Annotated in this window: 37 protein-coding genes (1 of these 37 cut by a window edge); 16 read left to right on the top strand and 21 right to left on the bottom strand. The window is 67.8% G+C overall.

Annotated elements, in window-relative coordinates; all coding sequences use genetic code 11:
* Both ACI2KI_RS16780 and ACI2KI_RS16775 read right to left on the bottom strand, forming a co-directional pair.
* A partial coding sequence (locus ACI2KI_RS16780; protein WP_404621918.1) for a HAMP domain-containing protein occupies nucleotides 1-1,145 on the bottom strand: 1,145 nt, incomplete at its 3' end.
* Nucleotides 1,146-1,179: 34 nt separating this feature from the next.
* The gene (locus ACI2KI_RS16775; RefSeq protein WP_404621916.1) at nucleotides 1,180-1,902 is read right to left on the bottom strand and encodes a TorF family putative porin; all 723 of its coding nucleotides are present in this window, start codon (nucleotides 1,900-1,902) and stop codon (nucleotides 1,180-1,182) included.
* 465 nt (nucleotides 1,903-2,367) lie between these two features.
* Between ACI2KI_RS16775 and ACI2KI_RS16770 the strand changes: the two genes are divergently transcribed.
* The 3 genes from ACI2KI_RS16770 to ACI2KI_RS16760 all read left to right on the top strand — a co-directional run bounded on the left by ACI2KI_RS16770 (nucleotide 2,368) and on the right by ACI2KI_RS16760 (nucleotide 5,866).
* Nucleotides 2,368-3,747: a sensor histidine kinase gene (locus ACI2KI_RS16770; RefSeq protein WP_404621914.1), complete on the top strand. Its 1,380-nt coding sequence runs from the start codon at nucleotides 2,368-2,370 to the stop codon at nucleotides 3,745-3,747.
* A complete protein-coding gene (gene fixJ / locus ACI2KI_RS16765) occupies nucleotides 3,744-4,349 on the top strand; it encodes a response regulator FixJ (protein ID WP_292083554.1) in 606 nt (201 codons plus the stop codon). The genes ACI2KI_RS16770 and fixJ overlap by 4 nt, the downstream gene beginning before the upstream one ends.
* 71 nt (nucleotides 4,350-4,420) lie before the next feature.
* Nucleotides 4,421-5,866: an NAD-dependent succinate-semialdehyde dehydrogenase gene (locus tag ACI2KI_RS16760; RefSeq protein ID WP_404621912.1), complete on the top strand. Its 1,446-nt coding sequence runs from the start codon at nucleotides 4,421-4,423 to the stop codon at nucleotides 5,864-5,866.
* 6 nt (nucleotides 5,867-5,872) lie between these two features.
* Here the strand turns inward: ACI2KI_RS16760 and ACI2KI_RS16755 are convergent, their stop codons facing one another.
* Complete coding sequence (locus tag ACI2KI_RS16755) at nucleotides 5,873-6,031, bottom strand: hypothetical protein (protein ID WP_404621910.1); 159 nt, start codon at nucleotides 6,029-6,031, stop codon at nucleotides 5,873-5,875.
* Nucleotides 6,032-6,296: 265 nt separating this feature from the next.
* On the opposite strand from ACI2KI_RS16755, the gene ACI2KI_RS16750 reads away from it, so the two are divergent.
* Together ACI2KI_RS16750 and ACI2KI_RS16745 are read left to right on the top strand one after the other, a co-directional pair.
* The gene (locus ACI2KI_RS16750; RefSeq protein WP_404621922.1) at nucleotides 6,297-7,952 is read left to right on the top strand and encodes an MFS transporter; all 1,656 of its coding nucleotides are present in this window, start codon (nucleotides 6,297-6,299) and stop codon (nucleotides 7,950-7,952) included.
* Nucleotides 7,953-8,050: 98 nt separating this feature from the next.
* The gene (locus tag ACI2KI_RS16745; RefSeq protein WP_404621908.1) at nucleotides 8,051-11,431 is read left to right on the top strand and encodes a PAS-domain containing protein; all 3,381 of its coding nucleotides are present in this window, start codon (nucleotides 8,051-8,053) and stop codon (nucleotides 11,429-11,431) included.
* Between the two features lie 160 nt (nucleotides 11,432-11,591).
* Here the strand turns inward: ACI2KI_RS16745 and ACI2KI_RS16740 are convergent, their stop codons facing one another.
* Entirely contained in the window at nucleotides 11,592-12,206 is a 615-nt protein-coding gene (locus ACI2KI_RS16740) for a response regulator (RefSeq protein WP_404621906.1), read from the bottom strand.
* A gap of 172 nt (nucleotides 12,207-12,378) precedes the next feature.
* Here ACI2KI_RS16740 and ACI2KI_RS16735 point away from each other — a divergent pair, with 172 nt between their 5' ends.
* The 7 genes from ACI2KI_RS16735 (at nucleotide 12,379) to alaS (ending at nucleotide 22,985) form a co-directional block, all read left to right on the top strand.
* Entirely contained in the window at nucleotides 12,379-13,734 is a 1,356-nt protein-coding gene (locus ACI2KI_RS16735; RefSeq protein ID WP_404621904.1) for a DcaP family trimeric outer membrane transporter, read from the top strand.
* Between the two features lie 24 nt (nucleotides 13,735-13,758).
* The gene (gene acs / locus ACI2KI_RS16730; protein ID WP_404621902.1) at nucleotides 13,759-15,696 is read left to right on the top strand and encodes an acetate--CoA ligase; all 1,938 of its coding nucleotides are present in this window, start codon (nucleotides 13,759-13,761) and stop codon (nucleotides 15,694-15,696) included.
* Nucleotides 15,697-15,821: 125 nt separating this feature from the next.
* Nucleotides 15,822-16,571: an SDR family NAD(P)-dependent oxidoreductase gene (locus ACI2KI_RS16725; RefSeq protein WP_404621900.1), complete on the top strand. Its 750-nt coding sequence runs from the start codon at nucleotides 15,822-15,824 to the stop codon at nucleotides 16,569-16,571.
* 238 nt (nucleotides 16,572-16,809) lie between these two features.
* Nucleotides 16,810-18,321: a CHAD domain-containing protein gene (locus ACI2KI_RS16720; RefSeq protein WP_404621898.1), complete on the top strand. Its 1,512-nt coding sequence runs from the start codon at nucleotides 16,810-16,812 to the stop codon at nucleotides 18,319-18,321.
* Nucleotides 18,322-18,465: 144 nt separating this feature from the next.
* Complete coding sequence (gene recA / locus ACI2KI_RS16715; RefSeq protein WP_404621896.1) at nucleotides 18,466-19,545, top strand: recombinase RecA; 1,080 nt, start codon at nucleotides 18,466-18,468, stop codon at nucleotides 19,543-19,545.
* A gap of 179 nt (nucleotides 19,546-19,724) precedes the next feature.
* Nucleotides 19,725-20,207: a ribonuclease E activity regulator RraA gene (gene rraA, locus ACI2KI_RS16710; protein ID WP_404621894.1), complete on the top strand. Its 483-nt coding sequence runs from the start codon at nucleotides 19,725-19,727 to the stop codon at nucleotides 20,205-20,207.
* 132 nt (nucleotides 20,208-20,339) lie between these two features.
* Entirely contained in the window at nucleotides 20,340-22,985 is a 2,646-nt protein-coding gene (gene alaS, locus ACI2KI_RS16705) for an alanine--tRNA ligase (protein ID WP_404621892.1), read from the top strand.
* 170 nt (nucleotides 22,986-23,155) lie between these two features.
* Here the strand turns inward: alaS and ACI2KI_RS16700 are convergent, their stop codons facing one another.
* Together ACI2KI_RS16700 and ACI2KI_RS16695 are read right to left on the bottom strand one after the other, a co-directional pair.
* Nucleotides 23,156-23,722: a DUF2939 domain-containing protein gene (locus tag ACI2KI_RS16700; protein ID WP_404621890.1), complete on the bottom strand. Its 567-nt coding sequence runs from the start codon at nucleotides 23,720-23,722 to the stop codon at nucleotides 23,156-23,158.
* Nucleotides 23,723-24,011: 289 nt separating this feature from the next.
* A complete protein-coding gene (locus ACI2KI_RS16695; protein ID WP_404621888.1) occupies nucleotides 24,012-25,232 on the bottom strand; it encodes an NADP-dependent isocitrate dehydrogenase in 1,221 nt (406 codons plus the stop codon).
* 197 nt (nucleotides 25,233-25,429) lie between these two features.
* Between ACI2KI_RS16695 and ACI2KI_RS16690 the strand changes: the two genes are divergently transcribed.
* Nucleotides 25,430-26,560, top strand: coding sequence for a DUF1176 domain-containing protein (locus ACI2KI_RS16690; RefSeq protein WP_404621886.1), 1,131 nt, complete (start codon nucleotides 25,430-25,432; stop codon nucleotides 26,558-26,560).
* An 81-nt stretch (nucleotides 26,561-26,641) separates the two neighbouring features.
* On the opposite strand, the gene ACI2KI_RS16685 is transcribed toward ACI2KI_RS16690, so the two are convergent.
* From ACI2KI_RS16685 to ACI2KI_RS16645, 9 genes are all read right to left on the bottom strand, one after another.
* Entirely contained in the window at nucleotides 26,642-28,432 is a 1,791-nt protein-coding gene (locus tag ACI2KI_RS16685; RefSeq protein WP_404621884.1) for a DUF885 domain-containing protein, read from the bottom strand.
* An 88-nt stretch (nucleotides 28,433-28,520) separates the two neighbouring features.
* The gene (locus tag ACI2KI_RS16680; protein ID WP_292083575.1) at nucleotides 28,521-30,353 is read right to left on the bottom strand and encodes a DUF885 family protein; all 1,833 of its coding nucleotides are present in this window, start codon (nucleotides 30,351-30,353) and stop codon (nucleotides 28,521-28,523) included.
* A 113-nt stretch (nucleotides 30,354-30,466) separates the two neighbouring features.
* Entirely contained in the window at nucleotides 30,467-30,712 is a 246-nt protein-coding gene (locus tag ACI2KI_RS16675) for a hypothetical protein (protein WP_292083576.1), read from the bottom strand.
* Nucleotides 30,713-30,718: 6 nt separating this feature from the next.
* Nucleotides 30,719-31,552, bottom strand: coding sequence for an S-formylglutathione hydrolase (gene fghA / locus ACI2KI_RS16670; RefSeq protein WP_404621882.1), 834 nt, complete (start codon nucleotides 31,550-31,552; stop codon nucleotides 30,719-30,721).
* Nucleotides 31,553-31,567: 15 nt separating this feature from the next.
* On the bottom strand, nucleotides 31,568-32,125 hold the full coding sequence (locus ACI2KI_RS16665) for a hypothetical protein (RefSeq protein ID WP_404621880.1): 558 nt from the start codon (nucleotides 32,123-32,125) through the stop codon (nucleotides 31,568-31,570).
* Nucleotides 32,126-32,192: 67 nt separating this feature from the next.
* Nucleotides 32,193-32,894: a hypothetical protein gene (locus tag ACI2KI_RS16660; protein ID WP_404621878.1), complete on the bottom strand. Its 702-nt coding sequence runs from the start codon at nucleotides 32,892-32,894 to the stop codon at nucleotides 32,193-32,195.
* 81 nt (nucleotides 32,895-32,975) lie between these two features.
* Nucleotides 32,976-33,362 (bottom strand): VOC family protein, encoded by a 387-nt coding sequence (locus ACI2KI_RS16655; RefSeq protein ID WP_404621876.1) that lies wholly within the window; start codon nucleotides 33,360-33,362, stop codon nucleotides 32,976-32,978.
* A gap of 79 nt (nucleotides 33,363-33,441) precedes the next feature.
* Nucleotides 33,442-33,993, bottom strand: coding sequence for a hypothetical protein (locus tag ACI2KI_RS16650; RefSeq protein ID WP_404621874.1), 552 nt, complete (start codon nucleotides 33,991-33,993; stop codon nucleotides 33,442-33,444).
* Entirely contained in the window at nucleotides 33,993-35,099 is a 1,107-nt protein-coding gene (locus ACI2KI_RS16645) for an S-(hydroxymethyl)glutathione dehydrogenase/class III alcohol dehydrogenase (RefSeq protein WP_404621872.1), read from the bottom strand. Before ACI2KI_RS16645 ends, ACI2KI_RS16650 begins: the two co-directional genes overlap by 1 nt.
* Nucleotides 35,100-35,268: 169 nt before the next feature.
* Between ACI2KI_RS16645 and ACI2KI_RS16640 the strand changes: the two genes are divergently transcribed.
* The gene (locus tag ACI2KI_RS16640; protein WP_404621870.1) at nucleotides 35,269-36,156 is read left to right on the top strand and encodes a LysR family transcriptional regulator; all 888 of its coding nucleotides are present in this window, start codon (nucleotides 35,269-35,271) and stop codon (nucleotides 36,154-36,156) included.
* A 351-nt stretch (nucleotides 36,157-36,507) separates the two neighbouring features.
* Nucleotides 36,508-37,209: an NAD-dependent deacylase gene (locus tag ACI2KI_RS16635; protein WP_404621868.1), complete on the top strand. Its 702-nt coding sequence runs from the start codon at nucleotides 36,508-36,510 to the stop codon at nucleotides 37,207-37,209.
* Here the strand turns inward: ACI2KI_RS16635 and ACI2KI_RS16630 are convergent.
* From ACI2KI_RS16630 to ACI2KI_RS16615, 4 genes are all read right to left on the bottom strand, one after another.
* A complete protein-coding gene (locus tag ACI2KI_RS16630) occupies nucleotides 37,206-37,529 on the bottom strand; it encodes a YnfA family protein (protein ID WP_404621866.1) in 324 nt (107 codons plus the stop codon). The two genes, ACI2KI_RS16635 and ACI2KI_RS16630, sit on opposite strands and share 4 nt — an antisense overlap.
* Nucleotides 37,530-37,658: 129 nt before the next feature.
* Complete coding sequence (locus ACI2KI_RS16625) at nucleotides 37,659-37,961, bottom strand: GIY-YIG nuclease family protein (RefSeq protein WP_404621864.1); 303 nt, start codon at nucleotides 37,959-37,961, stop codon at nucleotides 37,659-37,661.
* A 155-nt stretch (nucleotides 37,962-38,116) separates the two neighbouring features.
* Nucleotides 38,117-38,902, bottom strand: coding sequence for an RNA methyltransferase (locus ACI2KI_RS16620; protein ID WP_404621862.1), 786 nt, complete (start codon nucleotides 38,900-38,902; stop codon nucleotides 38,117-38,119).
* A 36-nt stretch (nucleotides 38,903-38,938) separates the two neighbouring features.
* Complete coding sequence (locus ACI2KI_RS16615; RefSeq protein WP_404621860.1) at nucleotides 38,939-39,970, bottom strand: S1/P1 Nuclease; 1,032 nt, start codon at nucleotides 39,968-39,970, stop codon at nucleotides 38,939-38,941.
* A gap of 402 nt (nucleotides 39,971-40,372) precedes the next feature.
* On the opposite strand from ACI2KI_RS16615, the gene ACI2KI_RS16610 reads away from it, so the two are divergent.
* A complete protein-coding gene (locus ACI2KI_RS16610; protein ID WP_404621858.1) occupies nucleotides 40,373-40,927 on the top strand; it encodes a 3D domain-containing protein in 555 nt (184 codons plus the stop codon).
* Between the two features lie 73 nt (nucleotides 40,928-41,000).
* Here the strand turns inward: ACI2KI_RS16610 and ACI2KI_RS16605 are convergent, their stop codons facing one another.
* Complete coding sequence (locus ACI2KI_RS16605; RefSeq protein WP_292083592.1) at nucleotides 41,001-41,750, bottom strand: SDR family NAD(P)-dependent oxidoreductase; 750 nt, start codon at nucleotides 41,748-41,750, stop codon at nucleotides 41,001-41,003.
* Between the two features lie 81 nt (nucleotides 41,751-41,831).
* Nucleotides 41,832-42,165, bottom strand: partial view of an Mpo1-like protein gene (locus tag ACI2KI_RS16600; RefSeq protein ID WP_404621855.1) — the 3' portion only. The gene runs 17 nt beyond the window's last position; 334 of the gene's 351 nt are visible here — the last part of the coding sequence; the start codon falls outside the window, past its right edge; it ends in the stop codon at nucleotides 41,832-41,834.

Here is a 42,165-nt window from a genome sequence, read left to right as displayed (position 1 = left end):
GCGGCGGTTTCCTCCAGCGAGGCCGCCTGCTGCTCGGTGCGGCGCGACAGGTCGTCGGAGGCCTGGCTGATCTCGCTCGAACCCGAACGGATGGCGGCGACGTTGGTCACCACCACGGCCACGGCCTGTTCCAGCTGCGAAATGGCGGCGTTGAAGTCGGTCTTCAGCTGTTCAGCCTTGGGCGCGACCTGGACGGTCATGCGGTGGGTCAGGTCGCCGCCGGCCATGGCTTGCAGGCCCTCGGCCAGAGCCGTGATGGCGACGCGGTCTTCCTCGGCCGCCTTGGCCTTCTCGGCCTCGACGCGAGCGCGCTCGTCCTCGGCGGCCTGGCGCTGGGCCACGGCCTCGGCTTCCAGACGGGCGTTGGCGATGGCCGCGTCCTTGAAGGCCGTGACGGCCGAGGCCATCTGGCCGACTTCGTCCTTGCGGCCCATGGCCGGAACGATGATCGAGGTGTCGCCGCCGGCCAGACGACGCATGGCCGAGGTCATCGACAGCAGCGGCTTGCCCAGCAGGTTGGTCAGCAAGAAGGCCATGGCGGCGGCGATGATCAGGGCCAGGACGACCCCGCCGATCAGCACCATTCGCACCGACTTGGCGACCGAATCCTGGATCTCGCCGTAGACACGGCTCTGCTGCGACTTTTCATCGACGAGGGTCTCGAGCGCGTCCTCGGCCGGGCTGATGTATTTGTCGGCCACGCCTTCGCGGCCGACCATGGCCACGGCCTGGGCCTGGGTCGCCGGGTCAGCGGAGAGGACGCGGCCCGCCTCGACGACGTTCTTGGCCCAATCGTCGGCGGCGACGCGCGCCGCGCGGACTTCCTCCTCGCTGGAGCGATCCAGCTGGGCGATCCGGTCCAGGCTCTTGTTGAAGTTCTCCCGGTGCGCGCTCAGTCGCTCCAGATAGTAGCCGTCGCTCGACAGCAGGAAGCCGCGATAGCTGCTTTCCTGGCGCGCCAGGTAGAATTTGGCCGTTTCGGCTTCACGCTGCACGGCCGACGCCCGCACCCGGTCCATGCGCGCTTTTTCCAGCGCATTGACCTGTGCGAACACCGTCACGCCCATGGCGACGATGGCCAGGATGACGACGGCGAAGGCCGCCATCAGTTTCCGCTCGATCTTCAGATCGCTCAACATGCTCATTGGTCTTCCCCCCGGAACTTTCTGTTCAATCGGCTCAGAGCGCGAACGTCAGGGCGCCCACCAGGCGGCCGTCGTAGTTCTCGCCCAGGGCGTGGCTGTCGGTGTCGTACCAGCGCAGGTCCAGCGCCAGTTTCTCGGTCAACTTGTGTTTCACGCCGACATTCCAGGCGGCGTATTCGGCGCCGCCGTCGGCGGTGCGGTCAGCGATGGCGGCGGAGGCCTTGGTCTTCGGACCGACCGAAACCGTGCCCTGGACCTCGATCCACCAGGCTTCCTTGGTCGCGGCGAAACCGTCGGGCGTATAGTTGACGCGCAGGCGGGTGCTGACCGGGCCGATCTTGCGCGAGGCGTCGGCCTGGTATTCCCAGTAGTTGGCGTCGACGCCGGCGCGGGTGCCCGGCAGGTCGCGGTTCACCACCGAGAAGTCGAACTTGTAGCCGGCCGCCTCGGGGCGCCAGCCGACGGCGCTGACGATCTCGGCGTCCGAGCCTTGCGACAGCTTGGCGGTGGAGACGAAGACGTTGGCGTAGAAGGCTCCGGAGGAGACTTCGACCGTGCCGTTGACGCTGGGATCCCCGGCGCTCTTGCCCAGACCCTTGCCGACATATTGGCTGGCGACGCCGACCTGGGCGCTGAAATCCGGAGCTTCAATGGAATGCGCCTGGGCGGCGCCGGCGCCCATCGCGGCGCTCAGGCCGACGAGAAGCGGGATGATGACGGCGCCGTTCTGGCGCTTAACGCAACGCTGTTCGAGCATTTTTACCTCAGTGATCATGAGGCTTTTCTGGCCGAACAACCGTAGATTTTTGTAAATCAGGAACTACGTAGAAATCCGCATCCTGTCAGAATTTGCCCATTCGACTCCCTGCGGAACCCAGGCCTTGGACCATGCCGGCGAGACAAAAGGGAACATCCTTAACGGCCGACAACCATTTTTACAGTAACCGCCATTTTTTTGCCGCCATACAGCTCGGCAACACGCCATCAGGATTAAGCAAGCGCACAGAAGCTCATGGTTAATGACCGGTTTGCGAAATGTGCGACCTATGTATAGAAGGCGCGCCTCGGCGAGATTCTGTAGATTGCACCTCCACAGCTTACCGTTCAGCAATCCAGAAGCGTGAGGAGAGATCCCATTCAATCGGCGATAGATAGCCTTCTGTCTCTCGCAAGCGCCGTATCGCGTCGGCGTTGGAGCGGGATCGCGCTGGCGATCATCGCGGTGGGCGGGGCGGTCGGCTTCAGAAGCCTGCTCGAAGGCCTGGGACAGTTCTACTATCTCCCCATGGTGCCGGCGGTCCTGATCACCGCCATACTGGCCCGGCGCATCGCCACCGGCCTGGCCATCGCCCTGTCCATCGCCGTCAACCTGACCCTGGTGCCGCGCGAAAGCCTGACCGACGCCCTGACCAACGCCCTGCTGTTCGCGGCGGTGTCATGGATTCTCGCGGAAGTCTGCTGGGCCATGCGCGCCATGCAGGATCGCACCCGCGACCTGTCCCGACAGCTGGCGGCCAAGGACGTCATGCTCAACACCGCCCTGGCCTCGGTGCCTGTGGTGACGTTGAACGCCGAGGGCGAGGTGCGCCACCTGAGCCCCGCCGCCTCCACCCTGTTCGGCCTCAACGAAGCCGCGGCCGTCGGCAGGCCCTTCTCCGAGCTGGCGTCAGGCTTCGATGTCGCGGCGATCCTCGGGTCCGGCGCGACCGGCGGGGCGCTGGAAGCCAGGGACGGCCACTGGACCGGCCTGCGTCCCGACGGTGCGACCTTTCCGTTGAGCATTCAGTTCGGCGTGGCGTCGGACCCGATCGGCGACACTCATGTGGCCCTGTGCCTGACCGATCTCAGCCGATGGCATGCGGCCGACGCCCAGGCCCGCGAATTGCACGCCCAGTTGAACAAGGTCTGGCGCCTCAACTCGCTCGGCGAGATGGCCGCCACCCTGGCCCATGAACTGAACCAGCCGCTGAGCGCCGCCGCCACCTATCTGCACGCCAGCCAGGTGGACATGGAGAAGGCTGGAGCCTTGGGCGGCAGCGCCCTGCGCACCGTCGAACTGGCCAAGGGCCAGCTGTTGCGCGCCGGCAAGATCATTCGACGGATGCGCGAGCTCCTGTCGCCGGAAGCGCGCCGCCTGGACAGCGAGCGCGCCTCTTCCATGGTCGAGGACCTGGGCCCCATCCTGACGATGATCGGCTCCAGCAAGGGCGTCGCCATTCGCATGGAGGTCGAGACCGGGAACGACCGCGTCCGGGCCGAGCGAATCCAGTTCCAGCAGGCCATGGTCAACCTGGTCCGCAATGCGGTCGAGGCCGTCGGCGAGCACGCCGCGCCCGAGGTGGTCATCGTCGGTCGCCCGACTTCGGACACGCACTATCGCATCAGCGTCGAGGACAACGGCCCCGGCATCGCCGAAGACCAGATCGAGCGGATCTTCCAGCCGCTGACCACCACCAAGACCGGCGGCATGGGGTTGGGCCTGTCCGTCACCCGCACCATTGTCGAAAGCCACGGCGGACGACTGCAAGTCTCGAGAAGCGCGTTGGGGGGCGCGGCCTTCTCGTTCACCCTCAACCGAGAATCGAGCGTCGAGAACGCATGAGCCTCCACTCCGTCTTCATCATCGACGACGACGCCGCCGTCCGCGATTCCCTGCTGATGCTGCTGCGCGGCGAAGGCATCCGGGCGCGCGGCTTCGCCAGCGGCGTCGACTTCTTCAAGAACCTGCCTGAAGACGCCACCGCCTGCGTCATCACCGACGTGCGGATGCCCGACATGGAAGGCGATGAAGTCGTTCGCCGCCTGACTCAACTGCGCGGCGCCGCCTGGCCCGTCATCGTCATCACCGGCCACGCCGACGTGCCGATGGCGGTGCAGATGATGAAGGCCGGCATCGTCGACTTCATCGAAAAGCCCTTCGATCCGCGCCGCCTGATCGAGACCGTGCGCGGCTGCCTGACGCGGCTGAACGCCGTCGGTCATGAGCAGGCGACCCGTGCCGCCGCCGAGCAGCGCCTGACCCGCCTGACCCCGCGCGAACGTCAGGTCTTCGACGCCCTGATCCACGGACATTCGAACAAGGCCATCGCCCTGGACCTGGACATCAGCCCGCGCACGGTCGAGGTCTTCCGCGCCAAGGTCATGGCCAAGATGGAGGCGGACAGCCTGTCGGCCCTGGTCCGCATGGGATTGGCGCTGGGCTAGGCGTTTCGTCGTCTTGCAGCCGTAGGCCTAGCGGCGCGTTATGACGGCTCCCCATGCGTCAGGAGCCGCCCATGTCCGATCCCGCCCGCCTGCTTCGTCATCAGGCCTATGTCGACGGCCGCTGGGTCGACGCCGACAGCGGCGCGTCTTTTGAAGTGACCAACCCGGCGACGGGCGAGGTGCTGGCCGCTGTGCCCGACATGGGCGCGGCCGAGACCCGGCGCGCCGTCGCCGCCGCCGAGGCCGCCATGAAGCCCTGGGCCGCGAAGACGGCGGGCGACCGGGCGCGCGTCCTGCGCCGCTGGTTCGACCTGATGATGAGCGAACAAGAGGCGCTGGGCCGCCTGCTGACCCGCGAACAGGGCAAGAGCCTGACCGAGGCCAAGGGCGAGATCGCCTATGCCGCCGGCTTCATCGAATGGTTCGCCGAGGAGGGTAAGCGCACCTATGGCGAGGTCATCCCGACCTATGACGCCGGCAAGCGGTTGATGACGCTGCGCCAGCCGATCGGCGTGGTCGGGGCCATCACCCCGTGGAACTTCCCGGCCGCCATGATCACCCGCAAGGTCGGCCCGGCCCTGGCGGCCGGATGCGCCGTGGTGCTGAAGCCCGCCAGCCAGACGCCGTTGACGGCCCTGGCCCTGGCGGTGCTGGCCGAGGAGGCCGGCCTGCCGCCCGGCCTGTTCAACGTCGTCACCGGCTCGGCCTCGGTCATCGGCGGCGAGCTGACGTCCAATGAGGCGGTGCGCAAGATCAGCTTCACCGGCTCGACCGAGATCGGCCGTCTGCTGATGAAGCAGTCGTCGGACACCATCAAGAAGATGAGTCTGGAGCTGGGCGGCAACGCCCCCTTCCTGGTCTTCGACGACGCCGACGTGGACGCGGCGGTGGCGGGGGCCGTCGCCTCCAAGTATCGCAACGCGGGCCAGACCTGCGTCTGCACCAACCGCTTCTATGTGCAGGCCGGGGTCCACGACGAATTCGTCGCCAAGCTGACCAAGGCCACTGAGGCCCTGAAGGTCGGAAACGGCCTGGACGAGGGCGTCCAGATCGGCCCCCTGATCGACGAGAAGGCGGTCAGGAAGGTCGAGGAACACGTCGCCGACGCCCTGGCCAAGGGCGCGAGCCTGCTGACCGGCGGCCAGCGTCACGCCCTGGGCATGACCTTCGTCCAGCCGACCGTCCTGTCGGGCGTCACCCAGGACATGAAGATGTGCCGCGAGGAGACCTTCGGCCCCGTCTCCGGCGTCGTCCGTTTCGAAACGGAAGAGGAAGGGATCGCCCTGGCCAACGACACCATCTTCGGTCTGGCCGGCTACTTCTACGCCCGCGACCTGAGCCGCGTCTGGCGCGTGGCCGAGGCGCTGGAGACCGGCATGATCGGCATCAACACCGGCCTGATCTCCACCGAGGTCGCGCCCTTCGGCGGGATCAAGCAGTCGGGCCAGGGCCGCGAAGGCTCCAGCCACGGCATCGAGGACTACCTCGAGATCAAATACCTCTGCATGGGGCTGTAGGCCCGATCAGTCCTCGGACGGCTCGGTCTCGTCCTCGCCCTCCGCGCGGCCGGCGGCCTTGGCGGCGCGCTTGGCGGCCTTGGCTTCGGCCTTGGCCTCGGCCTTCTTGGCCTCGGCGCGCTCGCGCTCCTGACGTTCAAAGCTGTAGTTGGGCTTACGGGCCATGGATGTCCTCTCGCGCCGGGGTCGCCGAACGGCGACGTCAGGTCTTCATGTGATGCCTGTCGCGGTCCACGACAACACGGAAACGCCCTAACGTCCCAGATTTCGCACCCCACACGGACGATAGACGCCGTTCGACCAAAGTCGCTCTCTCCAAAGCCCGCGACCTGCTGTCACTCTGCCTTTCGACGATCCGGCAACAGGATCGCGAGGAAACGGCCGCGACACGCGGCTCTAAAGGAAGGGACTGCCCATGACCGACCGCACCATGAGTGCGGCGGAGGGCGCGGAGCACACGGTCGACAAGAACGACCGGCTGGTGATCCTTGCGTCGTCCGTCGGCACCGTCATCGAATGGTACGACTTCTATCTCTACGGCTCGCTGGCCGCGATCATCTCCGCCCAGTTCTTCTCGGGCGTGAACGAGACCACCGGCTTCATCTTCGCCCTGATGGCCTTCGCCGCCGGTTTCGCGGTGCGTCCGTTCGGGGCCATCGTCTTCGGCCGCATGGGCGACCTGTGGGGGCGCAAGAACACCTTCCTCGTCACCATGCTGCTGATGGGCCTGTCGACCTTCGTGGTCGGCCTGCTGCCGCCCTATGCCGCCATCGGCATCGCCGCGCCGATCATCCTGGTGCTCATGCGCCTGATCCAGGGTCTGGCGCTCGGCGGTGAATACGGCGGAGCCGCCACCTACGTCGCCGAGCACGCCCCGCACGGCAAGCGCGGCTTCTACACCTCCTTCATCCAGATCACCGCCACCGTGGGCCTGTTGCTCAGCCTGATGGTCATTCTGGGCGTCCGCTTCGTCATCGGCGAGGAAGCCTTCGTCAGCTGGGGCTGGCGCATCCCCTTCATCGTCTCGATCCTGCTGCTGGGCGTGAGCCTGTGGATCCGCCTGAAGCTGTCGGAAAGCCCCGCCTTCAAGCGCATGAAGGCCGAAGGCAAGGGCTCGACCACGCCGCTGAAGGACAGCTTCATGAAGTGGCCGAACCTGAAGCTGGTGCTGATCGCCCTGTTCGGCCTCGCCGCCGGTCAGGCCGTGGTCTGGTACACCGGTCAGTTCTACGCCCTCTTCTTCCTCGAGAAGACGCTGAAGGTCGATCCGGCCCTGTCGAACATCCTGATCGCCGCCGCCCTGGCGCTGGCGACGCCCTTCTTCGTCTTCTTCGGCTGGCTGTCGGACAAGATCGGCCGCAAGCCCATCATCCTGATCGGCTGCCTGCTGGCCGCCCTGACCTACTTCCCGCTGTTCAACGCCCTGACGGGCGCGGCCAACCCGCGCCTGGCCGCCGCCGCCGCCTCGGCGCCGGTCACCGTCTACGCCGACCCGGCCGACTGCCACTTCCAGTTCGACCCGGTGGGCAAGACCGTCTTCAACAGTTCGTGCGACATCGCCAAGACCCACCTGGCCAAGGCCGGCGTCACCTATGTCAACGAGGCCGCCCCCGCCGGAACCGTGACCCAGGTCCGCATCGGTGAACGCGTGGTCGAGAGCTTCAACGGCAAGGTCCTGGCCAAGGCCGACTTCGACGCCCAGAAGAAGGCGTGGGACACCGGCCTGACCGCCGCCCTGACCGAGGCCGGCTATCCGGCCAAGGCCGACAGCGCCCTGGTCAACAAGCCCCTGGTGATCGGCATCCTGTTCCTGCTGGTCCTCTATGTGACCATGGTCTACGGCCCGATCGCCGCCGCCCTGGTCGAGATGTTCCCGACCAAGGTGCGCTACACCTCCATGTCCCTGCCCTATCACATCGGCAACGGCTGGTTCGGCGGCTTCCTGCCGACCACGGCCTTCGCCATGGTCGCGGCCACGGGCAACATCTACTACGGCCTCTGGTATCCCATCGCGATCGCGGTGCTGACCCTGATCATCGGCGTGCTCTTCGTGAAGGAAGGCAAGGACGTGAACATCCACGACTGAGGTCGATAAGCTTCGCCAACCTGCAGGGGCGGTCCGGTTTCCGGCCGCCCCTCTTTTTGTTCTTGTCCCCCAGCCCCGCTCCGTCCCAGATGCCGGTCATGTTCAGCCTCGCGACCCTGGCCCTCGTGGCCGCCTATATGGCGACCCTGTTCGCGGTCGCCTGGTGGTACGAACGCCCGTCGATCAAGACGCGCGGCGGGGCGCTGGGGCCATCGCTCTACGCCCTGTCGCTGGCCATCTACTGCACGTCGTGGACCTATTACGGGGCGGTGGGGACGGCGGCGCGGTCGGCCTGGGAATACCTGCCCATCTACATCGGCCCGGCGCTGGGGGTGACGGTCCTGTTTCCACTGTGGAAGCGGATCGCGGCGGCGGCCCGGCGCGAGAACGTCGGCTCGATGGCCGACTTCATCTCCTCGCGCTACGGCAAGAGCCCGGCGCTCGGCGCGGCGGTCGCCGCCGTCGCCATCCTGGGGTCCCTGCCCTACATCGCCCTGCAGCTGAAATCCCTGTCCATGGCGGGCGAGATGCTGACCGAGGGGACGCCGGTCGCCGGTTCCGAGAGCCTGACGGTGCTGGTCATGGCCGGGGTGCTGGCCGGGTTCGCCATCCTGTTCGGCGCGCGCCGTCCCGACCTGACCGAGCATAACCGCGGCCTGATCCAGGCCATCGGCATCGAGTCCATCGTCAAGCTGACGGCCCTGCTGGCCGTGGCCGTCTTCGCCCTGATGCTGCTGGCGCGCGCGCCAGCCTCTGCGGACGTGACCGCCAGCCTCGGCGATCTGGCGCGCTGGCCCGATCTGGACGGGCGCTTCTGGGCCATCACCCTGGTGGCGACGCTCGCCATCTTCTGCCTGCCGCGACAGTTCCACGTCGCCTTTGTCGAGGGCGGCGATCCGGCCCAGATGCGGCGCGCGCGCTGGATCTTTCCCGTCTATCTGCTGCTGACCAGTCTGGCGGTCCTGCCCCTGGTGGCGGCGGGCGGCCTGTTCGCGCCCGAGGTCAATCCCGACCTGCTGGTGCTGGCCCTGCCGTTGAACAGCGGGCAGTCGGCCCTGACGGCCATCGTCTTCGTCGGCGGCTTCTCGGCGGCGACGGCCATGGTCATTGTCGAGGCCGTGGCCCTGTCGGCCATGGTGTCCAACAATCTGGTCCTGCCGCTATTGGCCGCCGAGCGCCGTCGTCGCGGCGAACGGGCGGGCGACATGGCGCGCGCCATCCTGAACATCCGCCGGGTGGCCATCGTCGCCCTGCTGCTCATGGCCTGGCTCTATTATCAGGCCATGGACCAGTCCAGCGGCCTGGCGGCCATGGGGCTGGTGTCCTTCGCCGCCCTGGCCCAGCTGGCGCCGGCCCTGTTCGGCGCCGTGCTGTGGCGCGGCGGGCGCTCAAGAGGAGCCCTGGCGGGGCTGGCGGTCGGCATGACCGTCTGGCTGGTCATGCTGGCGGCGCCGCAGCTGGCGCCCGGGTTTGGTCTGAACATCCCGGCCGTGCTGGGGCTGAGCGATCCGTTCGCGGCGGGGGTCTTCCTCAGTCTGGCGCTGAACCTCGTGGTCTTCGTCGCCGTCTCCAGGCTGGGGACGCCGCGCCTGATCGACCGGGTTCAGGCCCGCGCCTTCGTCGACCGGCTGGGGCCGGACTGGATGGAGGGGCGCGGCGCCTCCGCCGGGGCCTCGGTCGGCGACCTCAAGGCCCTGGTCGCCCGCTTCATCGGCGACGAACGGGCCGAGCGCGCCTTCGTCGCCTGGTCGCGCGAGACCGACCAGAAGCTGCGCGACGCCGACCCGGCCGAGGCCGGTCTGGCCCGCGCCGCCGAGCGGATGCTGGCGGGGGCCGTCGGCGCCGCCTCGGCCCGGCGCGTCATCGCCGCCGCCCTGGCCGCCGGGGGGCGCGCGCCCGAGGACGTGGTGCGGATGCTCGACGAGGCCTCGCAGGCCGTCCAGTTCAACCGCGACCTGCTGCAGACCACGCTCGACAACATCGATCAGGGCGTCAGTGTGGTGGACGAGGACCTGCGCCTGACCGCCTGGAACCGGCGCTATGTCGAGATGTTCGACCTGCCCGCCGGCTTCGTCCACGTCGGCCTGCCCATCGCCGCCGTCTATCGCCTGAACGCCGAGCGGGGCGAGACCGACGCGGACGCCGGCGATATCGATGCCTGGATCGAACGGCGGCTGGAGGCTCTCGCGCGCCGCATCCCCCACGACCATGAGCGCGAGCAGCCCGACGGCCGCATCCTGCGTTCCTCCGGCGCCCCCATCCCCGGCGGGGGCTACGCCACGAGCTACACCGACATCACCGCCCTGCGCCGCGCCGCCCGCGATCTGGAGGAGGCCAACGAGCGGCTGGAGGCCCGCGTCGCCGACCGCACCGAACGGCTCGAAGAAGCCCGCCGTCTGGCCGAGGACGCAACCGCCTCCAAGACCCGCTTCCTCGCCGCCGCCAGCCACGACCTGTTGCAACCCTTGCACGCCGCGCGCCTGTTCATCGCCGCCCTGAAGGAGGAGCCGGCGCTGGCGGCGGGATCGCCCGGACGCGGGCTGGCCACCAACGCCGACCGCTCCATCGACAGCGCCCACCGCCTGCTGACGGCGCTGTTGAACCTGTCCAAGCTGGAGGCGGGCGGGGTCCAGCCCGCCGTGGCTCCCCTCTCGCTGGACGCCCTGTTCGCCGAGTTGCGCCGCGAGTTCGCCCCCATGGCCCGCGCCAAGGGCCTGCGGCTGACGGTCATGCCGTCCGGCCTGTGGGTCGCCTCGGACCACGATCTGCTGCGCTCCATGTTGCAGAACCTGACCGCCAACGCCATCCGCTACACCGACCGGGGCCGGGTTCTGGTCGGCGCCCGGCGCGACGGCGACACGGTGCAGATGCTGGTCTGCGACACCGGGCGCGGCATTCCCGACGCCGACCGTGAAAACGTCTTCGGCGAGTTCGTCCGCCTGCCCGGCGCCCCGGTGGATGAGCCCGGCGCCGGTCTGGGGCTGGCCATCGTGCAGAAGCTGTCGGACCTGCTGCGCCATCCGCTGTCGATGGCGTCGCGCGTCGGGCGCGGCACCACCTTCCGCGTCAGCGCCCCGCGCGCCGCCGCCCAGGTCGTGATCGCCCCCCTCGCCGAGGGCGACGCCCGCCTGCCTCTGGCGGGGCTGCGGGTGCTGTGCGTGGACAACGAACCGGCCATCCTCGACGCCCTGACCGCCCTGCTGAGCCGCTGGGGCGCCCAGACGACGACGGCGCGCACCGTGGCCGACGGCATCGCGGCGGCGGGGCCGTTCGACGCGGCCCTGGTGGATCTGCATCTGGGCGACGGGGCGGACGGGCTGACGGTCGTCCACGCCCTGCGCGCGCGGGGCCTGCGCCGCATCGGGCTTGTCACCGCCGACACCCGCGAGGGCCTGAAGGAGACCGCGACGGCGGCCGGCGCGACCCTGCTGCCCAAGCCGGTCAAGCCGGCGGCGCTGAAGGCGTTTCTGTCGCGTTGATCAGAATTCTCCCTCCCACTTGGGGGAGGGTGGTCGCGAAGCGACCGGGTGGGGAGGGCGTGGCGATGCTGGGCGCCACGCTTGATTTGCCGAAGCGCCCCCACCCGTCTGACGCTGCGCGTCAGCCACCCTCCCCCAAGTGGGAGGGAGAGACAACGCGTTAGAGGTCGATCGACTGCGCCAAAATCACCGCCTGGGTGCGGTTGTGGACGCCCAGCTTGCGGAAAACGCTGGTCAGGTGGGCCTTGATGGTGGCCTCGGTGACGCCGAGGTCGAAGGCGATCTGCTTGTTCAGGCGCCCGGCTCGCAGCCCCTCGAGAATGCGCAGTTGCGACGGCGTCAGGCTGGCGATGCGGGCTTCCAGATCGCCCTCCCCGGCCCCGGGCTCGCCGACGTCAGGGGCCCAGCTATCGCCCGACAGGATGACGGCGATGGCCTCGACCATGACCGGCAGGGCGGCGGACTTGGGGATGAAGCCGGCGGCGCCGAGGGTCAGGGCGCGGCGCACGGTCGGCGGCTCCTCGCTGGCCGAAACCACGGCGACCGGCACGGCGGGGTGGTCGGCGCGGATGCGGGTCAGGCCCGCCATGCCCTCGCTGTCCGACAGTTTCAGGTCCAGCAGCAGCAGGTCGGTCGCCCCGTCAGCCAGGGCGGTCTGAACCTCGGCGAGGCTGGCGCATTCCGCAATCACGGCGCCGGGCGCGGCCTTTTCGACGGCCGATCTCAACGCCGCCCGAAACAGAGGGTGGTCGTCGGCGACGACGATGCGATCCATGAAAATCCTTCCCGCGCGCGGTTCTTTTTCGGGTCGAGGCCGCGCTGTGACGACACCATGCCGCGCCTCGACTTTGGTCGAAACTAGACCAATGGCTAATGGCCGCAAACCGCCCTCGCGCGGAATGCTGCCGTCTCGAGGTTCGCATCAGATGAACCCGGGAGGACATGACATGGGAAGATTCCGTCTGCTCGGCGGCGCGGCTGCGGCTGCGCTCCTGTTCGCGCCCGGCGCCGTCTGGGCCCAGGACGCCAATGCGGCCCTCGAGGCGCGCATCGCCCAGCTCGAAGCCGAGCTGAACAGTCTGAAATCCGAGGTCGCCGCCGCGCGCACGCAGCAGAGCGCCCAGTCCCAGGCCATGGCCCAGGACATCATCCGTCTGGAGGCCCGCCCCGCCGCCACCCCGGTCTCGGCCCCTGCTCAGCGCGAAGAAGGCTTCCGCATCGGCGACCACACCGTGAAGTTCGGCGGCTTCGTCAAGGTCGACGCCATGGCGTCCCGCTATTCCGGCGGCGATCCGGCCAACGGCGACGCGCTGCGCGACTACCACCTGCCCGGCTCCATCCCGGTCGGCGGCGCCGACGAGGATACGGCGATGGACTTCAACGCCCGTCAGACCCGTTTCTGGCTGACCACCGACGGTCTGGTCGGCGGCCATAAGGTCGGCACCCGGCTGGAGATGGACTTCCAGAGCCTGCCCGGAACCGGCGACCAACGCATCACCAGCGCCTCCACCCCCGCCCTGCGCCGGGCCTTCGTCACCATCGACAACTGGCTGATCGGTCAGGAGTGGACCAATTTCCAGAACACCGCCGTCCTGCCGGAATCGGCCGACTTCGTCGGCGCCGCCGAGGGCACGGTCTTCGCCCGCCAGGTCCAGATCCGTTACACGCGCGGTCCCTTCTCGATCGCGGTCGAGAACCCCGAGACCACCGTCACCCCCTTCGGCGGCGGAACCCGCGTCATCGCCGACGACAACAGCCTGCCCGACCTGACGGCCCGCTACGCCCTCAGCCGCCCCTGGGGCGACATCCAGTTCGCGGGCCTGCTGCGTCAGCTGAAGTATGAGAACCCGGTCAGCGCCGTCGACGACACGGCTGTCGGCTGGGGCCTGTCGGCCTCGGCCAAGGTCAAGGTCGGCGCCCAGGACGACCTGCGCTTCATGCTGTCGGGCGGCGAGGGCGTGGGCCGCTATCTGGGGCTCAACTTCTCCAACGACGCCGTGCTGGACGGCTCGGGCCAGTTGGACGCCATCGGCGTGGTCGCCGGCTTCGCCGCCTATCGCCACGTCTGGACGCCGGGCTGGCGCTCCAGCCTGATCTGGTCGGCGCAGAAGGTGGACAATGACGTCCTGCTGACCGGGACCGGCGCCAACCGCTCGGCGCAAAGCCTGCACGCTAACCTGATCTGGTCGCCGGTCACGGCGTTTGATGTCGGGGCCGAACTGATGTTCGCTGACCGCAAGCTGGAGTCGGGACTGGACGGCGACATGACCCGTCTGATCCTGTTCGCCAAATACGGCTTCTAAAACAAGAAACTGGGAGGAAAGCGCGTGTCTGATCCGGAAATCTATCCCGTCCCCGCCGACCTGGCCGCCCGCGCCCACATGGACCGCGACGCCTATGACGCGGCCCGGATCGCGGCGCGCGAAACGCCGGAAGCCTACTGGGGCGAACAGGCCAAGCGCCTCGACTGGATGACCTTCCCGTCGAAGATCAAGGATGTGTCGTTCAACAAGGAAGACTTCCGCATCCGCTGGTTCGAGGACGGGGTGCTGAACGTCTCGGCCAACTGCATCGACCGCCACCTGCCGCACCGTGAAAACGACACGGCCATCATCTGGGAAGGCGACGAACCGACCGACAGCGAGCGCGTCACCTACGGCCAACTTCATGAACGCGTCTGCCGCATGGCCAATGTGCTCAAGGCCAACGGCGTCCGCAAAGGCGACCGCGTCACCATCTATCTGCCCATGATCCCCGAGGCCGCCTACGCCATGCTGGCCTGCGCCCGCATCGGCGCGGTCCACTCGGTCATCTTCGGCGGCTTCTCGCCCGACAGCATCGCCGGGCGCATCGAGGACTGCGGCTCGACCTTCGTCATCACCGCCGACGAGGGCTGCCGCGGCGGCAAGAAGGTGCCGCTGAAAGCCAATGTCGACAAGGCGCTGGAAAAGGTCGCGGGCGTGGACGGCGTCCTGCTGATCCGCCACACCGGCGCGGACGTGGGCTTCATCGAGGGCCGCGACCGGGACTATGAGACCGAGGCCGCCAAGGTCACGACCCATTGCCATCCCGAGCCGATGCAGGCCGAGGATCCCCTGTTCATCCTCTACACCTCCGGTTCGACCGGCAAACCCAAGGGCGTGCTGCACACCACCGGCGGCTATCTGTTCTGGGCCAGCTACACCCACGAACTGGTCTTCGATTACCGTCCCGGCGAGGTCTTCTGGTGCACCGCCGACGTGGGCTGGGTGACGGGCCACTCCTATGGCGTCTACGGCCCCCTGGCCAACGGGGCCACGACCCTGTTGTTCGAGGGCGTGCCCAACTATCCGAGCGTCAGCCGCTTCTGGGAGGTCATCGATAAGCACAAGGTCGAGATCTTCTATACCGCCCCCACGGCCCTGCGCTCGCTGATGCGCGAAGGCGACGCGCCGGTGAAAACGACCAGCCGCAAGAGCCTGCGCCTGCTGGGCAGCGTCGGCGAGCCGATCAACCCCGAGGCCTGGCGCTGGTATCACGAGGTGGTCGGCGACGGCCGCCTGCCCATCGTCGACACCTGGTGGCAGACCGAAACCGGCGGCGTGCTGATCTCGCCCCTGCCGGGCGCCACCGACCTCAAGCCCGGCTCGGCCACCAAGCCCCTGCCGGGCGTCGAGCTGCAGATCGTGGACGCCGAAGGCGGGGTTCTGGAGGGCGCGACCGAGGGCAACCTGTGCATCACCGACAGCTGGCCGGGCCAGATGCGCACCGTCTATGGCGATCACCAGCGCTTCTTCGAGACCTATTTCTCGACCTATCCGGGCAAGTATTTCACCGGCGACGGCTGCCGCCGCGACGCCGACGGCGACTACTGGATCACCGGCCGGGTCGATGACGTCATCAACGTCTCGGGCCACCGCATGGGCACGGCCGAGGTCGAGAGCGCCCTGGTCCTGCACGACATCGTGGCCGAGGCGGCGGTCGTCGGCTTCCCCCACGACATCAAGGGTCAGGGCATCTACGCATACGTGACCCTGGTGCGCGGCGTGGAGGCCACCGAGGCCCTGCGCAAGGAACTGGTCGCCCACGTCCGCACCGAGATCGGCCCCATCGCCGCCCCCGACGTGATCCAGTGGGCGCCGGGCCTGCCCAAGACCCGATCCGGCAAGATCATGCGGCGCATCCTGCGCAAGATCGCCGAAAACGAACTGGGCGCCCTGGGCGATGTCTCGACCCTGGCCGACCCTTCCGTCGTCGACGACCTGGTGAAGAACCGGGCCGCCTGACGACCTTCCCCCGCTCTCCCCGGAGCAAGCGGCCGGCGTTCCTGAAAGGGGGCGTCGGCCGTTTCGTCATTTGAGCCTGGGCTGCGGCGGCGCTAGACAGCCCCGACAGCGAACAGGAGCAGACCATGAGCCGAACCGTCCTCATCACCGGCGCCACGGCGGGCATCGGACAGGCGGCGGCGCGCCGCTTCGCCTCGGCGGGCTGGAAGATAATCGCCACCGGCCGCCGCGCCGAGCGTCTGGACGAACTGGTCGCCGAACTGGGCGCGGACGTGGTCCATCCCCTCGTCTTCGACATCCGCGACGAAGCCGCCATCGACGCGGCCCTGGACGCCCTGCCCGAGAGCTTTGGCGACATCGACGTCCTGATCAACAACGCCGGGCTGGCGCTGGGGACCGCCGCCGCCCAGGACGCCGATCTGGATCAGTGGCGTCAGATGATCGACACCAACATCACCGGTCTGGTGACCATCACGCGCCGTCTGCTGCCGCGCCTGATCGCGCGCAAGGGCGCCATCCTGAACATCAGCTCGGTGGCCGCGACCTATCCCTACAAGGGCGGCAACGCCTATGGCGGCACCAAGGCCTTCGTGCGCCAGTTCTCGCTGGGCCTGCGCTCGGACCTGCACGGCACCGGGGTGCGCGTCACCTCCATCGAGCCCGGCATGACCGAGACCGAGTTCACCCTGGTCCGCACCAGCGGCGATCAGGCGGCGTCGGACGCCCTCTACGGCGGCGCCCAGCCGATGACCGGCGCGGACATCGCCGAGACCCTGTTCTGGGTCGCGACCCTGCCGCCGCACCTGAACATCAACGCCCTGGAGCTGATGCCGGTCAGCCAGTCGTTTGCGGGCTTCCAGGTAGCGCGGGACTGAGGTCTTCAATCCTCCCCCGTTTACGGAAGAGGGGGACCGCCGCAGGCGGTGGAGGGGGCGGATGCAAACGCCCCCTTCCGACAGGTGACCCGCGCCGCGCCGTGCACTTTCAAAGGCAACACCCGCCCTTGCCCCCTCCACCATGCTGCGCATGATCCCCCTCCCCCGCTACGCATGGGAGGATCGCCCACGAGCTTCGCCGCTTCCGGGATGACCGCGAGGGGCCTAGAATAGCCCCATGGCCTCGCCCGCAACCGAAACCGAACTGAAGTTCCGGCTCGGACCGGGCGCGGTCGTGCGCCTGTCGGGGCATCCGGCGCTGCAAGGGCCGCAGACCAGCCAATCCCTGAGCTCGGTCTATTTCGACACTCCCGACGGCGTCCTGCGCGCGGCGGGGTGCGGCCTGAGGGTTCGCGCCACGCCGGACGGCTTCGTCCAGACCCTGAAGCGCCAGATCGCCCCCGGCCAGACCGCCCGCGACGAATGGGAGGGTCCCGTCGCCTCGGAGGCGCTGGACCGTGCCGCGCTCAAGGCCACGCCCGCCCACAAGCTGCTGAAAGGCCGCCGCCGCGACCTGTCGCCCCGCTTCGCCACCACCGTCGTCCGCCGGATCCGCATGGTCGATTGGGAGGGCGCCCGGATCGAGGTCGCCTTCGACGCCGGCGAACTGTCCGCCGGAGAGCGCCGCGAACCCATCTACGAACTGGAGCTGGAGTTGAAGGCGGGTGCCCCCGCCGCCCTCTTCAGCCTCGCCCGTCGGCTGGCGCGCGACCTGGCCATCGTCCCGGTGTTCGAGAGCAAGGCCGAGCGCGGCTGGCGGCTGGCAGATGGCCAGAGCCGCAGCCCCCGCCGCGCCGTCGCCACGCCCCTGTCGCCCGACGCCACGACGGTCGAGGCCTTCCGCCGCATCGCCATGGCCTGTCTGGGCCAGGTCTCGGCCAACGCCGAACTGCTGCGGATCGTGCGCCGTCCCGAGGCCGTGCATCAGATGCGCGTGGGCCTGCGCCGCCTGCGCGCCGCCGTCGGGGTCTTCAAGCCCCTGCTGGCCGAGGCGGAGCGCGAACGCATCGAGACCGAACTGAAATGGCTGGCGCACGAGGCCGACGCCGCTCGCGATCTGGATGTCTTCATCCAAGACGTCTTCCACCCGACCGCCCTGGCGGCCCCCTCGCCCGGCCTCGCGGCTCTGGGCCGTCACCTGCTGACCGCACGAGGTCAGGCCTATGACCGCGTTCTGACGGCCATCGCCTCGCCCCGCTACGCCCTGCTGATGCTGGAGACGACCGCCTGGATCGAGACGGCGGCCCTGCCTGACGAACCGGTCGCCCCCTTCGCCGCCGAGGCGCTCAGCCGCCTGCATCGTCAGGTCGAGAAACGCGCCCGCGACCTGACCGATCTGGACCCCGAGGCCCGGCATCACCTGCGCATCCGCGCCAAGCGCCTGCGCTACGCCGCCGAGTTCTTCTGCGACCTGTTTTCCGCCCGTCGCCGCCGCGCCCGCTATCTGAAATCCCTGGAAAGGCTGCAGGACCGGCTCGGCGAACTGAACGACCTGGCCGTGGCGCGCGACCGCATCCCCGGCGAGGCCCGCCTGGACGATCCTAAGATCGCCTTCGCCGCCGGGCGCGTCATCGGTCGGCGCGAGCGCGACGAGGCTGCGCTTCTGGCCCTCGCGCTCAAGGCCTGCGGACGTTTCCACGACGCCAGGCCCTTCTGGACCGGGCGCCGATCACGTCAGAAACGGTCGTAGATCGCATTTTGTTCTCGGCACGCAAATGAGAACATCTTGTGAACCAGAACAAACCATGCACATAGTCCGTCTCACAGAGGGAGCGGGTCCTGGCGGGTCTCTCCCAAAGCCCAGAATGGAATCATGGCAAGGGAGAGAAAACCAATGGCACAGGCGGCATTGAAGCTCGTGGGTAAAGAAGACGGCGAAAAGCAACGCGCTCTTGAGGCGGCGATCGCGCAGATCGATCGCGCTTTCGGCAAGGGCTCGGTGATGAAACTCGGCAAGGCCGGGGTGGTGGCCGAGATCGAAAGCGTCTCGACCGGTTCGCTGGGACTGGACATGGCGCTCGGCATCGGCGGCCTGCCGGTCGGGCGGGTGATCGAGGTGTTCGGCCCCGAATCCTCGGGCAAGACGACGCTCGCCCTGCACACCGTGGCCGAGGTCCAGAAGAAGGGCGGCGTGGCCGCCTTCGTCGACGCCGAGCACGCGCTGGACCCGGTCTACGCCCAGAAGCTGGGCGTCAACCTCGACGACCTGCTGGTGTCGCAACCCGACGCCGGCGAACAGGCCCTGGAGATCGTCGACACCCTGGTGCGCTCGGGCGCCGTGGACATCGTGGTAGTGGACTCGGTCGCGGCGCTTACGCCCCGCGCCGAAATCGAAGGCGAGATGGGCGACAGCCTGCCCGGCCTTCAGGCCCGCCTGATGTCGCAGGCCCTGCGCAAGCTGACGGCCTCGATCTCCAAATCGAAGTGCATCGTCCTCTTCATCAACCAGATCCGTCACAAGATCGGCGTCATGTACGGCTCGCCGGAAACGACGACGGGCGGCAACGCGCTGAAGTTCTACGCCTCGGTCCGCCTCGACATCCGCCGCACCGGCGCGATCAAGAACCGCGACGAGGTCGTCGGCAACACCACCCGCGTCAAGGTGGTCAAGAACAAGGTCGCCCCGCCGTTCCGCGAGGTCATCTTCGACATCATGTACGGCGAGGGCATCTCCAAGATCGGCGAGATCATCGACCTGGGCGTCAAGGCCAACATCATCGAGAAGTCAGGCTCCTGGTTCTCCTACGACTCAACGCGCATCGGTCAGGGCCGTGAGAACGCCAAGGAATTCCTGAAGAACAATCCCGACATGGCGCTCGCCATCGAGAAGGCCGTGCGCCAGTCCACGGCCAAGATCGCCGACGACATGCTGGGCGCGCCCGAGCCCGACGAAGGTCAGGACATGGAGGGCTGATCCAGCCGCTCCAATAGAGCTTCCGTCCGTCGTCCCCGCGACCCGCCTACCGACCCCGCGGGGTCGGTCGGACGGAGCCGGCCCGCCCGAGCAATCGGGCGGGCCTCTTTTTTGGCCCAACGGGTTGTTCGGCGTGCGGGCCTCCGGGCAAACTTCACCCTCAAGCCCCGGAGCCTCCCATGATCCCCGCCACCGCCGACCTCTGCGACGCCCACCCCGAAACGGTGAAGGTCTGCCACATCCCCTTCCGCAGCTTCGGCCACGTCGCGGCCTTCTGCGGCCCGATCCGCACCCTCAGCGTGCTGGACGACAACGCCTTGGTCCGACAGGCGCTGGAGCGCCCCGGCCACGGCGCGGTGCTGGTGGTCAACGGCGGCGGCTCGCTGAAACGCGCCCTCGTGGGCGACAACCTGGCGACCCTGGCCCTCGACAACGGCTGGGCCGGGATCGTGGTCCACGGCGCGATCCGCGACAGCGGCGTCATCGACACCATGCCGGTAGGCATCAAGGCCGTCGGGACCACTCCCCTGCGCGCCGACCGCGACGCCATCGGCGAAATCGACATCCCCACCGCCTTCGGCGGCGTCATCTTCACCCCCGGCGACTGGCTCTACGCCGACGCGGACGGGGTCATCGTCGCGCCGCATCGCCTGCACGATTAGAGCCCGCCGGGCGGGAAAAGCGCGCCCCGGCGCGCACGATCACGCGCCGGTGATGCGCTCGGCGCAAAATCCCTATATGACGCCCGTTCCGATATTCTCCCCGCGCGCCCGAATTCCTTAGAGCGATACGCCATGACCAGCCTGAAACAGATCCGCTCCACCTTCCTCGACTACTTCGCGGCCGACGGCCACGAGAAGGTGCAGTCGGCTCCGCTGGTGCCGCAGAACGACCCGACCCTGCTGTTCGTCAACGCGGGCATGGTGCCGTTCAAGGACTACTTCACGGGCGGCGCGACCCCGCCCTACAAGCGCGCCACCAGTTCGCAGAAGTGCGTCCGCGCCGGCGGCAAGCACAACGACCTGGACAACGTCGGCTACACCGCGCGTCACCACACCTTCTTTGAAATGCTGGGCAACTTCTCGTTCGGCGACTACTTCAAGGACCACGCCATCGAGAGCGCATGGACCCTGCTGACCAGGGAGTTCGGCCTGGACCCTGCGCGCCTGCTGGTCACCGTCTATCACACCGACGATGAAGCCTTCGACATCTGGAAGAAGGTCACCGGCTTCGCAGACGAGAAGATCATCCGCATCCCCACGGCCGACAACTTCTGGGCCATGGGCGACAGCGGCCCTTGCGGTCCCTGCACCGAGATCTTCTACGACCACGGCGACCACATCTTCGGCGGCCCTCCCGGTTCGCCCGATGAGGACGGCGACCGCTTCGTGGAGATCTGGAACAACGTCTTCATGCAGTACGAGAAGGAGAACGACGAGATCGTTCGCGACCTTCCCAAGCCCAGCGTCGACACCGGCATGGGTCTGGAGCGCATCGCCGCCGTCCTGCAGGGCGTCCACTCCAACTATGAAGTCGACCTGTTCAAGAGCCTGATCAACGCCTCTGAAGAACTGACCTCGACCAAGGCCGAGGGCGAGCGCGCGCCGTCGCACCGCGTCATCGCCGACCACCTGCGTTCGACCGCCTTCCTGATCGCCGACGGCGTGACCCCCTCGAACGAAGGCCGCGGCTATGTCCTGCGCCGCATCATGCGCCGCGCCATGCGTCACGCCCACCTGCTGGGCGCCGCCGACCCGCTGATGCACCGTCTGGTGCCGACCCTGGTCCAGGAGATGGGCGAGGCCTACCCCGAGCTGGGCCGCGCCCAGGCCTTCATCGAGGACACGCTGAAGCAGGAAGAGATCCGCTTCCGCACCACCCTCGGCCGCGGCATGAACCTGTTCGATCAGGCCACGACCGGCTTCAAGGCCGGCGACATGCTGGACGGCCAGACCGCCTTCACCCTCTATGACACCTACGGCTTCCCGCTGGACCTGACGCAGGATGAGGCTCGCCGTCGCGGCTTCAGCGTCAACGTCGACGGCTTCGAGGCCGCCATGGCCGAGCAACGCGACCGCTCGCGTGAGCACTGGAAGGGCTCGGGCCAGACGGCCTCGGCCGGCGCCTGGCTGGCCCTGCGCGACCAGCACGGCGGCACCGAGTTCACCGGCTATGAGTCCGAGACCAGCGAAGGCAAGGTCCTGGCCATCGTCAAGGACGGCGCCGAAGCTGCGTCCGCCGCGACCGGCGACACGGTCGAGGTCCTGCTGGACAAGACCCCCTTCTACGGTGAAGGCGGCGGTCAGGCGGGCGACAAGGGCGCCTTCGTCTGGAGCGGCGGCGAAGGCCGCGTCCTGGACACCAAGAAGCACGGCGGCGACCTGCACGTTCACACGCTGGAAGTGACCCAGGGCTCGCTGGCGACCGGCGCCGTCGTGACCGCCACGGTCGAGGAAGGCTCGCGCCCGACCACCCGCGCCAACCACTCGGCCGCCCACCTCTTCCACGCCGCCGTCAAGAACGTCCTGGGCGCCCACGTCGCCCAGAAGGGCCAGATGGTCGACGCCGAGCGCATGCGCTTCGACTTCAGCCACAACGCCCCGATGACGGACGAGGAGATCGCCCGCGTCGAGGACGAGGTGAACGCCGTCATCCGCCAGAACGTCCCGGTCACGACCGAGCTGATGACGCCCGACGCCGCCATCGCGGCCGGCGCCGTGGCCCTGTTCGGCGAGAAGTACGGCGACGAGGTCCGCGTCCTGACCATCGGCCATGCGCTGAGCGGTCCCGGCGCCTATTCGGTCGAGCTGTGCGGCGGCACCCACGTCTTCCGCACCGGCGACATCGCCCTGTTCAAGATCGTCTCGGAAGGCGGCGTGGCCGCCGGCGTACGCCGCGTCGAGGCCCTGACCGGGGACGCCGCCCGCCGCTTCCTGCTGGATCAGGCCAATGTCGCCCGTTCGCTGGCCCAGGGCTTCAAGATCCAGACCGCCGAGGTTCCGGCCCGCGTCGAGGGCCTGCAGGCCTCGGTCAAGACGCTGGAGAAGCAGGTCGCCGACCTGAAGAAGCAGCTGGCGCTCGGCGGCGGCGCGGGCGCCAATGCGGCCCCGGAAGAGATCAACGGCGTCAAGCTGATCGCTCGCGTTCTGGACGGCGTGGACGGCAAGGGCCTGCGCGGCGTGGCCGAGGACTTCAAGAAGCAGATCGGCTCGGGCGTGGTCGCCCTGGTCGGCGTCGTCGACGGCAAGGCGGCCATCACCGTCGCCGTGACGCCGGACATGGCCGGCAAGGTCAACGCCGCTGATCTGGCCCGCGACGCCGTCATCGCCATGGGCGGCAAGGGCGCCGGCGGCAAGCCCGACTTCGCCCAGGGCGGCGCGCCCGACGGATCGAAGGCCGAAGACGGCCTGAACGCCGTCCGCGCCGCGCTGAAGGGCTGATCGCCCGCACAGACTGAAACAGGAAAGGGCGGCGCACCGGATGCGCCGCCCTTTTTCTTTGGCCGATCCCCAGAGGCGGGGACCCAGTGCTTTGGGTGCAAGCACAGGCGGCCAAGGATGGTGCGTGAGGCTCTTTCTGGGTCCCCGCCTCCGCAGGGATGAGCGGGTGATTATTCCGCCTTGCTCAGATCAATCCCTGCCAGCTTCCAGCCGAACAGGTTGCGGCGTTTCATCAGCAGGGAGACCTGTTCGTCCGGCTGGTCGTCGCGGGTCAGGGTGACGGCGAAGGTGTCGAGGTCGCGGTAGCTCCAGGACTGGCGCACCTTCTTGCTCTCGGACTTGCTGTCCGGCTTCGGCCCGACCTCCGGCTCTACCTTGGCCAGGTCCGGCTTGGGCGCCTGCCCCTCCTGCACCATGGCCGAGATGGCCTGGGGCGTGACGAAGGCGTCCACGGCGCCGCTGACCAGCGCCGGCGCCAGCAGCATGCCCAGGCCCGACAGACCGCTGTCCTTCAGCCGGCTGTCCTTGCGCATCTCGCTCACCATGCGCTCGCTCAGCTCGTCTTTCAGGCTGGCGCGGAAGGCGGGAAAGTCGACCTGACGCTCCAGCGCCTGCGCGTCGCCGCTCTTGGCCGCCTGCACCAGCGAGCGCGCCGCCAGCAAGGGCGAGGCGGCGTAGGCCAGGATGAAGGCCGCCACGGCGGCGCCGCCCAGTCGAAGGATCAGTTTCTGGTTCATCGGCCCTCCCCTGCCTTACGAACGCGACGGGTCAGCGACATCTGCGACACAAACTCGAAACCCCCAGAGACATTAAGGACATGGTTCGAAGGGTGGCTCAAGGGCGTCGTTAACACCCGGTGTCATTCGTCCTCGCCGTCACCCCTCCCCACAGCCGTCAGCCTGGCGCTCGACCCGAGGATGACGGCTGGGGCGAGGGCCGCAGACAACAAGAAGGCCCGCCGGATCGCTCCGACGGGCCATTCCTGGTGCGTACCGCGCTCAAGCAGCGCGAAGCGCGGTAGCGACCTTAGCCAACGTGCGGCAGGGCCTTCTTCAGGTTCTCGGACACCTTGTCCAGGAAGCCTTCGGTGGTCAGCCACGACTGCTGGTCGCCGACGAGCAGGGCCAGATCCTTGGTCATGAAGCCCGACTCGACGGTTTCGACCACGACGCGTTCCAGCGTCTCGGCGAACTCGGCCAGCTCGGCATTGTCGTCCAGCTTGGCGCGGTGCTTGAAGCCGGCCGACCAGGCGAAGATCGAGGCGATCGAATTGGTAGAGGTCGCTTCACCCTTCTGGTGCTGACGGTAGTGACGGGTCACCGTGCCGTGGGCGGCTTCGGTTTCCATGATCTTGCCGTCCGGCGTCATCAGGACCGAGGTCATCAGGCCCAGCGAGCCGAAGCCCTGAGCCACGATGTCCGACTGAACGTCGCCGTCATAGTTCTTGCACGCCCAGACGAAGCCGCCCGACCACTTGATGGCGGCCGCCACCATGTCGTCGATCAGACGGTGTTCGTAGGTCAGGCCGCGCGCCTTGAACTCTTCGGCGTAGTGCTCGTCGAAGACTTCCTGGAACAGGTCCTTGAAGCGGCCGTCATAGGCTTTCAGAATGGTGTTCTTGGTCGATAGATAGACCGGATAGTTACGAGCCAGGCCGTAGCTGAACGAGGCGTGGGCGAAGTCACGGATCGACGAGTCGAGGTTGTACATGCCCATGGCCACACCGGCCGACGGGGATTTGAACACCTCGTGCTCGATCACCTGGCCATCGTCGCCGACGAACTTGATCGACAGGGTGCCGGCGCCAGGCATCAGGAAGTCAGTAGCCTTGTACTGGTCGCCGAAGGCGTGACGGCCGACGACGATCGGCTGGGTCCAGCCCGGAACCAGACGCGGCACGTTCGAGCAGATGATCGGCTCGCGGAAGACCACGCCGCCCAGGATGTTGCGGATGGTGCCGTTCGGCGACTTCCACATCTTCTTGAGGCCGAATTCCTTCACCCGGGCTTCGTCCGGGGTGATGGTGGCGCACTTGACGCCGACGCCGTGCTTCTGGATCGCGTGGGCCGCGTCGATCGTCACCTGGTCGTCGGTGGCGTCGCGGTGCTCCATGCCGAGGTCGTAGTAGTCGAGCTCCAGGTCCAGGTAGGGGAAGACCAGCTTGTCCTTGATCATCTGCCAGATGATCCGGGTCATTTCGTCGCCGTCGATGTCCACGATGGGGTTGGCGACCTTGATCTTGGCCATGCTCTGCCTCTGTCTCTTAATCAGGGAAGGAATATCGTGCGGGCGGTATAGCGAGACGCGCGCGCGGGCGCAAAGGCTGAGCGGCGCCATCGGCGCTCCTGCGCAAAATGCCCCCATATGACTTGAACCAGCAGCCAGCTTGACCGTTCATGGAGCCCGTCCCTGATCGTTCCCCTCTCGCTGATGAGACGCCCCACATGACGCTTCGCAGCCTGTTGCTGACCGCTGCCGCCGCCCTGATCCTGCCGCAGGGGCTTGGGGCCTGCGAAAAGAAGGAGGGCGACGCCTCGCCCGCCGCGGCCCCCGCCGCCGCCGACGTCGCGGTCGAGACGGCGGCGACGTCGCCAACCGCCAGGACGAGCGCCAATCCGCCCAGCGTGACGCGCGAGTTCCGCGACTGGACCGCCACCTGCGACAACACCAATCACTGCGTGGCCTTTGGTTCGGCGCATGAAAACATGGGCTTCGTCCTGATCTCCCTGGCCCCCGGCGCGGGGGCCCGCCCCGTCGTCCACATGGGCGGCTGGGGTCTGGAGGACGGCCAGGGCGCGGTCCACGCCGTCATCGACGGCCGGCGCTATGCCGGCGAGAACTCCAAGATGGACGAGGAAGGCGACGTCATCGCCTTCAGGAACCCCTCGCCCCAACTGGTGCATGATCTGGGCAACGGCTCCTTTATGGCGTTGAGGCGCGGCGATGAGCAGATGAAGGTCAGCCTCGGCGGGGCGGCCGCCGCCTTCCTGTGGATCGACGAGCGTCAGGGTCGGCTGAACACCCCCACCGCCCTGATCCGGCGCGGCGACCGGCCCGCCGCCGAAGTGCCCGCAGCCCCGGCCGCCCCGCGCGTGGCCGTGGCGGCCGCCGTCGCCCAGAACGGCCTGGTCCAGGACGACCTCTCCCCGGCGCTTCTCGCCCACCCCAAGGTCAAGGAATGCCTGGCCGAAACCCGCAGAGGCGAACGTTTCGAGCCGAACGTCGAGGTCTCGCGTCTGGCTGCGGACAAGCTGCTGTGGAGCGTGGCGTGCGGTGAAGGCGCCTATAATTTCAGCCAGGCCTATTTCATCACTCCGGCCGACGGGACCTCGCCCCGGCCGGTCGCCTTCCCCACGGCGGCGGGCAGCGAAGACACCCTGGTCAACAGCCGCTATGACCCCAGGACCCGCACCCTCTTCGCCTTCGGCAAGGGGCGCGGCCTCGGCGACTGCGGCCGCATGGGCGTTTGGGCCTGGACCGGCGAGCGCTTCGCCCTGCTGGACGAGAAGGTCATGCCAAGTTGCACGGCTGTCCCCCAGGACCTGTGGCCGACCACCTGGCGCGCGGCGACCTGATCGCCATCCAGCACCAGACATGAAAACGGCCCGGACGCGCGAAGGTCCGGGCCGTCTTTCGTTTCAACCCTGATCGGCGTCTCAGGCCCGCATCTGGGCTTCCAGCACCGCCAGCGGCAGGGAGCCGTTCATCAGCACCTTGTCGTGGAAGGCGCGCAGGTCAAAGCCCGGCTTGGCCTCGGCGTCCTTCCTCAGGCGGGCGATCACCGTGTGGCCGACCTTGTAGGCGCAGGCCTGACCCGGCCAGACGGTGTAGCGGTTGATCTCGCTGTTCGAGGCGTCCAGCGGCTTGGCGCCCGAGGCCGCCATGTATTCGACCGCCTGTTCACGGCTCCAGCGCTCCGAGTGCAGACCGGTGTCGACCACCAGGCGCACGGCCCGGAACAGATAGGACATCAGGAAGCCGACGCGGCCCAGCGGATTGTCGGCATAGGCGTTCAGGTCATTGGCCGCGACCGCCTCGGCGTACAGCGCCCAGCCTTCATTATAGGCCGAGAAGCCGCCCGCGCGACGCCATTGCGGCAGCTCGCCCGACTCGCGCTGCAGGGCGACCTGCAGGTGGTGGCCCGGCGAGGCCTCGTGATAGGTCAGGGTCGGCAGGGCGAACCTGGGCCAGTTCCCGCTGTCGCGCAGGTTGATGTAGTAGGCGCCCGGGCGCGAGCCATCCAGCGGCGGTCCCTGATAGTATCCGCCCGGCGCGCCCGACTGGATCGACACCGGCACGCGACGGATCTCGACATGGGTTTTCGGCAGACGACCGAAGACGGTCGGCAGTTTCGGCTCCAGTTCGGCGACCAGCTGGTTCAGCCAGACCAGCAGCTCCGCCTTGCCCTCGTCGGTGTTGGCGAAAAGCTGGGCCGGGTCCTTGTTCAGGGCCTGGATGCGTTCGCCGACGGCGCCCTGGGTATAGCCCTGCGACTTCAGGATGGCGTCGATCTCGGCGCTGATCTCGGCGACCTGCTCCTTGCCCATCTTGTGGATCTCGGCGGCGCTGAGGGTGGTGGTCGTGTTGGACTTCAGGCCATTGGCGTAGAAGGCCTCGCCGTCCGGCAGACGCCAGACCCCGGCGTCATGCGTCGCCTGCGGACGGATGGCTTCCAGGGCCGCGACCTGACGGGCCAGGGCGGGCTTGATCTGCTGATCGACGATGGCGGCGGCGCGGACGTCATAGCCCGACAGGTTCAGCGCGGCGGTCTTGCGCACCAGTGACTTGATCATGGCCAGGTCGGCGGCCTTGGTGTCGCGCAGGGTGCGGACCTGGGGCAGCATGCGGTCGATGATGAAGTCCGGCGGGATCACGCCCAGACCGGCGTCCTCGCGCACCTTGTCCGTCTCGCCGTCCAGCACCCCGGCGAAGGCCGACAGACGCGACAGGAAGGCGTCGGCGCCCGCCGCGTCCTCGATGCGGTGCTGGTTGTCCATGAAGTCCGGCGTCTCGAAATAGGCGCCCGACAACTGGGTCACGACATAGGGCGACGGACGGCCCGGCCCCGCGCCGTAAGCAAAGCGCGAGGTCTCGGCCGAGGTCTCGCGCCCGAAAGCGGCGATGGCGTAGTTCAGCGCGCCGGCTTCGGACAGACCCGTCTGGTCGAAGGCGCGCAGCGCAGCCCAACGGCTGATCGCCTTGTCGCGGTCCTTGCGGATGGCGTCGGGACCGGCCTCGCTCAGTTTGGACGACAGACCGGCGCGGGCGCCCTTGTCGAGGCCCAGGTTGGTGGCGCGCTCGGGCGACTCGTCGATGTCGGCCTCGAACCAGCCATCCAGCAGGGCGTTCAGGCGCGCATCGGCGTCGCTGGCCGCCGCATGAGCGAGAGAGGGCGCGACGGCGGCCGTGGCGGCGGCGGTCAACAACAGGCGGCGGCGGTCGATCATGGTCTTGCTTCCCGACGAGGGCGGCGCGACGCCGCGCGCCCCTCACACTCAGACAATCGTCGGGCCGGCGCGCCCGTGGTTCACAGATCTAGGCGGGCGTCCAGGCGTTCAGGGTCCGCTCCAGCACCGTCAGCGGCACGCCGCCCAGGTTCAGGCCGGTGTCATGGAAGCCCTTGATGTCAAAGCGGCTGCCCAGACGCTTCTTGGCGTCCTCGCGCAGCTTGACCCAGGTGGTGTGGCCGACCTTGTAGCTGGACGCCTGGCCCGGCCAGACGCAGTAGCGCTCGACCTCGGTGGCGATGCTGGATTCCTGGTCCCCCAGGGTGTCGACCATGTAGCGGATGCCCTGTTCACGGCTCCAGCGCTTGTGGTGCAGACCCGAGTCCACGACCAGACGCGCGGCGCGGAACATCAGCGACTGCAGGTAGCCGATCTGGCCGAAAGGATCGTTCTCATAGGCGCCGATCTCGTCCGCGAGCTGCTCGGCGTACAGGCCCCAGCCCTCGGAGTAGGCCGAGAAGCCCATGACCTTCATCAGAAGAGGCGTGTCCGGCTTCTCCTGTTGCAGGGCGATCTGGAAGTGATGGCCCGGCACCGCCTCGTGATAGGTCAGGGTCGGCAGGGTCCACTTGGGCCATTCCGCCGTGTCGCGCAGGTTGATGTAGTAGGCGCCCGGACGCGAGCCATCCAGGGCCGGCGACTGGTAGTAGCCGCCCGGCGCCCCGGCCTCGATGGCCTTGGGCACGCGCTTGATGTCGCACGGCGACTTGGGCAGGCGGCCGAAGTAATCCGGCATGCGCGCCTGCATGGCGACCATCTGGGCGTTCAGTTCCTTGATCAGCTCGTCCTTGGCCTCGTCCGTGTTCGGATAGACGAAGCGCGGGTCCTTGCCGAGCGCGGCCACGCGTTCGCCGACCGTGCCTTGCGTCATGCCCTGCGCCTTCAGCAGAGCGTCGGTGCGGGCCGAGATCTCGGCCACCTGCTCCAGCCCCATCTGGTGCACCTCGTCCGGCGTCATCGACGAGGTGGTGAAATATTTCAGGCCGAAGCGGTAATAGTCCTCGCCCTTGGGCAGACGCCAGACGCCGCCGTCGTGAGTCGCGCCGGGACGCACAGACTTCAGGGCGTCGGCCTGACGCTGGATGGCCGGGTAGACTTCGCCGGCCAGGATGGCCTGGGCGCGCGCGGCCCAGTCGCCGGAGATGTTCTTTTCGGCCGTGCGACGCGCCAGCGACTGGCTCATGACCGAGTCGGCCGGAGCCGTGCCGGTGATGGCGGCCATCTGGGTCAGGGTGCGGTCGATGACGAAATCAGGCGGCACGGCGCCGGCGGCGAAGTCGGCCAGCATCCGCTCGCGCTCGGCGTCCAGGCCCTTGGCGAAGTCCGACAGGCGCGACAGATAGGCGTCAGCGTCGTCCGCCGCCTCGATGCGGTGCTGGCTGTCCAGGAAGTCGGGGATCTGCTGATAGGATCCGCCCAACTGGCTGACCGTATAGGGCGACGGGAACATGCCGCCGCCATAGGGGAAGCCATACCCTTCCATCACCGTGTCGCCGAAGAACTCCAGCGAGTCGTAATAGGTCTGCTCTAGGGTCGTCAGTTGGCGCTTGTCGATGGCCTTCACGGCCTTCATGCCGTCGATAAACTTGGCCTTGTCGGCGTCGATCTTGGCCTGCGAGCGGTCGCTCAGCTTGAAGCGGGCCTGTGCCATCGGTCCCCGGTCCATGCCCAGCATGGTCAGGGTTTCGGGATCGGACAGGATCATTTCCTGGGCGATCTTGTCCAGCAGGGCCAGGAACTGGGCCGAGGCGGGACCGGCAGCCGGAGCAGCGGCGGTCTGCGCGAACGCGCGGGCGGCGCCCGAGGCCGCGAACGCGCCTCCCAGGGCGGCGGTCATCAACAGGCGGCGACGGTCCATCATCGGGCTTCCTCCCAAAAGCGATGGGAGGGGACACTATCGAAGCGGCGTCGCCCCGCAAGGCGCCATGATCACGGCGCGGATGAAGTTTCGTCCATCCGCGCCCGTTGGCGGGATCAGCCCGGCTGGACGTGGGCCTTGAGGCAGTCGCGCACGGCCTTCTTCAAGTCGCCCGGCGCATTGGGTTCGTCCACGCCCTCAGCGGCCAGCACGGCCTTCATCGCGGCATCCAGACCCTTGGGCAGGGCCGCGATCACCTTCTTCTGACCCTTTTCGTGCAGGCAGAAGCCGACCTCGCTGCACAGGGCGGCGAACATCTCGTCGAAGTCCACGTGGGCGAAGTCGGGGGCGGCGTCGGTCATGAAGTCTCAGGCTTTCAGGCGGGTCGCATGGAAGGCCACGTGGTCGTCCACGAAGCTGGCCATGAAGAAGTAGGAGTGATCATAGCCCGCCTGCATCCGCAGGGTAAGCCGCTGTCCCGCAGCCTGGGCCGCCGCGACCAGAAGCTCCGGTTTCAGTTGCTCGGTCAGGAAGGGATCGGCGTCGCCCTGATCCACCAGGATGTCGTCGAAACGACCCGCCGCCGCGCCGCTTTCGATCAGCAGGGCGGCGTCATGCTTCGCCCATTCAGCGCGGTCGTCGCCCAGATAGGCGGTGAACGCCTTCTCGCCCCACGGACAGCGGGTCGGCGACGAGATCGGGGCGAAGGCCGAGACGGATCTGAACAGCTCGGGATGACGCAAGGCCAGGGTCAACGCCCCATGCCCGCCCATGGAATGACCGAAGATCGAACGCGTCTTCGTGGTCGGGAACGCCGCGTCGATCAGGGCGATCAGTTCGTCCGTGACGTATCTCTCCATGCGGAAGTGCGGCGCCCACGGCGCCTGCGTGGCGTCGACATAGAAGCCCGCCCCCTGCCCCAGATCATAGGCCGGATCGTCCGCCACCCCTTCGCCGCGCGGCGAGGTGTCCGGCGCCACGATGATGACGCCGTGTTCGGCGGCGGCCTTGTAGGCCCCGGCCTTGGTGGTGAAATTGTCCTCGGTGCAGGTCAGGCCCGACAGCCAGATCACGACCGGGAACGGGCCCTCGCCCGCCGGGACAAAGACCGACAGGGTCATGGGCGTGCCCGTCGCGGCGCTGTCGTGTTTCAGATAGCGCAGGCTTCCGCCGTGGACGGCGTGGGTCTTGACCGTTTCCATCAACTCAAACTCCGATCAGTCGGGCCAGACGCGGGCCATGAAGGCGTCGTCCAGTCGGCCGCCGTCCTTCGGGAAATAGCTGTACCAGTCGCGCGGGATCGGCGGGCTGGCGCCGACGGGCGGCGCGCCGCCGCCCCAGGCCTCGAAGCCGACGCCGACCAGGATCGGTCCCTCGCGCACAGCGGGGGCCGGCACGGCCTCGACCGCCCTGACCACCGCCGCGACCGTCTCGGCGCTGGGCGCCGGTTCGCCGGTGACGACCCAGGCTTTCGCCCGCCCGCCCGGCTTGACCATCAGCAGCAACATCCCCGAGGCGCCGGGCTGGATCGGGGCGGCGCGGAACGCCCCCTCGGCTGCCGTCGTCGCAGCGTTGACGTAGGGCGTCAGGGCCGAAACCTCGACCCGCGCCTTCATGACCGGATCGGGCAGATAGAGGACCACGTCCTTGCCTCTCCAGGCCTCCACGGGGACCTCTGCGGTCGGCGCCCCGTCGGCAGCCCGGTCGCAGGCCGCCAATCCCAGCGACAGGCTGAACGCCGCCAGCCCCGCCATCATCGCCGCTTTCGCCCTCATCTCGTCTCCGCCTTCAGACCTGAGCCCTACTTTTATCCCTTGCGGACCCCGGCAGATAGGCCCGCCCTCAGCCTTCGGGAGTCACCACCCGCGTCGCTTGGCCGTTCTCGTCCTTGAAGGTGATGCGCGCGCCGCCGTCGGCCGCCACGCTCAGCACCAGACGCGCCCGGCCCGCGCCGTCGCGCAGCACCAGCTCCGAGGCGCCCGAGCCCTGACGCCCCAGGAAGGCGCGCGGCTGCCCGTCCATATTGGCCGCCAGCATCGCCGCCTGCTGCTGTTCCGGGGTCAGGCCGGACAGCCGGGTCAGAACGTCATAGTCGATCGACTCCTCGGGCCGATCATTGACGAAGACGCCGGACACCCGGCGCGCCCCCTGCTGGAAGCCCATGATCTGGACCGTCTGATCCTGCTCATAGCCGTCGAAGGTCAGGCTGCCGCCGGAGGACTTGACGCCGTCGGCGTTCTTGCCGCCGAACACCAGGCCGCCGACCTCGGTGCCTTCTTCGTTCATGAACAGCATCCCGGCCGTGTCCCGACCCGGATGCGGCACCTCTCGCCCGCGATAGGGTATCTCGGGGAAGGCGGTCTGGTTCGAGATCACCATCCGCAGCGTGCCGTCCGGCTCGCGCACATTGATGCGCTGGACGTCGATCTCGGTGAAGCGGGCCGGGCCGACGCCCGACACCGCCCCAGAGACCATCACCCCCACGAAGACGGCCGTCAGCACGCCCGAATAGGCGATCAGAGCCTTCTGCGCGTCGAATTTCATGATGATCCTCCCCTTTGGAATGGGGCTAGGTAGCGGATCACGCCGACGCCATCCCGTGGTCAGTTGTCGCAAGCTCGGCTTTTACGACGGCCGGTGAACGGCGCAGATCTTGTTGCCCGACGGGTCGCGCAGATAGGCCAGGTGCATCTTGCCGAACGGGGTGTCGCGCGGACCCGCCGGGTCCTCGATGGCCGTGCCGCCCGCCGCCACGCCGGCCTCGGCGAAGGCGAGAACCGCCTCGGGGCTGGCGGCGGCGAAACCGATGGTGCCGCCGTTGGCGTGACAGGCGGGCTCGCCGTCGCGCGGCGTGACCACGCCCAGCATGCCGCGCGGCGTCATGTACCAGACGCCGGGCCGGGGCTGATCGCTGAAGGTCCCCGGCTGATGGCCCAGGGCGCCGAGCACCGCGTCATAGAATTTGTGCGACGCCTCGACGTCGTTGGCGCCGAGCGTGACGTGCGTGAACATGGTCTTCCTCCCGATGATGCGCCCGACCGGTTCGCCGGGCGCGGCAAGCTAGGCTACAAAAGTTTCTTTTGGCAACGGACTATCGCAGCACCCAAGCCTCTTCGTAAAAGCGATCATCCATCACCCGGCCGCCTACGTCTCCTGACAAGGCATTCCAAGCTTCTGGCGTCGGCATCGGCAGACCAGCCGGAGGCGTCCCGCCTCCCCAGGCGGAGAACAGCAAACCGAACACAACAGGTCCTCCCACAACCTCGGGAGGAGGCGCCTCGGCAAGCGCCTTCTCGATAGCCGCCTGCGTCTCCGGTTCCATCGGCGCGCCGGTCGCCAGCCATACACGCGCCTGTCGGCCAGGCTTGACCATCACGACGACAGCCCCGCTAACGCCTTCCTGCACTGGCAGCTCCAGAAAGGCGCTGGACGCGCGCGCCCGTAAATCCTTTATGAAATCGCCGAGAACGGCCGTCGGAACCCGCTGTTCGATAACAGGCGTCGGCAGATAGAGCGTAATGCTATGCATCGTCCAAGCTGGCGTTGGAGCAGGCGTCTGGCGCAGTTCGCTGTCCCGCGGGGCGGGATTTGACGGCCCGCACGCCGTCATGAGCAGCACCAACCCCAGCAAGGACAAACGCATCAGAAGACGATCACCGAACGGATGCTCTTGCCTTCATGCATCAGGTCGAACGCCTCATTGATGCGTTCCAGCGGCAGGGTGTGGGTGATCATCGGATCGATCTCGATCTTGCCGTCCATGTACCAATCGACGATCTTGGGCGTGTCGGTGCGGCCGCGCGCGCCGCCGAAGGCCGAGCCCTTCCAGACGCGGCCGGTGACCAGCTGGAACGGACGGGTCGAGATCTCCTTGCCCGCCTCGGCCACGCCGATGACGATGCTCTCGCCCCAACCGCGGTGGCAGGCTTCCAGCGCCTGACGCATGACCACGGTGTTGCCGGTGCAGTCGAAGGTGTAATCGGCGCCGCCGTCGGTCAGTTCGACCAGATGGGCGACCACGTCCGACACCTCCTTGGGGTTGACGAAGTGGGTCATGCCGAAGCGACGGCCCCATTCTTCCTTGTCGCCGTTGATGTCGACGCCGACGATCATGTCGGCCCCGACCAGCTTCAGCCCCTGGATGACGTTCAGGCCGATGCCGCCCAGGCCGAAGACCACGGCGTTGGCGCCCGGCTCGACCTTGGCCGTGTTGACCACGGCGCCCACGCCCGTCGTCACGCCGCAACCGATGTAGCAGGCCTTGTCGAAGGGGGCGTCCTTGCGGATTTTCGCCACCGCGATCTCGGGCAGGACCGTGTAGTTCGAGAAGGTCGAGCAACCCATGTAGTGGGCGATGGCCTGACCCTTGTAGCTGAAACGCGAGGTGCCGTCGGGCATCAGGCCCTTGCCCTGGGTCCCACGGATCGAGGTGCACAGGTTGGTCTTGCGGCTGAGGCACGACTTACACTGGCGGCATTCCGGCGTGTAGAGCGGGATGACGTGGTCGCCGACGGCCAAGCTCGTCACGCCCGGTCCGACCTCGACCACCACGCCCGCGCCCTCATGGCCCAGGATCGAGGGGAAGATGCCCTCAGAGTCCAGACCGTCCAGCGTATAGGCGTCGGTGTGGCAGACGCCGGTCGCCTTGATCTCGATCAGCACCTCGCCGGCGCGCGGGCCTTCCAGATCGACCTCGACGATTTCGAGCGGGCGTTTGGCTTCGAACGCGACGGCGGCGCGGGTTTTCATGATGGTGGTCCTTCGGACGTCCCTATCGCTCGCGACGCGGTCGCTCGCTGCTTCAGGGACAGGAGGTGACTGAATTGGCGTCAGTTCTACGCCCGTCGCGGCGGGGCGGATACGGCGACAACCGCAAAACATTATTGTCCTGCTGCAACAATCATGATCGAACGTCCCGATGAGCCGCTGGGACGGGATCGACGAATTCACCGCTGTCGCCGAACAGGCCAGCTTCTCGGCCGCCGCACGTCGCCTCGGCCTGTCGACCTCGGCCGTCAGCCGTGAGATCGCCCGGCTGGAGGACCGGCTGCAGACCCGCCTGCTTCACCGCACCACCCGCCGGGTCGAACTGACCGACGCGGGCCGCGACTTCCTGGCCCGCTGTCGCCGCCTGATCGACGAACGCGACGAGGCCCTGGCCGCCGTCCAGCCAGACGATCAGGCCCCGCGCGGCCTGCTGCGCATGACCTGCTCCGTCTCCTATGGCGAACGCTTCATCGCCCCGGCCGTCAACGCCTTCGCGCGCCAGAACCCTGAGCTGAGGATCGAGCTGGACCTCGACAATCGCCTGCGCGATCTGGTCGGCGACGGCTATGATCTGGCGGTGCGGTTCGGCCACCTGACCGACTCGCGGCTGATGGCGCGGCGGCTGGCCTCGCGGCGGCTGATCCTGTGCGCCAGTCCCGACTACCTGACCCGGCGCGGCGCGCCGCGCGACCTGTCCGAGATCGCCAGCCACGACGGCCTGATCGGCTCGGCCGAGCACTGGCGCTTCACCGAGGCCGGGCGCGAGGTCAGCCTTCGCCCCTCGGGCCGCTGGCGCTGCAACTCCGGCGCGGCGGTGCTGGACGCGGCGCTGCAAGGCCTCGGCCTGTGCCAACTGCCCGACTTCTACGTGACCGAGGCCCTGGCTTCCGGCGCCCTCGTCTCCCTGCTGGACGAAGCCCGACCGCCCGACGAAGGCGTCTGGGCCGTCCACCCCCACCCTCGCCACGTCCCGCCCAAGGTCCGCGCTATGATCGACTGGCTGCATGAGCGGCTGTCGGCCCCGCCCGAGCGGCGCTAAGCTGACGGCAATGCCAAGGCGGTCCGCATATCTTGCTGTTCGACGTTGGGTGGACATGCGCCTGTCCTACAACTTCACCTTTGGGCCAAAGGCAGCATTCGCCCCCGCCGCCTTGCCCTTCATACCTTTGGTCTTAGCTCGATCAGGCTTCCTGCCTGCATGGCTGCTCGCTCTGGCATTGGCGTCGACATGGTGCGTATTCGTCGCATGGAGGGCGTCCCGAATGATACGCGCTGGCGAGATCAAGAGCGCGCGCGACTATGACCGGCGCGCCAAATTCGACCTGCCGCCTGAGTATGCAGCCTCAGAAAGCCTGCTGGCGCATCAGCGGCGCGAACGGAGGACCAAGCGATGAACCTCGTCGTCCTGACCGGCGCCGGCGTCTCGGCCGAGAGCGGCGTGCCGACCTTCCGCGCCTCGGACGGGCTGTGGGAGGGGCATAGCATCGAGGCGGTGGCGACGCCCGACGGCTTCGCAGCTGACCCGGCCCTGGTGCAGGACTTCTACAACCAACGGCGGCGGCATCTGGCCAGGGTCCAGCCCAACGCCGCGCATCGGGCCCTGGCCGGTCTGGCGGCGCGGTGGGCGGGCGATTTCCTGCTGGTGACCCAGAACGTCGACGACCTGCACGACCGGGCGCACGCGGAGAGCCCGCCCGCCCCCGGCTTCGAGCTGATCCACATGCACGGCGAACTGAACAAGGCCCGTTGCACGGCCTCGGGCGTCGTCTGCGACTGGACCGGCGATCTGGAGGCCGCGCACGCCTCGCCGCATCATCCGCAGGGCGTCTTGCGCCCGCACATCGTCTGGTTCGGGGAGATGCCGCTGGCGATGGAGCGGATCGAGACGGCGCTGGAGGTCTGCCACCTGTTCGTTTCCATCGGCACCTCGGGCGCCGTCTATCCGGCGGCGGGTTTCGTGCAGCAGGCGCGCATGGCCGGGGCGCGGACGGTGGAGATCAATCTGGAGCCAACGCAGGGCGCGCGCCTGTTCGATGAAGGCGTCTATGGCCCGGCCACCGAGGTCGTACCCGCCTTCTTCAACGCGCTCTAGCCGCGCTGTCCGAAGAGGATCACCGCCGCCCCAATCAGGCAGACCGCCCCGCCGATCAGGTCCCAACGGTCCGGCGTCGTCTTCTCGACCAGCGCCATCCACGCCAGCGACGCGCAGATATAGACCCCGCCATAGGCCGCGAACGCCCGCCCCGCCGTCTCGGCCGGAACCAGGGTCAACAGCCAGGCGAAGGCCATCAGGCTGAGTACGCCCGGAACCAGCCAGACCGGCGACCGGTCCAGCTTCAGCCAGGCCCAGAAGGCGAAGCAGCCGCCGATCTCGGCCAGGGCGGCCAGGGGGTAGATGAGGGCGAGTTTCATTTTATCTCCGTCATTCCGGGGCGGCGCAGCCGAACCCGGAACCCAGACCGTTCAATACACGCAGGGACGACAAGATCACCCGCCTGGGTCCCGGGTTCGCTTCGCGCCCCGGGATGACGGAAGAAAGGATCAGTCATACCAGTCCGCCGCCAAATCGGCCCAAACTGGGTTGGAACCTTCGATCAGCGCCAGCTTCCACGCGCGCCGCCATTTCTTGATCTGCTTCTCGCGGGCGATAGCTTCAGCCATGCCGAGGTGCGGCTCGAACCATACCAGCCCCTTGCAACCGTGCTCGTCGGTGAAGCCCTTGAACGTCCCGAGTTTGTGCTTCCATATCCGGTCGCGAAGGTCGCTGGTGACGCCGGTGTAGAGCGTGCCGTTGCGGCGGTTGGCCATGATGTAGGCGGCGATGATCGCGTCTGGATTCCGCAACTGCCCCTCCCCTGCCGTCCTTCCGGGACGCGCAGCGGACCCGGAACCCAGGCCATTCAGCACGCAGGGCGACGACAGGACAAGGCGGCGACGCATCCGACGCCTGGGTCCCCGGGTTCGGCTTCGCCGCCCCGAGGATGACGGAAGGGGTGATCTTACTCGCCCTTCTTCGCTTCCGCCGCGCGCTTCTCGGCCAGCTTGGCCAGCACCCGGCCACGGCCCTTGGCCAGGGCGTGGATGGCGCCGCGCATAGTGGCGACTTCCTGTTCGGTGAAGGCGGCGCGGCCCAGCATGACCCGCAGGTTCTGGCTCATGGACGGCTTCTTTTCCGGCGGATGGAAGAAGCCGCCGGCGTCCAGCTCGGCCTCGAAGTGTTCGTACATACCGATCAGCAGTTCGTTCGACGCGGGCGGATCGCCTTCCCTGAATCTCGGCGGGGGGGCGTCAAGGATGAGCGTGCGCCACTCATAGGCGTTGATGGCCACGGCCTGGGCCAGGTTCAGCGAGTGGTGCCTGGGGTCGATCGGGATGGTGGTGATGCCGGCGCACAGGGCGATGTCGGTGGTCTCAAGACCCGCGCGCTCGCCGCCGAACAGCAGGCCGGTCTTCAGGCCCGAGGCCGTATCGTCATAGAGGATGCGGGCGCTCTCGCGCGGGGTGCGCACCGGCTGACGTGTCTCGCGCGGGCGGGCGGTGGTGGCGAAGACGGTGTTCAGGTCGTGGATCGCCTCGGCCACGCTGTCGAAGACCTTTACATCCTCCAGCACCCAGTCGGCGCCAGAGGCAGTGGCCCAGGCGCGGTCCTGGGGCCAGCCGTCGCGCGGGCTGACCAGCCGCAGTTCCGACAGGCCGAAGTTCGCCATGACGCGGGCGACCGCGCCGATGTTCTCGGCCATCTGGGACTTGTCGAGGATGACGACGGGGGGCGTGAGTTCAGTCATGGGCGTCCCCTACCCCTCCGCGCCATCCAGCGAAAGTCAGTCCTCGCCGATCATCGACACCCACGGGTCGACCGTGCCGGCCTCGACCTCGGCCACCTTGACGGCGGGCCAGCCGATGGAGGCCGTGCCGCTCTCGCGCCAGCTGAGGATGATCAGGTCGCGCAGTTCCGAGGCGCCCGCCGCCAGACGCTCGTTGACGAAGGCCGCGCCGCGCGGGTCGGCGTCCTTGAAGCCGCCCGCCTTCTCCAGACGATAGAAGGGAATGACCGTGCCCAGGGTGGTCTTCAGGTAGCCCGCGGTGCGGGCGCGCAGGTCCAGACCCGACACCTGCGGCTGGCTCATGGCCGCCTCGACCGTATCCAGACGGGCGACGCGCGAGGTGAACTCGCCCTCGAAGATGCCGTGCGTGCGACGCGAGTTGGTGAAGCCCTCTGGGTTGGGATAGTCGCCCCAGCCGTTGAAATGGATCGAGGTGTGGTGCGGCTGCGAGCCGTCGCCGACATAATGCGCCAGGACGCCGATGTCGCGCAGGATCAGGGCCTCGCGGCGCTCGCGGTCGGCGCGGTACCAAGCCTTCTTGCCGGGGTCGCTCTCGCGGGCCTCGGCGGCGGTCAGGACGCGCCAGTAGGCGAAGCCGCGCCCCAGGTTCTGATAGGCGTCCATCAGGGCGTAGGGCAGATAGCCGACCTCGTCGATCTTGATGCCCGCCTGCACCAGGGCCGTGTCGAAGTCCGACTTCAGGCGCGGCAGGGCGTCGATGTGCGGGCCGTTGGCCGTCATCGCATGACCGTTGTCGTCGAAGTCGATGAAGTGGGCCGTGTCGCGCTCGCGGTCGTGCGGCTGACCGGCGCCCTTCCAGCGGTCGGGCTCCCGCGCCAGTTCGCCGACGTCGGCGATGGCGCCCGGCGTGCGCAGGAAGGCCGGCAGGTCGTCGCTGAGACCCCGCATGGCCGCCACGCCGATCAGGCGGTGGCCGGTGTTGCCCCAGGCGTCCACATGAACGGCGGGGGCCGCGACCAGCATCAGGGCGGCGGCGGAGATCATCAGGCGTTTGACTTGGCGCTTCATCGCAGGACACCGGCGGAAAAATTCGTGGGGAAACGACCGCTTATCCCATTCCCGGCCGCGCCTCCACCCATGCCGGTCGCCGCGTGGCCGCGCGATCACGGCGCCGTTATCTTGAACCGAAACGCAGACTTTCTTCGCAATAAAGTGTTACGCACCCAGACGTAGGTGTTAACCGAACAGCTGATCCACGTAGTATAGAAGCCGCACACATCGAATACTGTTTTCGTTGCTGCCACATATGCTGTGACATTTGCACGATATGCTCATGCGCCTGTGGACTAATCGAACAATGATCGTGCTTCAGACGCACGCCTGATCTCAAGCGACACGTTTTTGCCATAATTGACGGCCAAAAACCGGGCGCCGGATCGTGTCGGGACCGGTGCTTCCTGAGTCTGTTCGATGCTGAACACAGCCGCTGCGCTTGCCATGTTCTGGGCTATGGCCTTCTCCGGTTCCGGAGAGCCTCAACCCTATGAAGCCGTTATCGCGAATGAAACGGCTGCAATGGAAACCGCCGCGGCGGATGAAAGTTCCATCGACGCTTCCGCCCTCTCCGCCGAACAGGCCGAGCTGATGGCGGGCGAACCCGACTGGCGCGCCTCGGCCCGCCTTTATCACGCAGGCGGCGGCGGCGCGACGGGCAACGACTCGCTCGGTTGCCGTCCGATCGCCATGCGCACGGTCGCCGTCGACCCCCGCGTCATCCCGCGCCGCACCAAGCTTTTCATTCGCGAAACGGTCGGCCTGCGCATGAGCGACGGCACGATCCATGACGGCTACTGGTACGCCTCGGACACCGGCGGCGCGATCAAGGGCGCCAAGATCGACCTCTACACCGGCCACGGCCGCGGCTCGATGCAGCAGGCCCGCAGCCTAAATATGAAGACCCTGACCATCGCCGACGCCGGCGACTTCGACGGCTGCCCCCCGGCCTGGGAAACGGCCTCGAACTAAGGGCGGCCTCGCCCCACCGACAAAAAAGGCGACCGGAGCGATCCGGTCGCCTTTTTGCTGCGCCGAGCGCCCGTCAGACCTTGAAGGACAGGAAGCCGTCATCCACCGCCACGGTCGAACCGTTCACCGCACTGGCGGCGTCGGTGAAGAGGAAGGCCACCACGCTTGCGACCTTTTCCGGCTGGATCAGGCGATTGTGCATGTGCTGGGCGGCCAGCGGCGCCTTGGCTGCGGGATCGTCGCCCAGGATCGGCGTATCGATGAAGCCAGGCGCCACGCCCACGACGCGAATACCGTGCTCCGCCAGTTCCAGTGCGCCGGACCGGCTCATCGAGACGACCGCCGCCTTGGCCGCATTATAGTTGAAGCTGCCGCGCGCTGCGATCGAGCCATAGATGGAGGCCGTGTTGACGAAGGCGCCCTTGACGCCCAGCTCGACCATCTTCCGCGCGCCGTACAGCAGACCATAATAGACGCTGTGCTGATCGACCTCGATCACCTTCAGATAGTCGGCCGGCTCCATTTCGAGGAAAGGCTTCACCAGACCGATGCCGGCGTTGTTGAACATGCCGTTCAACGTGCCGAGCTTTTCAACGGCGAAGTCCACCAGCGCCTTCACCTCATCCGCCTTCGAGACGTCGACCTTGAAGGCATGAGCCCTGCGCCCCAGCGCCTGAACCTCGACGGCCACAGCCTCGGCGCCCGCGACGTTGAAGTCAGCGACGATCAGGTCCGCGCCCTTGCGCGCCAAAGCCAGACAGGCTTCGCGCCCGATGCCGCTGGCGCCGCCCGTGACGACAATGACCTGGTTCTCGAGTTCCATACGCGGTCTCCTTCTTCCGAAAGCGTGACCGACATATAGGCGTCCAAGGTGACGCTTCGACCCGACCGCACGGGGTCGTGATCAGAACTTCCGCTTGCCGCTCACCGTCTCGAAGAAGAGACGGAAGTCGCCCATCAGGCTCCACAGCGGATATTTGAAAGTCGCCGGACGGTTTTTCTCGAAGAAGAAATGCCCGACCCAGGCGAAGCCGTATCCGACCAGAGGCATGGCCAGCAGCCACCAGGCGTTGCCCGTGACGCAGAAGGCCGCGAAGGCGGCGATCACCAGCCCCGTCCCGACCACATGGATGCGGCGGCAGGCTCGGTTGGAATGCTCGTGGATGTAATAGGGATAAAACGCGGAAAAGGAGGCGTAACGCCCCCCGTCATACCCAGTCTTGGGACGTCCAGTCTGC

The organism is Brevundimonas sp. NPDC046655 (genome assembly GCF_044901625.1).
Lineage (GTDB): Bacteria > Pseudomonadota > Alphaproteobacteria > Caulobacterales > Caulobacteraceae > Brevundimonas.
The sequence above is the reverse complement of the archived record's forward strand: the minus strand, read 5'-3'. Positions and strand labels throughout refer to the sequence as shown.

Excerpts from the sequence above, each read along its gene's own strand:
- ACI2KI_RS16775 (WP_404621916.1), bottom strand. The coding sequence starts at position 1,902 with ATGCTCGAACAGCGTTGCGTTAAGCGCCAGAACGGCGCCGTCATCATC.
- fixJ (WP_292083554.1), top strand. The coding sequence starts at position 3,744 with ATGAGCCTCCACTCCGTCTTCATCATCGACGACGACGCCGCCGTCCGC.
- ACI2KI_RS16760 (WP_404621912.1), top strand. The coding sequence starts at position 4,421 with ATGTCCGATCCCGCCCGCCTGCTTCGTCATCAGGCCTATGTCGACGGC.
- ACI2KI_RS16755 (WP_404621910.1), bottom strand. The coding sequence starts at position 6,031 with ATGGCCCGTAAGCCCAACTACAGCTTTGAACGTCAGGAGCGCGAGCGC.
- ACI2KI_RS16750 (WP_404621922.1), top strand. The coding sequence starts at position 6,297 with ATGAGTGCGGCGGAGGGCGCGGAGCACACGGTCGACAAGAACGACCGG.
- ACI2KI_RS16745 (WP_404621908.1), top strand. The coding sequence starts at position 8,051 with ATGTTCAGCCTCGCGACCCTGGCCCTCGTGGCCGCCTATATGGCGACC.
- ACI2KI_RS16740 (WP_404621906.1), bottom strand. The coding sequence starts at position 12,206 with ATGGATCGCATCGTCGTCGCCGACGACCACCCTCTGTTTCGGGCGGCG.
- ACI2KI_RS16735 (WP_404621904.1), top strand. The coding sequence starts at position 12,379 with ATGGGAAGATTCCGTCTGCTCGGCGGCGCGGCTGCGGCTGCGCTCCTG.
- ACI2KI_RS16725 (WP_404621900.1), top strand. The coding sequence starts at position 15,822 with ATGAGCCGAACCGTCCTCATCACCGGCGCCACGGCGGGCATCGGACAG.
- ACI2KI_RS16720 (WP_404621898.1), top strand. The coding sequence starts at position 16,810 with ATGGCCTCGCCCGCAACCGAAACCGAACTGAAGTTCCGGCTCGGACCG.
- recA (WP_404621896.1), top strand. The coding sequence starts at position 18,466 with ATGGCACAGGCGGCATTGAAGCTCGTGGGTAAAGAAGACGGCGAAAAG.
- rraA (WP_404621894.1), top strand. The coding sequence starts at position 19,725 with ATGATCCCCGCCACCGCCGACCTCTGCGACGCCCACCCCGAAACGGTG.
- alaS (WP_404621892.1), top strand. The coding sequence starts at position 20,340 with ATGACCAGCCTGAAACAGATCCGCTCCACCTTCCTCGACTACTTCGCG.
- ACI2KI_RS16700 (WP_404621890.1), bottom strand. The coding sequence starts at position 23,722 with ATGAACCAGAAACTGATCCTTCGACTGGGCGGCGCCGCCGTGGCGGCC.
- ACI2KI_RS16695 (WP_404621888.1), bottom strand. The coding sequence starts at position 25,232 with ATGGCCAAGATCAAGGTCGCCAACCCCATCGTGGACATCGACGGCGAC.
- ACI2KI_RS16690 (WP_404621886.1), top strand. The coding sequence starts at position 25,430 with ATGACGCTTCGCAGCCTGTTGCTGACCGCTGCCGCCGCCCTGATCCTG.
- ACI2KI_RS16685 (WP_404621884.1), bottom strand. The coding sequence starts at position 28,432 with ATGATCGACCGCCGCCGCCTGTTGTTGACCGCCGCCGCCACGGCCGCC.
- ACI2KI_RS16680 (WP_292083575.1), bottom strand. The coding sequence starts at position 30,353 with ATGATGGACCGTCGCCGCCTGTTGATGACCGCCGCCCTGGGAGGCGCG.
- ACI2KI_RS16675 (WP_292083576.1), bottom strand. The coding sequence starts at position 30,712 with ATGACCGACGCCGCCCCCGACTTCGCCCACGTGGACTTCGACGAGATG.
- fghA (WP_404621882.1), bottom strand. The coding sequence starts at position 31,552 with ATGGAAACGGTCAAGACCCACGCCGTCCACGGCGGAAGCCTGCGCTAT.
- ACI2KI_RS16665 (WP_404621880.1), bottom strand. The coding sequence starts at position 32,125 with ATGAGGGCGAAAGCGGCGATGATGGCGGGGCTGGCGGCGTTCAGCCTG.
- ACI2KI_RS16660 (WP_404621878.1), bottom strand. The coding sequence starts at position 32,894 with ATGAAATTCGACGCGCAGAAGGCTCTGATCGCCTATTCGGGCGTGCTG.
- ACI2KI_RS16655 (WP_404621876.1), bottom strand. The coding sequence starts at position 33,362 with ATGTTCACGCACGTCACGCTCGGCGCCAACGACGTCGAGGCGTCGCAC.
- ACI2KI_RS16650 (WP_404621874.1), bottom strand. The coding sequence starts at position 33,993 with ATGCGTTTGTCCTTGCTGGGGTTGGTGCTGCTCATGACGGCGTGCGGG.
- ACI2KI_RS16645 (WP_404621872.1), bottom strand. The coding sequence starts at position 35,099 with ATGAAAACCCGCGCCGCCGTCGCGTTCGAAGCCAAACGCCCGCTCGAA.
- ACI2KI_RS16640 (WP_404621870.1), top strand. The coding sequence starts at position 35,269 with ATGAGCCGCTGGGACGGGATCGACGAATTCACCGCTGTCGCCGAACAG.
- ACI2KI_RS16635 (WP_404621868.1), top strand. The coding sequence starts at position 36,508 with ATGAACCTCGTCGTCCTGACCGGCGCCGGCGTCTCGGCCGAGAGCGGC.
- ACI2KI_RS16630 (WP_404621866.1), bottom strand. The coding sequence starts at position 37,529 with ATGAAACTCGCCCTCATCTACCCCCTGGCCGCCCTGGCCGAGATCGGC.
- ACI2KI_RS16620 (WP_404621862.1), bottom strand. The coding sequence starts at position 38,902 with ATGACTGAACTCACGCCCCCCGTCGTCATCCTCGACAAGTCCCAGATG.
- ACI2KI_RS16615 (WP_404621860.1), bottom strand. The coding sequence starts at position 39,970 with ATGAAGCGCCAAGTCAAACGCCTGATGATCTCCGCCGCCGCCCTGATG.
- ACI2KI_RS16610 (WP_404621858.1), top strand. The coding sequence starts at position 40,373 with ATGCTGAACACAGCCGCTGCGCTTGCCATGTTCTGGGCTATGGCCTTC.
- ACI2KI_RS16605 (WP_292083592.1), bottom strand. The coding sequence starts at position 41,750 with ATGGAACTCGAGAACCAGGTCATTGTCGTCACGGGCGGCGCCAGCGGC.